Origin of the sequence: Tenacibaculum sp. SG-28, assembly GCF_002954385.1 — a bacterium.
Classification (GTDB): Bacteria; Bacteroidota; Bacteroidia; order Flavobacteriales; family Flavobacteriaceae; genus Polaribacter.
In genome coordinates this window covers 199,757-257,427 of record NZ_MQVY01000003.1, presented here as the reverse complement: position 1 = coordinate 257,427, position 57,671 = coordinate 199,757, and the positions used below count along the sequence as shown (strand labels likewise).

Genomic DNA, 57,671 nt, shown 5'->3' with positions numbered 1-57,671 from the left:
TGCATTCTTTTTGTTTACTGGAATTCGAATTTTATTGGATGGATAAAATTTTTCCTTAGCACCATCACCTGTATCTAAATAGGTAGCATCGTTGTCACTTGCAATCCATCGCATAAAATCCTTTATATCAAGAATGGAGTCTTTTAATGGTGGAATTGGGTAGTAATATGCTACGTCTAGCGTACCGTACTTGTATTGGTCATGTGTTAATTTAGAGGGTATTGGGTCTGCTTCATAGGTTTTCTTTTTCATTTGATCAATATACCAATCGGTTTGAAATAAACTGGTATTTACAATCTTGATGTCTCGTCGTACACCCTCTACTTGTTGCATATACCACAAGGGGAATGTGTCGTTATCTCCAATGGTAAAAATTATGGCATTTGGGTCGCAACTTTCTAGATAGGTTTGTGCGTTTAATTGCGCTAAATATCTATCTCCTCGATCATGATCATCCCAATTTTGGAATCCCATTAGTAAAGGAACCGTAACAAGTGATACTGCTGACACCGCAATAGCAACTGCTTTTTTACTAGTGTATTTCTTAAAGTATTCGTAAAGTGAAAGCACACCAAAACCTATCCAAATAGCAAAAACGTAAAAAGAGCCAACAACGGCATAATCTCGTTCTCTTGGTTCAAATGGTTTTGGGTTGGTATAAAATATAATTGCGAAACCTGTAAAGGCAAAGAATAAAAATAACGTGTAGAGGTTTTTCTTGTCTCTATTCCATTGGAAAACTAACCCTAAAATCCCTAAAAGTAACGGAAAAAAGAAGTAGGTGTTTCGGCCTTTATTGTGCTTTACGTGGTCTGGTAAATTTTTCTGTGGACCCAAACGCATTTCATCAATAAAAGTAATACCGCTTAACCAATTACCGTTTTCAATGTCTAAATGTCCTTGAATATCGTTTTGACGACCCACAAAATTCCACATGAAATAGCGACCGTACATATACCCAAATTGATAGTCTAGCATAAATTTAATATTCTCAAAAAAGGTAGGTCTTCGTTGGCTTCGTGCAGGTATTCCTGCGATTTTTTTATAATTTTCTTGCGATCCTGGATCTACCATTCTCGGAATAAATCCTTTGTGTTTACTAGCGTAGTTTGGGAGAACATTTTTGTAGCGGTTCACGATGACGTATTTACCGTCCTTTTTCTCGTATTTTGGCTTATCGTCTTTGTAGGGCGTTTCGGTATCTTGTTCTCTGTTGTATATAAACGAATAATACTTATCGTAAAAGACATTTGCATCGCCGTACTGCTCTCGGTTGTAATACGCTAATAGTTCGCGGGCACTAGATGGATTATTTTCATTTATAATAGTATCGGCATTGGCTCGAATAGGCAACATTAACCAAGAGGAAAATCCTATCATGATGAACAAAACAGAAAGTACCAGTGTATTGGCAGTAACTAGGTTTTTTGTGCGAGTGTAGCGCAATCCAAAATAAAAAAGTCCAATTAAAATAATACCGGCTATAATGGTTCCTGAGTTGTAGGGTAATCCAATTTGATTGATGAAAAATAGTTCAGAGACACTAAAAAACTTTAAGGTAAAAGGGAATAAAAACTTAAATACAAAAGTTAACACTAAAATAGAAACTAGTGTAGCGATAGCGGTAGTCTTTAGGGTGATATTCTTATACGTTTTAAAGAAATATACCATTACGATAGATGGAATCACCAGGAGGGATAAAATATGTACTCCAAACGATAGCCCAACTACAAAACTAATGATGACCAACCATTTATTTCCTCTCGGTGAAGAAAGTTCTGCCTCCCATTTAAGTCCTAGCCAAAAAAGGATAGCCATTAGAAATGAAGACATGGCGTAAACTTCGCCCTCCACAGCACTAAACCAAAAACTGTCTGAAAATGTATATGCTAAGGCGCCAACAAGACCACTTCCCAAGATTGTGATGGTTTGGTTGTCACTGAGTTTTTGATCGGTAACCAACATTTTCTTTGCTAAGTTGGTAATGGTCCAGAATAAAAATAAAATAGTAAAAGCACTAGCAAGGCCAGACATGAAATTTACCATGTAAGCTAAATTACTTGGATCATTGCTAAACATCGCAAAAAACGCTCCCAGCATTTGAAATAAGGGTGCTCCGGGAGGATGACCTACTTCTAAATTTACCGCTGTAGATATATATTCACCACAATCCCAAGAACTTACTGTAGGTTCTAGGGTTAGCGTATACGTAATTAAAGCTACGACAAAAGAAAACCATCCTAAAATAGTATTCCATTTTTTATAGTTAATGTTATTCATGAAATTTTTATAAGTTGTTGCGAATTTACTAATTACTAGCGTTTTTTAACCTAACAAAAATAAATTTTTGAATTGTTTTACGGAATAAAGTTATGTTAAAAGAAAAAAAACACAAAAAACATTTGTCAAAATAATTTTATCCTCTATATTTGCACTCGCAAAAAGCAATTGGCCTATGGTGTAATGGTAACACACCGGTTTTTGGTACCGATATTCAAGGTTCGAGTCCTTGTAGGCCAACAAAATCCTTACTATATGTAAGGATTTTTTTTATTTTAAATGTTTTTGTATGCGAAATTATAAAGTTTTATATTTGCATAATTACGCATTTTGGCCCATGGTGTAATGGTAACACACCGGTTTTTGGTGCCGTTATTCTAGGTTCGAGTCCTAGTGGGCCAACAGAAAACCCTCAGGCTACTGCCTAAGGGTTTTTTCTTTTATATCGTCTATAGTCTTTTTACTATTTCCAATAAAAATCGCATTATCAACCATAAATACAGGGCGTTTTAAGAACGTGTATTCTTGTAAAATATACTTTTTGTAGTCTAATTCTGTTAATTCTTTATTTTTCAGATCTAGTTCGCGGTAAAGTTTGGCTCTCTTGTTGAATAGAGCTTCATAGCTACCAGCTAGGGAATACATTTCCTCCAATTGGTTTACAGTGATAGGATTTGTTTTGATTTCTATTTTTTCGAAATTTTCGGTATCGATTTCTTTTAAAATTTTTCTACACGTATCACAAGTTTGTAAAAAATATACTTTCTTCATTGTATCTAAATCTTTAATAATATATTTGAGCTAAATTAAAGAGAAATATGAATATACAACTAGAGGTATTGCAAAAATCTAGACAGTTAATCCTAGAGCTTATAAACGATTTGACATTGGAACAAATTCACACAATACCAGAAGGCTTTACTAATAATATAGCTTGGAATGTTGCTCATTTAGTGGTGACACAACAGTTACTTCACTATAAACTAAGTGGGTTACCATGCCTTATTCCAGAGGATTTAATAGAAAATTATCGCAAAGGAACGAAACCCGAAAAATCTTTTACTGAGGAGGAATTTTTAGAAGTTAAAGAACTTCTAATAGGGTTACCAGGTACTTTAAAAGAAGATTATGCTGCGGGATTATTTCAAAACTACACAGAATATCCAACGAGTACAGGATATGTTTTGAGTTCTTTTGAAAAAGCAGTAGCATTCAATAATCTCCACGAGGGGATTCATTTAGGAGTTATAATGGCTTTGAAAAAGTTAGTATAATCTTTCGTAATTTTGTAAAAGATAAAAGCTTTTAGAATGAAATTTAATACAAAAACAATACATGGAGGTCAGTCTCATGAAGCCGCAACAGGTTCTGTAATGCCTCCAATATTTCAAACCTCTACTTATGCACAATCTAGTCCGGGAAAGCACAAAGGATATGAATATTCACGTGCACAAAACCCAACAAGAACAGCTTTAGAAAATGCATTTGCTGCAATAGAAAACGGAACGCATGGTTTTGCTTTTTCTTCAGGGCTCTCTGCTATTGATTGCGTTTTGCGATTGCTAAACCCTGGTGATGAAATTATCGCTGGAGATGATTTGTACGGAGGAACGTATCGAATGTTTACACGTTTGTTTCAAAAATACGGATTGCAATTTACGTTTGTAGACATGACCAATACAGATACGGTAACCGAAGCACTCACTGAAAAGACAAGGCTTATTTGGATGGAAACACCAACCAACCCTTTAATGAAGATTGCAGATATTGCAGCTATAACCAAAACGGTTAAAGCATATAACACGGATATTTTAGTGGCGGTAGACAATACTTTTTCTACACCATATATCCAACGTCCTCTAGATTTAGGCGCCGATATTGTAATGCATTCTGCTACCAAGTATTTAGGAGGACACTCTGATTTGGTAATGGGGGCCTTAATGGTAAAAGATAAAAAATTAGGCGAAAATTTACATTTTATTCAGTTTGCAGGAGGTGCTATTGCAGGTCCAATGGATTCTTTTTTAGCATTAAGGGGAGTGAAAACACTTCATTTAAGAATGCAACGTCACAGTGAAAATGGAAATGCTGTAGCAAACTTTTTAGTAGGTCACCCCAAAGTAGGAGAAGTGTATTACCCTGGATTGGCAAATCATGAGAATCATGAGGTAGCAAAAAAACAAATGGATCATTTCGGAGGTATGGTTTCTTTCCGCTTAAAAGACGAAAGCCAGCGAGCAGCATTTACTTTTCTGGAAAATACAAAGGTATTTACTCTTGCAGAATCGCTTGGTGGTGTGGAAAGTTTGGTGAATCATCCTAATACCATGACCCATGCATCTATACCGGAACCAGAACGATTAAAAATAGGAATTACAGATTCGTTAATTCGTTTGAGTGTTGGAGTAGAAGATATAGAGGATTTACTTGCCGATTTAACACAAGCCTTGGAAAAGGTATCCTAATTTATGCTCTTACCGAGCAGTAGTAAAAACTAAAAATGGAGCTGTATTAGCTCCATTTTAGTTTACTTTTTTCCAAACAATCGTTGGAAGAAATTTTTGGTTTTTGCGACAGTTTCTTTGCTTTCTTCTTGCATTTCTTTAGTTAGCTTACTCGCACTATTCGAAACATCTTTTCCTACCTCAGATGCTTTTTCGGATACATCCCCTATAGTGTCTTTTGCACTTTCCGCGTAGTCTTTAAGTTTCGATTTTATTTTTTGAGCTTCCTCACTTTCGAGTGCTTCTGTAATTTTCTGTTTCGCGCTTTCAGATAGTTCACTAAATTTCTCCTTTACTTGTTTTGCCTCCTCACTATCTAATACCTCATTTACTTTTTCTTTAACACTTGAGGCTAATTCTGAGACAGAATCTTGTATTTTTTTAGATTCCTCCGAATCTAATAGTTCTTCGATTTTTTCTTTGGTATCCTCTACGAAATCTGCAATTTTTTCGCCAGCTTCTCCAGCTATTTCGGATGCTTTTTCAGAAGTTGTATCATAGGTGTTTTTTACTTCCTCTACAATCTCATCCATCTGGGAAGTATTGTTTTCCAATTGTTCCTCATTTCCCTGTGCAGAATTCTTAACGGTTTCATCGTTAGTTTTTGCACTGTCGTTTTTCATATTTTCTTCAGCCATATTTATTTTAATTTAATTTTCCTTATTTAAAACCAACTCTTGCGATTGGTTTGGTAGGTATCGATAAATTCTTCATCGGATTTAGTCAGGTAAACTATACCTTCTACAAAACCAATAAGAATCGGAATGTATATCGTGAACGCCCCTATTATGACACAGGTTAGTGCCATGGAGATTACTGTCATGCTTAATAAAATGATGCCTTCTGTGTTGTAATTAAGAACAAACTTATGTACGCCTAAATACCCCAGTAAAATTCCAGAAATCCCTGCGATTATTCTTTTGCTTTTTTCTTTCTGAATAGGGTTTCCATCTTGATCAATAATTTCCATACCTTTTATTTAAATTCACTCTAAATTTATGAATTATTTATCAAAATTAGCCCATATAAATCACTTTAATAAACCAAGTGAAAATCATTAGAGTACTTCGTCTTATTTTTCAAGGTAATACTTAACTTGAAAAGTTGGAAGGTTTAACAAAAATGATATTTAATTTTGTCTACGATTGTCTGCGCTAGTCTTTGCTTGCTTTCTACTGTCCATCCTGCTATGTGAGGAGATAGTAAAACATTCTCTGCCTTGATAAGGTATGCAAAAGCTTTGGGAATAGTACCTTCACCAAATAGATTTTCAAATGATTTTTTTTCGTATTCAAGTACGTCTAATCCAGCGCCAAGAATTCTTCCGTTTTGTAGAGCTTGTACCAAATCTTTGGTAATTACAGAGGTGCCTCTAGCGGTATTTAACAACCATATTTTTTTGTGAAACTTGTTGATAAATTCGGTATTTACCATGCCTATGGTTTCTGGAGTTTGTGGTGTGTGTAGACTAACAATATCTGCGGACTCTTGAAATGTATCTAAAGATACTTGCTTGCAATTTTCATCACCTACATTTTGTTTGATATCGTAACAGATAGTTTGTACATCAAAGCCACGCAGTTTTTTCGCGAAAGCTTTTCCCATGTTACCATAACCAATTATACCCACGGTTTTTCCATCCAATTCAATTCCTCTATTTTCCTCTCGTAACCATTTGCCATTTCGCACTTCGTTATCTGCTTTATTCAATTTGTTGAATAAGGAAAGCAACATTCCTAAACTATGTTCGCCAACAGCATTCCTATTTCCTTCAGGAGCAGATATTAGTGTAATGCCTTTTTGCTTAGCGTAGTTGCAGTCTATATTTTCGAGACCGGCGCCAACTCTTCCTATAAATTTTAAATTTGTAGCTTTTGCTAGGAAGTCTTTATCAATGGTAAATCTACTCCTTATTATGATACCATCATAGTACTGAATTTGTTTTTCGATTTCAGATTTTGGTGCTTTATAATTTATATCGTTATCAAACCCTAAGTTTGACAGCTGATCTATCAAAAGACTATGATTACTATCTAAATGAAGTATTTTCATGGGTAAAGCGGGTGATTAATATTGCTCTTTCTCACTAGGAAAATTCTTGCTTTTAACATCGGATATGTATTGCTGAAATGCGTTAGTCATTTCACTGTATAAATCAAGATATCGTCTTAAAAATCTTGGACTGAATTCATGAGTCATTCCTATCATATCGTGTGTAACTAAAACCTGACCATCCACGCCTGCACCTGCGCCAATTCCAATAACAGGTATGGTTAAACTGGCGGCAACTTCTGCTGCTAAACCAGCTGGTACTTTTTCAAGAACAAGTGCAAAACATCCAAGTTTCTCTAGAAGTAGGGCATCTTCTTTTAATTTTTTTGCTTCTTCCTCTTCCTTAGCTCTCACCGTGTAAGTTCCGAATTTATAAATAGATTGTGGCGTTAAGCCTAAATGCCCCATCACTGGAATTCCAGCGGTTAAAATTCGCGATATAGATTCCGATATTTCACTCCCACCTTCTAGTTTTACAGCATGTCCTCCAGATTCTTTCATAATCCGTATTGCAGATTCCAACGCATTCTTTGAATTTCCTTGATAGGTTCCAAAAGGAAGGTCAACCACCACCAGTGCTCTGTATATTGCACGAATTACGGAGCTAGCATGGTATATCATTTGGTCTAACGTAATTGGTAAGGTTGTTTCGTGACCTGCCATAACATTTGATGCAGAATCTCCAACAAGAATTACATCTATTCCTGCACCATCTACTATTTTTGCCATCGTATAATCGTAGGCGGTAAGCATAGAAATTTTTTCTTTTGTCGCCTTCATTTCTATCAATGATTTAACAGTAACTCTTTTGTATTCTTTTTTTGCAGTTGACATGTTACACGTTTTTTTTGTAAAAATACTCAATTTATTCGTATAAACTTTATTCATTTTTCTCCCTATTTGTAAAGTTTAATTTTAGTAATTTTACACTCTAATTTTTTTGCCGAGGAAATAATTTCTATTATTTGGTTTTAAATTTTAGTTTTTTCTTTTATTATTGGAAGTACCCTCTAAATAAAAGATGTTTTCTGTAATTAACATAAAAGTGATGAACCCCTCCAATAACCTCAATATATTACAACCTGATACATGGGTAGATGCATATGCAGATTATTTATACAACTATGCAGTTGCAAGGGTAAATAATGAAGCTATTGCGAAAGATTTGGTTCAGGAGACATTTTTTGCGGGTTTAAAATCTGCTAAAAATTTTAAGGGAATTGCTACGGAGCGTACTTGGTTGGTTTCTATTCTAAAGAGAAAAGTTATCGATTATTATCGAAAAATTAACTCTAAAAAGGGGCAAGCTGAAATACGAATGAATTTCTTCGATAATGGAGACGAAGATGGAAATTGGTTGGAAGATCGTGTTCCTAATTCTTGGAGTAATGATACCGATCATTCTATAGAAAATGAGGAACTAAAATCACAACTTGAAAAATGTATCGATAGTTTACCTGAAAAATATGCTATGGTTTTCAGAATGAAAACAATACAAGAGTTTTCTACTGAAGAAATTTGTAAGGAACTAAATATAACAACGTCCAATCTTTGGGTTATCGTTCACCGTGCCAGAACGCAACTACGAAATTGTATGGAAAAGAATTGGTTTAATAGTTAATGTATGTTTTCAATATTTAAAATTACTTGTGACGAAGCCACAACAATTTGTGACAAAGCACAATATAACGAAGCAACACTCTTTGAAAAGTTGAAGCTGAATTTGCATATTATGCAATGTAAGTATTGTAAACTGTATTCTAAGCAAAATAGTTTTTTGAGTAAACTATACAAAGGGAACGCATTGGATTGTAAGAGTAGAAAATATTCTTTAGAGCAAGAAGAAAAACAAGCACTTAAAGAAAGAATGAAGAAATTTCTATAGTTTTTATTTTCCGATATATTCACGCACAGCTTATCTATTTTTATTATCATGAATTTTTTACCAGAAGCTATTGACGATTACGTACTACAACACTCGCAAAAAGAACCCCTTTTGTTACAGGAGTTGAATAAAGAAACTTGGCAAAAGGTACTAAATCCTAGAATGCTAAGTGGTGCTTTTCAAGGTCGGGTGCTTTCAATGTTGTCGAAACTAATTCGGCCAACATCCATCTTAGAAATTGGAACCTACACAGGATATTCGGCATTATGTCTTGCCGAAGGGTTATCCGCAACTGGAACATTGCATACTATAGATAAAAATGAAGAACTAGAAACCCTACAAAACAAATACTTCGAGAAATCTGGGTATAGGAATCAAATAACACAACATTTTGGTAATGCTTTAGATATTATCCCCACGCTTCAAACTTCTTTTGATTTGGTGTTTATTGATGCCGATAAAGGAAATTACGTGAACTACTTTCATAGCATCATTTCAAAAATTAATAGTGGAGGTGTTATCATTTCAGATAATGTATTGTGGAGTGGAAAAGTTGTTGCAGATTTAGATCCTAGAGATACGGATACAAAGGTGCTCTTAGAATACAATAATTTGTTGCAAAAAGACAGCCGTTTAGAGACTGTTCTATTGCCAATCAGAGATGGGTTAACGATTAGTAGAGTGAAGTAAGTGTTTTAACGATTGCGTTTTATAGGTCCTGTTAAATCATCAATATTATCTTTCACCTGATTTATTTCTTCGTTAATATCTTTAACAATATCTGTTTCGATACCTTGTGATTTTGCACTATCGTTTATTTCTCTTTTGATATCGTTTGTAGCGTCTTTTATTTGTCGCATACCTTTACCAAGACCTCGCGCAATTTCCGGTATTTTATCGGCGCCAAATAGCATTACTACGAGTAATATAATAACAAATATTTCTGGGCCTCCTATAAATAAAAACGATATAATCATAATTGGTACAAAGATAAATAAATTGTGAGTATGTTTAAAAATAAAAAGCCAAACGTTTATAGTTTGGCTTTTTAGTTTCGTAAATAAGTAATTAATCTGCGAGAATGATTACTTTGTTGTCTTTCATTTCAACTGTTCCAGAATTTACTTTTAAAGTTAAAACTTTATCATCTGCTGGTAGTTTCTCTATTTTACCGTGTAAATCATCAAAAGACAAATGATCTTGGCTATGTACATGAACCTTAATAGTACCTTTCTCAAGTACAGATACAATAGGTGCATGGTTATTTAACATTTGAAATTCTCCTTCTACACCTGGTACCGTTACCGAATCAACTTCAGATGAAAATAAAATAGCTTCTGGTGTTACAATTTCTAAAAACATATTTTTAATTTTTAATTTTTAGTTTTTATTACGAAGTATAGCTAACCATAATAAAAACTTAAAATTGATTACGCTTCCGCTAACATCTTTTCACCAGCATCAATAGCATCTTGTATTGATCCTTTTAAGTTGAATGCTGCTTCTGGATATTTATCTAAATCACCATCCATAATCATGTTGAATCCTTTGATAGTATCCTTGATGTCAACTAATACACCTGGAATACCTGTAAACTGCTCAGCCACGTGGAATGGTTGTGATAAGAAGCGTTGTACACGACGCGCTCTATGTACTACCAATTTATCTTCTTCAGATAATTCTTCCATACCTAGAATAGCAATAATATCTTGTAATTCTTTGTAACGTTGTAATAATTCTTTCACTTTTTGTGCACAATCGTAATGCTCATCTCCAAGAATATCTGGCGTTAAAATTCTCGATGTAGAATCTAACGGGTCAACTGCAGGGTAAATACCAAGTTCTGCAATTTTACGCGATAATACTGTTGTAGCATCTAAGTGAGCGAAGGTTGTTGCTGGTGCTGGATCTGTTAAATCATCTGCTGGTACATATACCGCTTGAACCGAAGTAATCGATCCTTTTTTGGTAGAGGTAATACGTTCCTGCATGGCACCCATCTCGGTTGCTAGTGTTGGTTGGTATCCAACAGCTGAAGGCATACGTCCTAATAAGGCAGATACCTCAGAACCTGCTTGTGTAAAACGGAAGATATTATCCACGAAGAATAATACGTCTTTTCCTTGTGCTTCTCCTGCACCATCACGGAAATATTCTGCTATTGTAAGACCAGATAAGGCAACACGTGCACGTGCCCCTGGTGGCTCGTTCATTTGTCCAAAAACGAATGTTGCTTTAGACTCTCGCATTCCTGGTTTATCTACCTTTGATAAATCCCATCCGCCTTCTTCCATAGAATGCATAAAGTCATCACCATATTTGATAATTCCTGATTCTAACATCTCTCTAAGTAAGTCATTTCCTTCACGAGTTCTTTCTCCAACTCCAGCAAATACAGACAATCCACCGTGCCCTTTTGCGATGTTGTTAATTAATTCCTGAATTAATACCGTTTTCCCAACTCCTGCTCCTCCAAATAATCCAATCTTACCACCTTTAGAATATGGTTCAATTAAGTCGATTACTTTAATTCCAGTATACAATACCTCTGTTGAGGTTGATAAGTCTTCAAATTTTGGTGCCTGACGGTGAATCGGTAAACCTGCTTTTCCAGTTTTAGGCAAATCTCCTAAACCGTCAATTGCATCACCAGTTACATTAAATAAACGTCCATATATATCGTTACCTATAGGCATTTGGATTGGGTTACCTGTAGCAAGTACTTCTTGCCCTCTTTGTAAACCATCCGTTGCATCCATAGAGATAGTACGAACTGTATTTTCACCAATATGTTGTTGCACCTCTAAAACAAGAATCGATCCATCTGCTTTTTTAATTTCTAAGGAATCGTAGATTTTTGGCAATTCAACGTTTTCTGTATTAAACTCAACATCGATAACTGGACCAATAATTTGAGAAACTTTACCTTTTATTGTAGACATTACTATGTGTAATTAAAGTTATTTAATTTGTTAAGTGAGTTTTAACCTCATTTTTCAAGGTGCAAAGGTAAATTTTTAAGTCGAATTTAAAAAATGTTTCTCCGTATTTTTAAGTTTATTAGTACAAAAAAAAGCCTCACGTAAAGTGAGGCTTTCTATTTTAAAGTGTTTGTTAAATTACTTTGCTAATTTAATCTCAACACGTCTGTTTTGTGATCTTCCTTCTCTAGTTTTGTTAGAAGCTATTGGATATGCTTGACCAAAACCTTTAGAAGTTAATCTGTCTGCAGAAACATTACCTGTGTTTACTAGGTAACTAACAACAGCAGCAGCTCTTTTTTCAGATAATTTTAAGTTAGAAGATTCTCTACCAGTGCTATCTGTGTGACCTTCTACGTTAAATTTAGCTTTTGGATTCTCATTCATGATCTTAGCGATTAAGTCTAACTTGCTTGTTACACCATCTTTGAATGAAGATCTTCCAGAGTTAAAGTAGATAGATCTAGCGAATTCCATAATTTTTTGCTTGTCTTCTTCTTCAAGAACGATTTCAGGACATCCATTGTTTGAAGCAACACCTGCAACGCTTGGACACTTGTCGTCTTTATCTAATACACCATCTCCGTCAGTATCTGGCCAAGGACATCCAGAATTTGCAGCAGGACCTGCAGTGTTTGGACATTTATCATCTTTATCAGCAACTCCATCACTATCAGCATCAGGACATCCGTTTAAAGCAGCTAAACCAGCAACAGTAGGACATGCATCATCTTTATCAGCTACACCGTCACCGTCAGCGTCAGGACATCCGTTTAAAGCAGCTAAACCTGCAGTATTAGGACATGCATCGTCTGAATCTTTAATTCCGTCGTTATCTGCATCTGGACAACCGTTTAATTCTTTTAACCCAGCAACTTCAGGACATGCGTCATCTTTATCGTATATTCCGTCTCCGTCAGTGTCTTTTCCTCCAAATTTAAGAACTAATCCTATTGAATGTTGGAAGTGATCTTGTACTTTATCTGCAAATTCTTTCTTTCCTCCTGTTTGGAAGTTTAATCCTAAATTATCGTTAAACCAAGTGTTGAATCCTAAACCTGCATTTAAAGTTCCTTCTCCTAAATCACCTAAGTTAGCATAACCACCACCTAAGTACACGTATGGATCAAACCAACCTGTTTGTCCGAATAAATGGTTTAAGTCGTACTTAACGTTTGCATCGATAGCCCAATAAAGCTCATCCATGTCATCCTTAGCGCGGAATGTTTTAATTTTGTTTAACGATCCTGCTAATTGCAAAGAGAAACCGCTGTCTAGGTATCTGTCAACAGTTATTCTTGAAACTGATGGTAAAATGTTCCAGTCACTAGTACCGATGTAATCTTTTGCGTAGTCAGAAAATTCCGTAGGAATTCTGAAATCAACGGCGTTAACGCCAAAACCAACCGCCCAACGGTTGTCTGAATCCTGTGCGCTTACCGTTGCTACTGAAGCGAACGTAAACAAAGCTATCACAGCTAATTTTAATTGTTTCATTATTAAAAATTTAAATTAAAAGTTCGTTTATATATATGGCAAATGTAAGTTGTTAAAACTTATTTACAAAATCAAATCTACAAAAACTTAGTAGAAGTGTAATATTTTTTATGCGTCTTTTTTTATAATACGCAACTCTTTTCCAACTTTTACAAATGCAGAAATAGCCTTGTCTAAGTGTTCTTTTGTGTGTGCAGCCGATAATTGCACGCGTATTCTGGCTTGTTCTTTAGGAACTACTGGATAAAAGAATCCTATAACATATATTCCTTCTTCTAGTAATTTATTCGCCATTTCTTGTGACAGTTTTGCATCGTATAGCATTACCGGAACAATAGCAGCATCTGCCCCAACTAAATCAAAACCTGCCTTTTCCATTTCTGTTCTAAAGTAATTTGTATTCCATTCTAAAGTATCTCGTAAACTGGTATCGTTAGAAAGAAGTTCAAAAACTTTGAGCGATGCTCCCACTATGGCAGGTGCTAAAGAATTAGAAAATAAATACGGTCTTGATTTTTGTCGTAATATATCTATAATTTCTTTTCTTCCCGTTGTATATCCGCCCATAGCTCCTCCTAAAGCTTTTCCAAGGGTTCCGGTGATAATATCAATTCGCCCCATCACTTTCTTTAGCTCTAAGGTTCCTCTTCCGGTAGCACCAATAAATCCTGCAGCATGGCATTCGTCAATCATAACCAGGGCATTATATTTTTCTGCCAAATCACAAATTTCATCCAGTTTGGCAACGATACCATCCATTGAGAATACCCCATCGGTAACGATAATCTTAAAACGATGGTTTTCTTTGTTTGCAGCAATGAGTTGCTCTTCTAAGGAAGCCATATCATTGTTATTGTAACGATATCTCGCGGCTTTACAAAGTCTTACACCGTCAATAATAGAGGCGTGATTTAAGCTATCGGAAATAATCGCGTCTTCTTTGGTAAGCAAAGGTTCAAATACGCCACCATTTGCATCAAATGCAGCAGCGTATAAAATGGTGTCTTCAGTTTGGTAAAACTCTGCAATTTTTGCTTCTAAATTTTTATGAATGTCTTGCGTTCCACATATGAATCGAACCGATGACATACCAAAACCATGGGTATCCATTGTATCTTTTGCTGCTTGAATAACTTCGGGGTGATTTGATAGCCCTAAATAATTGTTTGCACAGAAATTAATTACTTCTTCTCCTGTCGAAATTTTAATCACAGCATCTTGTGAAGATGTAATGATGCGCTCTGTTTTGTATAGGCCTGCTTCCTTTATGTTTTGTATCTCTGTTTGTAGGTGTTCTTTTAGCTGTCCGTACATAATTGGTAAAATTATTGTTTTTAGGTTTGTCAAAGTTAAGGGTTATACTTCTGCAACCAAAATTTCTTCATTAATATACACCAATAAAAGTTTGTGAATTGTAAATCCCATTGTTTCTAGAACAGCTCCGTATTTGCGAATCTGTTGCTCGTGTGATTTGGAAGGAGTTCCTGTTTTATAGTCGATAACGGTTGTGGAGTTTCCATCTATAACCAATCTATCGGGTATTATTACTTGATGTTCTATCGTTACAATTTCTCGTTCCTTGAGAATTTGTTTGTTTTTTGAAAAAAAAGAATCTAGCATGGGATGTTTTACAATAGATTGTAAAATTTTTTCAATAGTAATTCTGGTTTCATTATCCATTATCCCGATATTGGTATACCGATCTAATACTGCATCAATATCTTCTTCGGAATCTATTTTCGACAGTATTTCATGGAGTAAATTTCCATACGCAATCGCTTTTTCTTGTGCTGTGTTCCAAAGTTTGGAAGCACTTGCCAACATTCTCACATTGTGCTCTTGCCAAGGGGAAGAAATAAATGCCTTTAGTGTAGTGGTATTCTTTCTTATCTCTTTTTTAACGCTCTTTCTAGTTCCGTTTCCGAAGGTGTATTCTGAAATTTCCTCTTTCCAACGCTGTAATTCTTTTAAAAAGTGGATGAATACTCCCGAGTAGTAGTTCGTGTTTTCTGTATTTTTTAGCAAACGTTTTTCCGTGATGATATGCAATTGCTCTATAGGTCGTGTAAGCGCAACATACAATAGGTTGAAATTGTCTAATTCTAGATCCTCTCGCTGCTGTTGGTATTGTTTTTGAGTACTTGCATCTATCTGTTCAAATTCCTTGGTGAAAGGAACCAATAAAGCATTGAAATTATCGTATTTATTGGATGCTTCGGTAATCCAGGTTACGGGGTTTATTTGTTGGTATATATTAAGGTCGCAGGGAAATATAACTACTGGGAATTCAAGTCCTTTAGATTTGTGAACTGTCATTATTTGAACAGCATTTCCTCCTTCCGGAGCGACAATACATAGACTGTCTTTTTTTCTGTCCCAAAATTCAAGAAATCCTTGCATATCGATTCCTTTTGACTGCTGTTCAATAACAATATCTAAAAAGTACTGCAAATAGGCATTGGAAGTATCTGTTAATTTAAAAGAGCGAATAATGTTCTCCGCCTTTTCGTAAAAGGGTAATTCTTGGATTTTTTTAGATCGAAAGTTATGCCGAACTCTCGAAGTAGTTCAAAAATATCAGGGAGGCTGTGGTCTAGGAAGCTAGCAATAAAGGAATGTTTATCGATATTTACAGCCAGGTGGTCGTGTAAAAAATATAAAAAAGCAAAAAGTGTTTCTCGATCCGTTGGGTTTTGTATCAAGTGAAAAAGGTGGGTAATACATAACACCTTAGGGTCATTTTTTAATAATAAAGTTTCTGAGGAAACAATTGGTATACCATTTTCAGATAAGTAATTTGCCACTGCTATTCCATCGGAACGCTTTCTAACCAAAACACAAATTTCATCGAAATCAAATTCTTGATGTACGGATTTTATTTTTTCTAAAACTTCCCTGGGGTATTTTAAAGAATTCTCTTCTTTATCTTCTATTTTATCCAAAAATGAAAGGGAAACGTAACCACCCTCTCGCGTATTGTATTTTTGACTATTTCCCTCTACGTATAAATTTTTGTAACTCTCTTTATGTAAAAACTTTGCACTGTGTTGAAAAAAAGAGTTGTTGAAAGATATAATTTCTTCAAAACTTCTGTAGTTAGTGTCTAGTGATTTACTTGTTTTCGGAACCTGAAAAGGATTTTTAAACTCCGGATTGGTTGCACTTAAATGGATAAATTGTTCTGCTTTTCCTCCTCTCCATCTGTAGATGGCTTGTTTTCCATCGCCAACCAAGAGAAGGCTGCTCGATTCTTGTGCTAGAGCATTGTCTATTAGCGGTGTTAAATTTTTCCATTGCAAGGCAGAGGTGTCTTGCATTTCATCTATGAAATAGTGCATAAAACGTTGCCCAATTCTCTCGTAAATATACGGTGCTGGTTGGTCTTTAATATGGTTTGCAATTAGATGGTTAAATTCGGCATTTAGTCGAATGTTGTTGTCTTCTTTTATAGATGCTAATTCTGCGTTGATATTGTTAAGTACCGCAAGAGGAATAATATTTTTCAATATCAATCTATTTTTTAAATACCTGCCATAATGCTTTTGATATACTTGTTCGGAAGAGTAGTATAACGCATGGAGCTCCGGAGTTAGATTTTCGATACGTGCTTTTGCTTCCTTAGAAGTTTTCCCAGCGTACAAGTTTTTGTCTTCTGTGATAGTTTTATGCAGCCTGCCATTAAATTTTATGGAATCCGACTTGAGATACCTTATTTCTTTAAACTTTAAAAAGTGTTTTACATATTCTCCCGCATAAGCAAAGTCTGAAACCTCCAAGTTGTTTGCTTTTAGTAAAGAAGTTAGCTCCTTTACTATTTTTAAAAACTCTTTTTCTATGGTTTCATTTTCGGTTTTCAGTTTTTCTTTCAAAAGCAAAAAATCCTTAACGTGTTTTGTAGATAACTGCTTTAAATTTTCTGCATCGTCTTCTTGCAGTAGGATTTTTGAAATTTCATGTAGTTCTCTGGAAATATCCCAAGATTTATCATCGTCTGCTTTGTCTAACGAAAACTGAATAAGCAAATTGGTAATTTCTTTGTCTGTTCCTATTTTTGAAATAAGAACATCCACAGCCTCCTCCAGTAACGAGAGGGCATCCATCTCTACTTCAAAATGTAGCGATAAGCCTAAGTCATAGGCAAAGCTCTTGATAATTTTGTGTGTGAAACTATCAATGGTTGTGATGGAAAAAGAGGTGTAATTTTGTAAAATTGCATTGAGTATTTTAGTACTTCTTTTTTGTACAGTGGCAAAGTCTGTTGGGATTTCTTCTAATAGGATTTTTGCTAAATCGTTTTTATTACCTTCAGAAAACTCTCGCAGGTTATCTAAAACCCGTTCTTTCATTTCTCCTGCCGCTTTGTTCGTAAATGTTACCGCTAGTATTTTTTGAAAAAGAAATATGTTTTCAGATTGTAATAGGATTTTTAAATATTCTTTAACTAATGTAAAAGTTTTTCCGCTTCCTGCAGAGGCATTGTAGACGGTAAAAGTTGAAAGTTGTTGCAAAATTTTCTAATTTCTTGCAAAATAGTTTTTTTACCTAACATAGTAAAAGAAAGTATTGAAACCAGATAGATAACTACCCTCTAAACAAAAAGAAATCTTTTTTCATAGATTCAATTTTGGAGTTGTCGTTTGTCATTATGTAATCGATAGCCTTTTCTGTAAAAACTCTCCCTTTGTTGGTAAGAGAAATTATATTGTTGTCTATCGTAATCATATTGTTTCTACTGGCCAGACTTACGACAGATTTTGCTTTAACTTTGTGCCAATTAATGTGTTCGTTTAAATGATTGACATGTCTTTCTTTCTCTTCTTTATGATTGTTTAAGTGTAGTAAGAATGTGAGTAAGTGTACTTCTATTTGTTGCTGTTTGTCTCTGTATAATACAGAGATAAGCCCGTTTTTTGGGGCAAAGAAGTATACCGATAAAAATAGAACTCCCAACACGGTAGTCATAGATCCAGAAATAGATCCATCTAACCAATGTGCTATCCAATATCCTGTTATTGCCGAAAACACTCCAAATATAACGGCCAAAATTAACATTTTTTTAGGTCGTTTGTTAATAGATATGCGGTAGCAGCAGGGGTAATCATGAGGGCAACCACAAGAATTGCTCCAACAGCGTCAAAAGCACCAACGGTGGTAATGGATGATATGCTCATTAAACCGTAGTGTAAAATAGCTGGAGAAAATCCTAATGCAGTAGCAAGGCCAGTGTCGAAGGTGCTCAGCTTTAATTCTTTAAAAAAAGCAATCAGTAAACTTACCGATACTATTACGATACCCCCTACAACCCATAAAGCTTTTGGCCCGAGGTCTATGGTGTTTACTACCCATCGATCAAACGGAGCAAAGGCAAGTTCTCCCAGTAATACAGCATCGACATCCAAATGGACGTCGTTTGCATTTTTTGCAATTAAAATAACTCCAATACTAAAAAGTGCCGGAAATACAAGACCTATGGCAGTGTCTTCTTTTACCAATTTTGTCTTCTGAATATACTCGACTAAAACGACGGTTATAATTCCGGATAAGGTTCCTAATAAAAGTAACAATGGAGAATTTAAATCATGGGTGATAAAAAATCCTATCACTAACCCTGGTAATATGGAATGACTAATAGCATCACTAATCAAAGCCATTTTTCGCAAGACTAAAAATGTCCCCGGAATAGCACAGGCTATAGCTACCAAACTGGCAATAGCTTGTATTTCTATCTGTGCACTACTCATCCTTTAAGTTTTGATTGTATAGGTTTCCTGCAGCGGCATAGCCTTTTTTCGTCATGGACCACATTTTTCCGTTTATGGTGATGTAATCTTTTGCTTCAAGTTTCTTTAGTGTTTTGATGGTGTATCCTTGAAAATTATTTAAAATTTGAACTGCGTGAGGGTGTGATTTATCCTCATGTGTTTTTGCAATTTCAAACATAAAAGACAAGGTTTTATGCAGTGCTAAATCTCTTCTGCTACTCCCGAGTCTTAGTTGTCTAAAAAGTATTCCTCGAGACGGAGAAAATATAAAAGAGAATAGAACAAATGTACCAGCAACAAGCACAATTACCGGACCTGTGGATAAATTAGACTGACTTGCGCTTATACCAGTTCCTATAACCCCGGATGCTATTCCAAAAGCAGCCGCTAGTAGAAGCATTACTCCTAAGCTGTTGGTCCATTGTCTTGCCGCTGCAGCAGGGGCAAGAAGCATTGCACTCATTAAAACAACTCCAACAGTTTGCAAGCCTAAAACAATCGCTACAACAATGAAACTCGTAATTAAAATATCGATGAACTTTGTGTTGAAGCCCAATGTTTTGGTATAGTCTTCATCGAATAACAACAGTTTAAATTCTTTCCAAAATAACAACAGTACAACCAAACAAATACCGGTAACAGCAGCCATAAGCCAAACGTCTTCTACAAGTAGTGTAGCTGCTTGTCCGAAAAGGAATTTGTCAAGACCTGCTTGGTTGGCGTTAGGTTGTTTTTGAATATAGGTAAGTAGTAACATTCCGAAGCCAAAAAAGACCGATAAAATAAGCCCAAGAGCAGTATCTGTTTTCAAGTGGGTTTTTTTAACAATCCCACGTATCCAAAAAGCTCCAAGTAAACCACTGATTAAAGCTCCCAACAAAAGCACATTAGTGTCTTTGCTTCCGGTTAGCAGAAAAGCAATAGCTATACCCGGAAGAGACGCATGTGAAATGGCGTCACCAAGTAAGCTCTGTTTTCGCAATACGGCAAAGCTTCCCAACATACCACATATGGCTCCAAGAATCGCAGTTCCGAGTGTAATGGTTTGTAAGGTGTAATCTGAAGCAAGAAGTGTTATGTAATCTTTAAAAGTCATTATTGTTGTACGCTCACTTTATAGTTGATACCGTAGGTTTTGGTAAGATTATTATCGTTAAAAATTTCTTTCACTGGTCCAGTAGCTATTTTTTTAACATTTAAAAAGGTTACCCAATCAAAATATTCAGGAACGGTTTGTAAATCATGGTGCACAACGATTACTGTTTTACCTGCTTTTCGTAATTCTTTTAAGATGTTGATAATTGCAATTTCAGTGGTGGCATCTACGCCTGAAAAGGTTCGTCCATAAAATATATCGAGGCATTTTGAACGAGTGCTCTTGCTAAAAAAATTCTTTGTTGCTGTCCTCCCGAAAGTTGCGCTATTTGTCTTGATTTAAAAGCTAACATGCCTACTTTTTCAAGTGCTTCTAATGCTGCTTTTTTTTCTTTTTTTCCTGGTCTTTTAATCCAACCAAGACTACCATAAGTTCCCATTAAAACCACGTCTAATGCCGTAGTAGGAAAGTCCCAGTCTACACTGCCTTTCTGAGGAACATAAGCCACCATTTTCCTTTGGGATTTATAAGGTTTTCCAAATATGGAAATACTACCTGCAATAGGGGTTATTATTCCTAAAATAGACTTTATCAGGGTAGATTTTCCTGCGCCGTTTGGACCTACAATTGCCATGAGAACTCCCTCTGGGATCGCCAAATCAATATCCCACAATACAGGTTTGTAGTCGTAAGCTACTGTTAAATCATCAACGGTTACTGCGTATTTAGATTTCATAATTACTTTAAAGCATTAACAATAGTTTTTACATTGTAGGTATACATGCCAATATACGTGCCCTTCACTGTATTTGGATCTCCAAGAGCATCCGAATATAAGGTACCGCCAATAGTAACGGTATTTCCTGTTGCCTTTACGGCAGCCTGAAGTGCTTCAATAGTTCTTTTAGGAACCGAGCTCTCTACAAAAATAGCTTTTACCTTATTTTCTATAATAAATGTTGCTAATTTTTGAACATCCTGTACACCTGCCTCTGTAGCAGTAGACAAACCTTGTAAACCAACTACTTGGAACTGGTGTTGTTTTCCAAAATAATTAAAGGCATCATGAGCAGTTACAAGAATTCTACCTTCAGTAGGTAGTTCTTTTATTGTAGCACCCACTCTTTTATTTAAAGAAGCTAGCTTTTTCAGGTATGCCTCCGTATTGGTGATGTAGGCAGCTTTATTTTTAGGATCCAGTTCTATCAGCTTACTCGAGATGTAGTTGGTTATCTTTATCCAATTGTCAATGTCAAACCAAATGTGTGGGTCGTAGTTAGAAGCAAAATTTTCGGAAGAAATTAAGGTGTTTTTTTCCAAAGCGTCTGCTGCAACAATCGTGTTTTTATGCAGGTGTTGCATCTTTTCGAAAACTTCCTCAAGTTTCCCTTCCAAATGAAGCCCGTTGTATACAATAATATCTGCTTCAAACAATTTTGAAACGTCTCCCTCACTTGCTTTGTATAGATGCGGATCTACTCCTGCGCCCATTAGTCCTTCTAAATTAATTTTATCCCCTCCGATATTTTTTACCATATCCGTTAACATGGTTGTGGTGGTGACAATTTTTATTTTGTCGTTTTGCTTTTTTTTATCCGATTGGCATCCACCAACAGTAAAAAGCATTGCCAAAAGTATGGTTAAAGTTCTCATATTACAATTTTTGAATAAATATATTATTGGCGACTTTGTTAGATACCGTTAGTGTAAGATTGCTCGTTTTTATCTGAACAGACTCATCAAAGGCCTCTTTCTCTATGACTTGAATTTTTTCGCCTAAAGAAATCCCTTGTTTGTCTAAAAACTTTAAAAATTCAGTGGAAGTATCGTGCACGCCAACACAAATACCTGCCTCATTACTCTCTAAGGTAGATAGCAAGCATTTTTCAATTATTTGTGAATTTCCATCTTGGTCTGGAATAGGATCTCCATGAGGATCAGTTTTAGGAAAATCTAAAAAAGCGTCTAGTTCCTTAATTAACTTTGGCGATTTTATATGTTCAAGTTGTTCTGCAACCTCGTGAACTTCGTCCCAAGAAAAGTTAAGTTTATCTACCAAAAACACCTCCCATAACCGGTGTTTTCTAACGATATTTGCCGCTGTTTTTTTTCCTAAATCTGTCAAGGTAACTCCTTGGTATTTTTTATAGACTACCACTTTTTTGTCTGCCAGTTTCTTAAGCATGTCTGTTACTGAAGATGCCTTGCTGTTAATTTTCTTAGCGATAGCATTAGTGCTAACCCATTTGTTCTTATCTGTTGCCAGATAATACACAGTTTTTATGTAGTTTTCTTCCGATTGGCTGTACATACCTTTTTAAGCTTTTCATTTGCAAAAATACAAATTTTGTTTTATATAAAGATATTTTAGATGCATCTAAAAAATAACTTACCTTTGCACTAAATAAAAACTCATCCTTCATGAAATATATTATCCTTTGTGCAGTATTTACATTACTGAATCAGGTCTCTTTTTCACAGACAACAATTAAAGGTAAAGTGACCTCTGATGGAGTACCATTAGAAATGGTGAGTGTTTTTGTGAAAGGAACCAAGGTAGGAGCCGCAACGGATGAGAATGGTTTGTTCTCTTTCGAAGTTACTACTAACGGAGAAATGGTAGTTGTATTTTCCTCTGTGGGGTACTTAAGCCAACGAAAAATACTAGAAGCTTCAGAAGGTGTTATTTCTCTAGAGATTGATTTAAAGGAAGATCCTGCTTTGTTAAATGAAGTGGTGGTTTCTGGAACTATGAAGCCCGTTAAAAACTGGATAGTCCTGTTCCTGTAGAGGTCTATTCTCCAACGTTTTTTATGAAGAATCCAGCGCCGTCTATTTTTGAATCTATGCAAAATATAAATGGTGTACGACCACAAGTAAATTGTAGTGTTTGTAATACCGGAGATATTCATATTAATGGTTTGGAAGGGCCGTATACCTTTGTTTTAATTGATGGGATGCCAATTGTAAGCGGTTTGTCAACGGTGTATGGTTTAACTGGAATTCCACAGGCACTTATCGAACGTGTTGAAATAGTAAAAGGTCCTGCATCTACATTGTACGGTTCTGAGGCAGTTGGAGGAGTAATTAATGTAATAACAAAAAATCCATCTTTGGCACCACAACTTTCAGTGGAGACTTATGCCAGTTCTTGGGCAGAAATTAATACAGATATCGGATATAAGTATGCTTTAGGAAAAACAAATGCTTTGTTAGGGGTAAATTATTTTAATTACCAAAATCCCATCGACAATAATGGCGATAATTTTACAGATTTAACCCTTCAAAACAGGTTTTCGATATTTAATAAGTTTACCTTTCCAAGAAAGAAGGATAAGTTGTTTAGCGTGGCAGGGCGTTATGTTTATGAAGATCGATGGGGCGGAGAAATGAATTGGAATTCGAGTTACAGAGGTGGGGATGAAATATATGGTGAAAGTATTTATACCAGTAGATGGGAAACTTTTGGAACCTATCAATTGCCAACAAGTGAAAACATTAGCTTTCAGTTTAGCGCAAATGGTCATAAACAAAACTCCTATTACGGAGATACATTTTATTTGGCCGAACAATATATTTCTTTTGGGCAGCTAGTTTGGGATACTAAAATTGGTAAGGTACATGATGTATTATTAGGAGCTGCATACAGATACACGAATTATGATGATAATACACCCGCTACCGCTGTAAATTCTGTCAATGAACCCGCTGTAACACATTTACCAGGATTATTTGTGCAAGATGAAATCACTTTAGCAGCAAACAATACCCTTTTGCTTGGTGCAAGGTATGATTACAATAGTATTCATGGAGGAATCTTCTCTCCACGAATCAATTACAAGTGGAATTCGAACGATAAGGAGGATGTTATTCGAATAAGCTTCGGGAATGGATTTCGCGTAGCGAATGTTTTTACCGAAGATCACGCAGCATTAACAGGTAATAGAGAAGTTGTTTTTACCGAGGAATTATTGCCCGAGACCTCCTGGAATGCCAATATAAATTATGTAAAAAATATCATTACTAAGAACAATGCTTTTATAACTATCGATGCTAGTTCTTTTTATACCTACTTCACTAACAAAATCATTCCAGATTACGAAACGGACTCTAGTAAAATTATATATGATAATCTAGATGGGTATTCTGTGTCTAAAGGGATTTCTATAAATGCAGATATGACATGGCAAAATGGTTTGTCAGTGCTAGCGGGAGCTACGGTAATGGATGTTTCTGTGATAGAGGATGGTGTTAGAAAGAGACAATTGTTAACCGAGAGTTTTAGTGGTACCTGGAGTATATCGTATGCGATTCGCTCTTTAGATATGAAAATTGATTATACAGGAAATGTGTATGGACCAATGGATTTACCTTTGTTAAATGATGACCCATCGGATAATTTTACAGATCCACGAGCACCAAAGTCACCTTGGTATAGCATTCAAAATATTCAAGCGACAAAAAGTTTTACCAATAACCTTCAAGTTTTTGGAGGTGTTAAAAATTTGCTTGATTTTACACCGGCAGCGAATAGTATTTTAAATGCAGACGATCCTTTTAGTGAACGCTTTGATCCTGCTTATGTTTATGCTTCTAACCAAGGTGTTCGTATGTTTTTAGGGGTTCGTTACAAGTTGTTTTAATGAAGCATCTATCGTGCATATCGCTTTTTTGTTTTGCTCTTTTTAGTATGGCACAGGAGCAGTCTTCTCTTTTGCAAATGTATACTGTGGAAGAAATGCTTATTCAACAGGTAAAACAGCCAAGGCCAGTAGTAGTATTTGTGCATACCAACTGGTGTAAATATTGCAAGATGATGGATAAAAATACCTTTACGGATTCTCGCGTAATTCAACTGCTAAATACGTCTTTTTACTTTGTGAAATTTGATGCCGAATCAAAAGAGGAAGTTGTTGTCAATGGGAAATCTCTCCAATACAAACTTTCCGGGTATCGTTCTGGCATACATGAGTTTGCAGAACGTATTGCTAAGAAAAACAATACCGTAGCATTTCCAACTACAGTTGTGTTAAATAAAAGTTTACATATCGACCTTCAGGTTAACTCCTTTTTATCTGCGGATTCTTTAAATTCTCTGCTGCTGAGGTATTTACAAGAGACTACAAAAACCAGTGATTAACTTTAAGTTAACATACAAAAGAACTGTTAACATAAAAGACACACTCTAATAATGCAACATTAATTTTAAGCTAACATTAGCTTTACAGCTTACCTTGAATTTTGCGCCAGATATAAACAGAATTCAATTAAGAATGAAAAAAATACTATTCATAGCGTTTTTAAGCTTATGTAATTTAGCATTTTCACAGAGTAAAGGTACTGTAACTGGTACATTAACCGATAAGGAGATGGACGGAGAACCCTTACCTTTTGCAAATGTGTTCATCAAAGGTACGACTATTGGGGGTACTACTGATTTTGATGGGAAATATACCTTCGAAGTTCCTGCGGGAAATCAAATTATCGTTTTTAGTTTCGTAGGGTACCAAACTATCGAAAAACAAATTGTTATAAAAGCTAATGAAACTATTGTTGTAGATCAATTATTAGGAGCAAACGAAGGGGTTTCTTTAGACGAAGTAAAAATTAATGTTGCAGTTAGTAGAGAAAAAGAAAGTGCCTTGCTTTTAGAACAAAAGAAAGCTTCTGTTATTAAAGAAAGTATCGGGGCACAAGAATTAGCAAAAAAAGGAGTGTCTGACGCCTCTGTTGCGACTACAAAAATTGCAGGTGTAACCAGGAGTGATGCATCGGGTGATATTTATGTAAGGGGTCTTGGAGATCGCTATCTTTCCACAAACATGAATGGGTTGCCAATACCATCCGATAACGTAGATAGAAAAAACATTAACTTAAACTTGTTTTCCACAAATATTATTCAAAATGTTGGAATAAGTAAAACTTACGTTTCTTCCAAATACGCCGATGAGGCATCGGGTAATGTGGATGTCGCTTCCAAAGAGTATACAAAAAATATGTTTTCTTTAAGTATTAACGGAGGGTCTAATTCTAACCTTTTAGACTATGGTGGTGATTTCAGACAAACACTTATTTCTGACGATATTACCTTCGGTTTTCATGAAAAAAATACGCCCTTGTAGATCAAATCACACAACAAGGCTGGGATACCAAAGCAGTATCTGGAACACCATTAAATTTTGGAGGGTCTTTTTCTTTAGGGCAAAAATTTAATCTTTTAGGAAAAGAATTTCGAGTTTTTGCAACCGCATCGCATTCAGAATCTGCCAACTATCGGACGGAAATATTTCGAGCGTATCGCGCAAACATTGAAGACGAATCATACCCGAGTTTAACTAGAGAAGCTAGTTTAGAAAAGGGGGCTACAGAAGACACGCGTGATATTGAAAGGTTTACCTATAATAACAATACCACCGGATACATCAACGTAAAACTTCGTTTTAATGACAACAACAAATTAAAGTACAATACCTTGTTTGTTAATAAAGGAGAAGAGGTTTTATACGAGGCAGGAAGACAAGGATTTGGTTTTGTTTTTGATCAAGATCCAAAGCAAGATGAAGCTTTTGTTAGAGACCAAAATTATAAGCAAACTACGATTTTTGTAAACCAATTGATGGGAGAGCACAAATGGTCTGAGTTCAATACACTTAGATGGGCTGGCGGATATAATTTTGTGTTGGCAGAAGAACCAAATAGAATACGAAATGAGGTAAATTTTGATGATTTCGCAAACACTTCTCAAATTGAGTTTTCAACGGTTGGAGATTTTCAGCAACGAAAGTCTACCCAAAAAATTGAAGATACCGAGTATAACGGATACATTACTAATGAGTTCAAATTAGGGCCTTTAGATGAAAATGAGGCAAAACCATTCAAGTTAAATGTAGGTCTTAATTACAGAAGAAAAGAGCGTTCTTTCCGATCGCAATTCGTTGGAGTGCGAGCAAGGGGAGTTAAGGCTCCTTCGATAGACGAGCTTTCTAGCGTGTTTACACAAACTAATTTTGACAATGGTACTTTGCGATTAAGAGAAGGAAAAGTAGATCGTTTTAATGCAGATTTAAATATACTAGCAGGTTTCGTTAATTTCGATTTTAATTTTGACACTAATCTTTCAGGTAACATTGGTTTGCGATACGAGTATGATGAAATTAACGCAATTTGGGACATAACCAACTATATAAACCCAGAGACAGGAACTCCTAGAATTGGAGATTTAGAAAGAAAATACCAAAGCTTGTATCCAAGTGTTAATTTAAAATACGAATTAAACGAACAGAGTTTTTTACGTTTTGCCTCTAGTGTAACACAAACTTTACCAGAGTTTAAAGAATTATCTCCTTTTGAATATGTTTCTCCAACAGGACGTGTTACTGTAGGTAATCCTAATCTAGAAAAATCAGATGTTTACAACGTAGATTTAAAATGGGAGTTTTTTCCGAGTAGATCGGAGTTGATATCTGCGACTGCTTTTTACAAGCAAATTCAAAATCCAATAAATATAGCGCAAGCAAGAGGATCTTCTGGGAATTTTAAATTTTTTAATACAGGAAACCAAGCCGATGTTTTAGGATTAGAATTTGAAGGTCGTATCGATATTCTTAAAAATGAAGACGATGCATCTCTTTTAAATTTCACTTCTAATATTACCAAAATGTGGTTTGAGCAAGATCTTTTGCCAAACTTTCAATACAACAATAAAACAACTTCGGAATTACAAGGAGCCTCAGATTTGATTGTTAATGGATCGTTAACCTATAATTCAAGAACCGAAAGAGAGTTTATGGCAACTTTAGTTGGTAACTATTCTTCGGATAAAATATTCGCATTAGGTAATCCGGAAGATTTTGAAAATAGTGACATTCTTTACAACGAGGAAATTATAGAAAATGGTTTTGTTACGCTTGATTTAATTTTAAGTAAAGAGATTACCAAGGGCTTAACTGCCAAGCTTATTGGAAGAAATTTATTAAATCCGAACATTGAACAGTCGCAGTTGATACGTGATCAAAATACTGGGGAGGAAACCAATCAAATTGTTAGGAGATACAATAATGGCACTCAATTTAGTCTTAATTTCACCTATAACTTCTAATTAATATTTACTTAACACTAGAGTTGTATTACCGGTTATTCGTAACATATATTTAATAAATACCTAAAGTTTACACTAAATAAATAATATTTATTTGCAGCATAAAATTTAAATATACTCAGTTTAATAAATCAAACAAAATGAAAAAAACACAATTAAGATTATTAGGAGTAGCATTATCGTTTGCGGCTTTAACTTTCACAAGTTGTGGAAGTGATGAACCAGATCCAATTGTACCAGATCAACCTCAAGTTATTGAGGATTTAAATAATGGTATTATGAGAGGTGCTTTAGACCAAGATTTTATTCTAAATGCCTCTACTGCTTATTCTTTATCAGAGGCTTTTACTGTGCAAAGTGGTGCAACCTTAACTATTCCTGCAGGAACTAAAATTACTGCTGAAGCCGGAGGAACGGAGGTTTTTCTTGCTGTTTTAAAAGGTGGTAAAGTTAATATATTAGGTACGGCAGCTAATCCAGTTGTTATGTCATCTGTAAATCCAGCTCCTGGAGATTGGGGTGGTGTAACAATATGTGGAGATGCAACTACTACTGCAGGAGTTGATGCGGAAGCAGAAGTAGGAGGTTTTAAATACGGAGGTTCTAATGACGGAGATACTTCAGGGTCGATTAGTTATTTAGTTATAAAAGGTTCTGGTGCTCAGATTAATTCTGAATCGCAGTATAATGGTCTTTCTTTATATGCTGTTGGTTCAGGAACAAGTATTGATAATGTAGCCGTATTAAACGGTTCAGATGATGGAGTTGAATTTTTTGGAGGAACTGTATCTGCATCTAATATCTATATTGAAAACTGTGAAGATGATGCTATCGACTGGACAGAGGGTTGGAATGGAACTGTTACCAATACTTATATTTCGAATACTATAGGTGGTTTTTCAACTGCTTTCGAAGGAGATAAGGTGAACAATAATCCTAAATTTGTAAATGTTACCGCTGTTTCAACAGTGGGAGGAACTGCTTTACAGTTTAAAAAAGAATCTGGAGCGACAATAACTGGTTTGTCTTTAACTGGTTATGATACATCTATCGATATGCGTGATGGAGGGCCATTGGCAAATGTACTTATCGATGGTGTAGCTGCAAATCCAAGCAACAATTACACTAACCCTGCAACAGTTGATGTTAATTCTTTTACATGGGCAGATTCTGATCTTACACCAAATACTGCGATTTTACAAGGAACGGTTTCAGGAACAGTAACTTTAGATCCTGCAATTGCTTACACTTTAAATTCGGCATATATCGTACAAGCAGATGGCGAGTTAATTATCCCTGCTGGAACAAAAATCGAAGCTAGAGATGGAGGTACTGGTGTTTATTTAGCTGTGTTAAAAGGTGGAAAAATAGATATACAAGGAACTGCTGATAATCCTGTTGTAATGTCTTCTAAGGATGCTAATCCTGGAGATTGGGGAGGATTAACTATTTGTGGTGATGCGACTACTTCTGCTGGAACTAATGCAGAAGCAGAAGTTGGAGGTTTTATATACGGTGGATCTAACGACGCAGATAATTCAGGTTCTATCACATATTTAGTGATTAAAGGTACAGGAGCACAAATTAACTCGGAGTCGCAATATAACGGGATTTCTTTGTACGCTGTTGGTTCTGAAACAACTATTGAAAATGTTTCTGTAATCAATGGTTCTGATGATGGTATTGAATTTTTCGGAGGCTCAGTGTCAGTAACAAATATTTATTTAGAAAATACAGAAGACGATGCTGTAGATTGGACGGAAGGATGGAACGGTACGGTTACTAACACGTATATTTCTCATACTATTCCTGGTTTTTCTACTGCTTTTGAAGGAGATAAAGTAAATAACAATCCTAAGTTTGTAAATGTAACTGCTATCTCTACCGAAGGAGGTACCGCATTACAATTTAAAAAACAATCTGGTGCTACGATTACTAATTTATACTTAGAAGGTTACGACAAGCAAATTGATATGCGTGATAATGGTCCTTTAAGTAATGTGATTATAGACGGTGAAGCAGCTGATACTAGTGTTGACTATAATTCAGGAACGCAAGTAGATGTGTCTGGATGGACATGGAAAAATGCTAGCCTATAAGCATTTTTAATTAAAAATATTAAAAAAAACCGAGCTTTCTAGCTCGGTTTTTTATTTGTATCTCTGTAGGAATTAAGAAATGGGCTGTCGCAGCACTATTTCTTCAAAGTCTTCTGTTCTCTCTGCGTCTTGGAAAATTTCTTGAAATTTAATTGGAGGAACGGTTAACTTTCTTTTCTGTAAGTCTAACCAAGCTCCATATACGCTTATTATAGCAGCTAGTTTACCTTGCGAATTAAATACCTCGTGTTGTATTTTCCATCGTTCCCCTTTTGCAGACAAGCCAATAACCTTTAAGTTCACGGAAATGTCTTCACCCATGTGAATTTCCTTTACAAACTTGGTGTTTTCTTCAAATAAAATTGGCCCTACCAACTCTTTGGTGAAGTCTTGAACAGTGATATTGTGTTTTGCGAAAAAACGCAATCTCGCTTCGGCAGCATAATCATTATAAGCGGTATGACGCATGTGTATATTGGCATCAAAATCTGCCCAACGAGTAGAAAAATTTACAGTAAAATTCATTTGATAATGTTTAGACTGTAAAATTACTTAAAATTAAAGATATGTGTAAAGGGGACCTATTGTTAAAGTCTTTATAATTTTACTTCCCTATTAGGATTTCACGTCTAAAATGTCTCGTAAAGAATTTCCTAATAACATGAAGGCCATTACCAAGCCCATTATAGCGAGTCCAGGAATTATTGCCAGATACGGTTTCCCCAAAATAATATAGTTGTAGTGATTTTTTATCATGGCACCCCAGGATGGAGTAGGAGGTTGTGCCCCAATACCAAGAAAACTCAATCCGCTCTCAATAAGGATAGCGGCCGCAAAATTCGCTGCAGAAATAACAATTATCGGTGCAATTATATTGGGTAAAATATGTTTAAAAATTATTCGGATATCGGAGAAGCCCAAAGCCCTGGCAGCCTCTACATATTGTTCTTGTTTGGCACTGATTACCTGTCCTCTAACGATACGAGAAACCTCTACCCACATGGTTATACCGACCGCGATAAATACTTGCCAAAATCCTTTTCCCAATGCAAGGGTAATTGCTATTACTAAAAGTAAGGTAGGTATCGACCATGTTACGTTAATAATCCACATAATTAACGCATCTATTTTTCCGCCAAAATAACCTGCAATAGCACCAATTGGTATGCCTATAATTAGGGAAATAAATACGGCGATAAATCCAATAAAAAAAGATATTCTCGTTCCTATTAATAGCCTACTTAGAAGATCTCTTCCATATTTATCGGTACCAAACCAGAATGTTTTCGTGCGAATATACTTTTTAGGATTATTATTTACGATACTTAAATTGATTTTTTGTGTTAGTTGGTCAGCATACTTTACAATTTCTAAATGGTCTTCTTTAATAGTGTAGGATATAATTGGAATTTCCTTCGGAGTAGTTTTTTTACCATTTTTTAGAATGCTCCACCAATTTTCTTTTTCTTCTTCTAGTGCTGGTATTTGTAGCATTGTAACCGAAAAACCAGGTGGCTTGGAATGTATTTCCAAATGCATATCATTGGCTGCGGTGCTATTATCTGGGGCCAAAGCATAACAAAAAACAGCAATTAATCCACAAACAACAATATATACCAAGCTGATAAACCCCAGGGTGTTATTTTTACCAATACGCTTTAAATTATTCCAGATAGATTTTGAAGTAGCCATGTCTCAAAACTATTGAATCATTAGCGCTTCACCAACTTTTTTATGGCAAATTTAACAGGCACTCGGTTGCCTTACTTTTTGATTATTAATTTTGGTTACTTAGGAGATTAAACGGCATAAAAAACGAGAATTTACACCAGTAAATTCTCGTTTCTTTAAAGATGTTTTTTATTAAACCAAAGCAACAAAAAGACCTTCTTCTGTTTTTTCTACGGATGCGAGTTTGTTTTTGGTTAAGCCCTTGATGGTTTTATCCCATTTCTTGTTACTCAAGCCACTTTGCGCTTTGAGGTCATTTAATATTATTTTTTCGGCTTTCTGAAGTAGTGTTAAAACCGCTTTTTCGTCATCGTTAAGTGCTATCTCTGGTACCTTTTGTTCTGGTTTCATTTGTGGAAAAAATAGAACCTCCTGAATAGACGGGTTGTTGGTTAAGAACATGATTAGTCTATCCATTCCTATTCCTAGGCCAGAAGTAGGGGGCATTCCATACTCTAGGGCTCGTAAAAAGTCATTGTCAATAAAATCTCCTGCTTCGTCGTCTCCTCTTTCCGCCAATTTTAACTGTGCTTCAAAACGTTCTCGTTGGTCGATAGGATCATTCAATTCGGAATACGCATTTGCAATCTCTTTCCCACAAACCATTAATTCAAAACGTTCTGTTAGTTCCGGATTTTCGCGGTGTTCCTTACACAATGGAGACATTTCCTTAGGGTAGTCAGTAATGAAGGTTGGCTGGATATAGTTACCCTCACATTTTTCCCCAAAAATTTCATCGATCAATTTTCCTTTACCCATGGTGTTATCTACAGCAATACCCATGTCTATCGCTGCCGCTCTAATTTCATCTTCCGACTTTCCGTTGATATCAAATCCAGTGAAGTTTTTTATAGCGTCTGCCATAGTTACCCTTGCATACGGCGCTTTAAAGTCTACATGATGCTCGCCAAAAGTGGCTTTGGTAGTTCCGTTTACAGCCATGGCACAATATTCTAAGAGTTTTTCCGTAAACTCCATCATCCAATTATAATCTTTGTAGGCCACGTATATTTCCATGGCAGTAAATTCAGGATTATGCGTTCTATCCATACCTTCATTTCTGAAGTTCTTCGAAAATTCATAAACGCCATCAAAACCTCCAACAATCAATCGTTTCAAGTAAAGTTCATTAGCGATACGCATGTACAACGGAATGTCGAGGGCGTTGTGGTGCGTCACAAAAGGTCGTGCTGCTGCACCTCCCGGTATTGGTTGTAATATTGGCGTTTCTACCTCGAAGTAACCAGCATCGTTAAAAAATTGACGCATGGCAGTAAATAATTTTGTACGTTTTACAAAAACTTCTTTAACCTGTGGGTTTACTACCAAATCTACATAGCGTTGGCGATATCTCAATTCTGGGTCAGAGAAAGCGTCAAATACATTACCATCTGCATCTACTCTTGGTTGCGGTAAAGGTTTTAAGGATTTACTAAGTAGGCTGAAGTTTTTGACTAAAACTGTTTTTTCTCCTACTTGGGTGGTAAATAATTCGCCTTCGATTCCAATAAAGTCGCCAATATCTAAAAGTTTTTTGTATACCTCGTTGTATAGGCTCTTGTCTTCTCCAGTACAAATTTCATCTCTGTTGAAATATACTTGAACCCTGCCAAAACTATCTTGCAACTCAGCAAAAGAAGCTTTTCCCTGAATACGACGAGACATTAGTCTTCCAGCAATAATAACTTCTTTACCTTCTTCAAAGTTTTCTTTGAGTTCCTTGGAGTTGGTGTTTAAAGGAAAAAGGTCAGCGGGATATGGATTTATACCAAATGCTCTTAATTTGGCAAGCTTTTCTCTACGTACAACTTCTTGTTCTGATAATTGCATTGTTTACTTTTTTTAATAAGGAAGCAAAGATACAATCAATTGCAGAATAAACCAACGCATGTAAATAGGAGTTTTTTTAAAAAATAATCAAAAATTATTGTAGGTTTTGATTTAGTTTGTATATTTGCAGGCTGTCTTTTTATAAAAGCAGCATTTAGTTGTGTTGTTAAGGTGCTTAAATGCACCATGGTTTTGTTACCAATGGAAAGCTTCCCTGAGATGGGTTGCTTTTTTTTTGCCATTTTTTTAACCCCAAAAATTTGCTTTGAATTCCCAAAATGTGCTCAGAAATAAAACAAAATATACCACTGCAACCGAAAATTTTATCGTAGCAGAAGCCAAAAACCCCAGGAAGGCACCAAAAGACGCTTTTACTGCTCTATTTGTATCCGTGCCATCGTAGAGCAGTTCTCCAACAAGAGCGCCAACAAATGCACCAATCAGTATCCCAAAAGGAATGGGTGAAAAAAGTCCGATAACCAAACCAATCGTCGTTCCGTATACCCCATATTTTGATCCTCCAAACTTTTTAGTACCCAAAGCAGGAATAAAATAATCGAGGATGAAAATCAAGAGTGCAATGCAAAACGTTACTACTAAAAAAGAAGTGTCCATAGGAACAGCCTTACTCAAATGCAGTAATAACAAGCCTGTCCAGCTGGTAATAGGCCCCGGTAAGACAGGGAGAAATGCTCCAATAATCCCTAAAAAAGCCAATGTAAATCCTAAAAGTAACAGTATAATATCCATATAATTTGTTGTTCATTTCTACGCTACCAATTAGACGTTAAATGTTAAAATTTGTTACTTTTAACTAAGAAATTAGTTTTAACTAAAAAATTAGTTATATTTGTATTGGATATACATTTAAAACTGAAAAAATGAATAAGCAGTTAACAAAAGCAGAAGAGCAAATAATGCAAGTTTTGTGGCTTTTAAAAGAAGCCTCTGTAAAAGAGGTGATTGCAAAAATACCAGAGCCAAAACCTGCGTATAACACAGTCTCTACAATTATTAGAATACTAGAATCTAAAGAATTTGTGGGTCACAAGGCCAAGGGAAGAGGTTATGTGTATTTCCCAATTGTAGAAAAAGATTCGTACAGCAACCAATCGATACACAAATTGATGAATGGCTATTTTAACGGATCTTTTCAAAGCTTGGTTTCCTTTTTTGTGAAGGAGAATAATATGGATATACAAGAGTTGGAACAAATTTTGAAAGAAGTAAATAAAAAGAAATAGCTATGGTAGATTATTGTATTCAAGTAATCCTTTTTCAGATCATATTTTTGTTAGTGTATGATGTGTTTTTATGTAGAGAGACTTTTTTTAAGAAGAATCGAATTTATTTATTAGCCACTGCGATGGCTTCATTTATACTCCCAAAAATGCAGTTTTCTGTGCTTAGAGAATCCGTTAATCCCGAGTTTTATGTGCTTCTTCCGGATATTATTATTTCGCCGCAAGCTGCTATAGAAAAAAAAGAATGGTATGCATCTTTTTCAACCTTAGATACTATTATAGCTATTGGTTGCTTTGTATTTTTAGTAATTTTTATACTTAAGCTAGGTAAAATAGGTTGGCTTGTTTATAAAAATCGTTCCATTACAAAAGCAAATTACCATTTGGTAGTCTTACCGAATACCACCAAGGCCTTTTCTTTTTTTAATTTTATATTTATCGGTTCGCTCATTGCTAAGTCGAAACAACAAGAAATTGTACAACATGAAATCGTTCACGTAAACCAAAAGCACACGATAGATTTGTTATTTTTTGAACTGCTGCGAATTGTAATGTGGTTTAATCCGATGGTATACCTATACCAAAAGCGAATCACCTTAGTACACGAATATTTAACTGATGCTGAAGTTGGTAAAACCATGGAAAAAGACAACTACATCAGTACCTTATTAGCAGATGTTTTTCAGGTGGAAAATATCTCTTTTACCAATCAATTTTATAAACAATCACTTTTAAAAAAACGAATTATTATGATTAAGAAGAATCACTCCAAAAAAGCCAAACAATTAAAGTATTTATTTTTAGTACCCGCATTAATAGCCATGCTGTTTTATACGTCGTGTAGTAACGAAGCAGAGGTCGAATCCTCTATTTCAGAAAAAGAACAAATTAAACTTTACAATGGAGATAAGAGAGAACCTATAACTATAAAAGAAGTTTCGAGCCATTTCGATGTCAATTCTTCCTATGATAATCAAATATTAGGAACGGAAATTGATTATGCAAGTTTATCTGCTGAAGTAAAAGAAAGTATTAAAATGTTATTTAAGAAAGGAATAATACATGATGGTGAAGTTAAGTTTTCGGAGTACAATGGTAGAAAAATTATTAATATATTTCCTGCAACACCCCCTTCTAGTAAAAGTACAGTGATGCAGATCGAAGAGGTACCTTTTTCTAAATTAGATAAATATCCAACTTTTCCAGGATGTCCTGAAGGGGATAAAGACTGCCTTCAGAAAAGTTTTAACACCTTTGTAAAGAATAATTTTGACGCTACTATGGCAGATAATTTAGGGCTCAAAGCAGGTAGAACACGAATTTTAGCGACTTTTCGAATTGGGAAAAATGGTATGATTACCGATCTTAAAGTTAGGGCACCCCATGAGAAATTAAAAGAACACACGATGCAAATCTTACAACAACTACCAAAGACGCTTCCGGGTGAAAAAGATGGTAAAATTGTAGAAACATCGTATACGCTTCCAATTCGTTTTGAGGTAAAATAATTAAAACATGCTTATTAAAAAGATAGTATGGTTTTGGGTAACTTTGGTAGTATCCTACAATAGTATTGCTCAGGAAGATACCTACAAAGAAGAAACCCATGATTTACTTCAAATCGGTAGGTATAAAGAAGCTTTGAAGTGCCTAGATGGCGCTTCAGCATCTTTTACTGTGTTGCGACAAAGGGCTGAGATTTATGAAAAAATTGACGAATACCAAAAGGCAATTTTTTGGTACGAAAAAGCATTACAACTTAATGAGGATGTTGTCCTAAAAAATAGATTGGCGCGTCTTTACAAAACGATAGGGCAGAATTATAAAGCCATTTCTATCTACGAGGGTTTGCTTGCAAAAGACTCCGATAACTCTCTAGCTGCCTACCAATTGGCGAAGTTATTACTACAAGTAAAAAAACCAAAAAAAGCAATACCACTGTTACAAGAATTACAGAAAGTAGATACCGAAAATGCTAATTATTTTTACCACGAAGGTATTGTTTATACCATGCTTAAAAATAAAAATAAAGCGATTGATAATTTTTTGCAAGCCTATCGTAAAAACGATGCTCATTTTAAAGCAATAGAACGTCTCGCCTATGCCTATGTGCTATTATATGACAAAGATTCTACTGCGCTATTTGTGAATCGTGGTTTGGAACTACGTCCGGAGCATATCGCTATGAATAAAATAAAAATCAATGCTTTATATCGCGATAAAAAGTATGCTAAAGCGGAACAGCTGTTGCAAAAAATGGATACGATTACTCCCAATGCTATATATGTAAAAAAGATGTTGGGGCGAACTTGCTTGAAGCTAAAAGAATACCAAAAGGCAAAACAATATTTCCAACAAGCCCAGAAACTAGACAGAACCGATTATAAGATTTGCACCTACCTTGGAGATATCGCCTATGAGGAGCAAATGTTTAAAGATGCTAGTTTGCACTACATGATGGCTACCTTTATTGGAAAAGATAAAAGAGATGCCGAATATTACCAGCTGGCAAGAACACAAGAAAAACTAGAAAAGCCCAAAGCGGCACTAAAGAGCTATGCAAGTGCCATGCAAGAAAATAGAAATAATTACCGAGCATTGTACCAACTGGCAAATTTATCTGAAAACATTTACGAAGATAAAACCATCGCATTGCGACACTATCAAAAGTACCTAGAACGATTTAAGAGTTCTGATCCGGTGTTAACCAAGGCGGTTGATGAAAGAATTGAAGAAATTAAAAAATTCTATTTCAAAAAAGGAATTTCACTAGAATAAAAGCAAGGAATAGCAAGTATTTCTTACAATGCATGGATACCAGTAAAATAATTTGTACTTTTCCTCTAAAAACCAACTAGATGCGATGGTGCTCGATTATTTTCTTATGCATGTGCATTACCTTGTTTTTGTCTTGTGATTCTGGTGTTTTTTCAACAAAGAATTCGAAGCATGCGAATACAGATTCCGTTATGGATTATGGTACTGTAGATGTTTCTCCTTATTTCGAAGTTTGTGATAGCTTAACTACTGTCGAAAAAGAAGATTGTTTCCGCACAACCATGCATGCTTCTGTTGCCGAAACGTTAGGAGGTGTTTCTTTTTTTGTGACCAAAGATATTGAGGAAACGGTTCTCGTGTATCTGCAGATCAATGCAAAAGGAAGAATAAAATTAAAAAAAATAGAAGCCACTGATTTACTCGAAGAGGAAATACCAGAATTAAAAGAAGTACTGCAAAAAGCAATACACGAATTGCCGAGAATTCATCCAGCCTATAAAAATAATCTACCAGTAACTTCAGAGTATATTTTACCTATTACTGTTTTTGTACAAGGGACAACGTAATGTTAAAAATGCTTGCGAACTAAGGCACAGTGTAGCAATTATTCTAACCGTAATAATTCTTCAACAAAATCACGGCTATTCGAAAGTCTTGGAACCTTGTGCTGACCTCCTAACTTTCCTTTTTCTTTGAGCCAGTCGTAAAAAAGGCCTTCTCTTGCTAGATTAATTTTGGGCATAGCCAAGGTCATGTTGTTATAGCGTTTTGCTTCATAGTCTGAATTACATGCTTTTAGAGAGTTGTCTAGAAGCTCCGTGAAAAAGGATATAGATTCCGGGGCTTTCTTAAATTCTATCACCCATTCGTGTCCTCCTTTGCTATTTTCTTCCATAAAAATTGGCCCTACAGTATAATCTCGAATACAACTATTAGTTTTGTTACAAGCTACTTTTAAAGCTTCTTCTGCATTCTCAATAATCAGTTCTTCTCCAAATACGTTAATGTGGTGTTTGGTTCTCCCGGTGATTTTAATTCGATAGGGATTTGTTGCGGTAAATTTTACAGTGTCTCCAATCAAATAACGCCACAAGCCACCATTGGAAGTAATGACGACAGCATAGTTCACATCTTTCTCTACTTTTTCCAGAGGAATGGCAACCGAATTTTCACCACGGTACGAATGCATGGGTATAAATTCATAAAAAATACCGTAGTCGAGCATTAACAACAATTCCTCGGAGTTGTTTTTATCCTGAATAGCAAAAAAGCCTTCAGATGCGTTATAGGTTTCGTAATATTTAAAATCTTTGCTCGGAATTAATTTCTCGTATTGTTCTCGATAAGGATTAAAGTTTACACCGCCATGAAAGTACACTTCCAGATTGGGCCAAACTTCTAAAATATTGTTTTTTCCTGTTTTTTCTAAAACACGATGAAGAAGCACTAACATCCATGATGGAACTCCAACCAAGCTAGTAATATTTTCGTGAATAGTCTCTTCAATAATAGCCTCCATTTTAGTCTCCCACTCGGTCATTAGAGCAACCTCTTGTTTAGGGGCAGAACTGAAGTCTGCCCAAAAAGGCATATTTTCTATTATAATTGCCGATAAATCTCCGAAATATGAATTGTTATCCTCATAAATCGCCGAACTTCCACCTAATCTAAGGCCTTTTCCGATGAATAATTGCGTATTTTCGTTGTTGTTTATGTACAGGCAAAGCATGTCCTTTCCTGCCTTCATATGACAGTTTTCAATAGCCTCATCACTCACCGGGATGAACTTACTCTTTGCATTAGTAGTGCCGCTCGACTTGGCAAACCAGCGAATTTGACTAGGCCAAAAAATATTTTGCTCTCCTTTTCGACACCTTTCTATGTATGGTTCGATACTTTCGTATTTTTGAATCGGTAACGTAGCAGCAAAATCCGAATAGGATGTAATTCCTGAAAAGTTATAGCGTTCTCCTATTTCTGTGTTTTTTGCTGTTTTTAGTAGTTTGAAAAGTAATTCATTTTGCACATCAACAGGGTACTTCAGAAAAAGCTCAACTTGATGCTTTCTCTTTTTAAGAAACCAAGAAATGAGTGAATTTATAAATGGAAAAGGCATATATTTTTTTAAGTTTGTCTTTTTAATTTTTGGTGTTTTTTGTTTAGGCAAAAACACGTTTTCTTTTCTTAATTTCATTTGGAACTGAAAACAAATATTTTTTAGCTAAAAGTAATAAAATTTAGGTTATGCAATATCAAGGAGTCTTAAAAAAAATGGTAACAGAAAATTTAGATACCGTACAGTATTACTTAAGTACAGCATCTGATTACTTGCATCTTAATCAATTAATGGGGAAAACGATCTCCCTAGAATTTTTACATTACGAATGTTTAAGTTGTGGCATGGATAAGGAAATTTACCGACAAGGTTTTTGTAAAAGTTGCTTTTTCGAAACTGCAAGTGCAGGAGATTGGATTATGAGACCTGAATTGAGCAAGGCACATCTCGGTATTGAAGATAGAGATTTAGAATACGAAACAAAGGTACAGTTACAGCCACATATTGTTTATTTAGCAAATTCTAGTAATGTAAAAGTTGGGGTAACGAGAAAGACGCAAGTTCCAACCCGTTGGATCGATCAGGGGGCACACGAGGCTATTGAAATTGTTGAGGTGCCAAATAGATACCTCGCAGGAATTACAGAGGTGGCCCTTAAAGAACACGTCGCAGATAAAACTAACTGGCGTAAAATGTTAAAGAATGATAATGAGGATGAAAGTTTAACTGCTTGGAGAGATAAATTACAGGCTTTTATTCCGGAGGAGGCTAAAGCTTACTTTATTGCAAATAATACAGAAACGACGTTAAACTTTCCTGTGGAGGCTATCCCGAAAAACCTAAAAGTTTGAATTTAAAGAAAGAGAATTTTTACAGCGGCAAGTTGGTGGGTGTAAAGGGGCAGTACTTAATTTTTAAAGATGAAACTGTTTTTAATGTCCGAGCAAATGAAGGTTTGGTAGTAAAACTAACCATAGAAAAAGAAGCTTAATGAGTTTACATTAAAGTATTTAATAAAAATGGGAGTTTGAAAACTCCCATTTTTTGTACTTTAAGATAGTCCCGATATTTTCCCGATATTGTCAATTTGCATTCCCTCTGAAGCCGGGATTGCCGGTAAACCAGGCATACGCATCATTTTTCCCAGTATAGGAATGATAAATTGTGCTCCTGCAGCAATTTCGATTTCGCGCACCGTAACTGTAAAATCTTTTGGTCTTCCGCGAAGTGCATCATTGTCAGAAAAAGATTTTTGCGTTTTGGCCATGCATATCGCAAAATCGTTAAACCCTAATCGTTCTATTCTTCTAAGATTCAATTGTGCTTTTTTACTGTATTCAACAGCAGAGGCTCCGTAAATCTCTTTTGCAATTGTTTCTATTTTTGTGGTAACAGGGCTTTTCCAATCGTAAAGAGGTTTGTATTTTGTAGCTTTATTTTCTACAATATGTACAACAGCTTTAGCAAGATTTTTGGTGCCTTCACCACCTTTGGCCCAACCTTCTGAAACGATAGCATTTACGCCTAGATCTTTACAGGTTTGTACCACGTATGAAACTTCTTCCTCAGTATCTGAGATAAAAGAATTGATGGCGACAACCGGTTCTATATTGTGTTTTCGAATGTTTTCGATATGTTTTTCTAAATTTTCAAATCCTCGTTGTACAAATTCTAAACTAGGGGTATTGTACGCTTCTTTTTTGGCGCCACCATGATGTCTTAAAGCTCTTATGGTAGCACCAAAACAACGCACTTCGGATTCAATCCTGCATAGGCAGATTTGATATTTAAAAACTTCTCTGCCCCTAAATCTGCACCAAAGCCTGCTTCTGTAACCACATAATTTGATAAGGATAATCCCATTTTTGTAGCAATTATTGTATTGGTTCCTTGCGCAATATTTGCAAATGGCCCTCCGTGTATAATGGCAGGGTTTTCTTCGAGAGTTTGCACTAAATTTGGTTTGATGGCATCTTTTAATAAAATAGCATGGCATCTTGCGCTTTTAAATCTCGGGCAAAAATTGGTTGTTTGTCAAAGGTAAAACCAATAAAAATATTTCCGAGACGTTCCTTTAGATTGTCGAAACTTGTGGCCATACATAAAATTGCCATTACCTCAGAAGCAGGGGTGATGTTAAAGCCATCTTCACGAGGTATGCCATTTGCTGTTCCACCTAGTCCTATTGTAATTTGACGCAGTGCTCTGTCATTCATATCTATAACACGCTTCCATAAAATGGTTCTCGGGTCTATGTTTAGGTTGTTTGTTTTGCTTTGTAAATTATTGTCTATTAACGCAGATAATAAATTATTAGCTTTTTCAATAGCATTAAAATCTCCGGTGAAGTGTAAGTTAATATCCTCCATTGGAACGACCTGTGAGTAGCCTCCGCCGGCAGCACCTCCTTTGATGCCAAAAACAGGTCCTAAAGAAGGTTCTCGTAACACTACAGTTGCTTGTTTTCCTATTTTATTTAATCCTTCTGTTAATCCAATAGAAACAGTTGTCTTTCCTTCACCTGCAGGTGTTGGCGTTAGTGCGGTAACCAAGACTAAATTATTTTGTTTTACCTTTTTTTCATCGATTAAATGAAGTGGGAGTTTACTTTTGTATTTCCCATACATTTCTAGGTGTTCCTCTGCAATATCTAATTTTTTCGCAATTTCTTTGATGTGCCGTAATTCTTTAGCTTGTGCGATTTCAATATCGCTAAGATGTGCTTTGGTATTTTTCGTTGTTTGTGTCATTTTCATTTTTTTAACGGCTTATTGTGGTATAAGCGACATTCAAATATAACCAATATCTGAGTTAATTATTACTAATACTATTGCGAAAGCCGCCTCACTTTCATAAATATAGTAAAACAATTGGGAAATCTTTTTTGAAATACTATATTTGCACGTTTTAAAAAAAGTCGATTTAAATTATAAAAGATGCAGAACAAAGGTCTTATTAAATTATTTGCTATTCTTTTTGGATTAGTAAGTTTATACCAATTGTCGTTTACCTTTTTCGCTAACAAAGTGGAAGACAGCGCAAAAGAATATGCGAATGCTAATGTAAAGGATAGGAGCGGTAGAGCACTTAATGAGTTGGAGAGAAGATACTTGGATAGTGTAGCGAACAAAGATGTAGTAGATTTAGGCGTTGCAAAATACACCTATAACGATATCAGGGATAAAGAAATGAACCTTGGTTTAGATTTAAAAGGAGGTATCAATGCAATTTTACAGGTGTCTGTAAAAGATATCTTAATTGGATTGTCTAACGAGTCTACAAATCCAATTTTCAACGAAGCATTAGCAAAAGCCGATGAGGCGCAAAAAGATAGTCAAGACGATTATCTAGATTTATTTTTCGAGCAATTCGAAACGCTGAGTAACGGAACCGTAAAGCTAAGTGATCCTTCCATTTTTGGAACTAAAGCCTTACGTGAAAAAATCGACCGAAATAAAACAGATGCTGAGGTAAAAGAAGTACTACAAGAAGAAATTAATGTATCGATTACTACTGCTTTTGAGGTGTTGCGTAGTCGTATTGATAAGTTTGGTGTAGTACAACCTAACATACAACGTATTGGTACTTCAGGAAGAATACAAGTAGAACTTCCAGGGGCAAAAGACATTGAACGTGTAAAGAATCTTTTGCAAAGTACAGCAGAACTACAATTCTGGGAAGTATACACCAATGCGGAGTTAATTCAGTTTTTTGTGCAAGCCAATGCGAAATCAATCGATTTGCTAAAAGACGAAGAAACAGATAAAGTTGCTGTTGTTAAAGATACTGCAAAAACAGAAGATAGTATCGACGATTTACTAGGAGATACTGCTGATTCTACGAAGGTAGACACACAAAAAATGTTGTTTACGTATCTTAGTCCTAACCAGCAACAGTTAAGCTCTACAATAGCATACGCTAGTGTTAAAGATACTGCTGTAGTAAATAGTTTATTAGAAAGTAAAGAGATTCGAGCATTATTGCCGAAAGAGTTGAGGTATGCAAAGTTTTTATGGGGTTATAAACCAATTACACCACAAAGAACTGCAGAAACACCAGAAGAGCAAGATTTATCAGCAATCCTAGAATTGTATGCGGTTAAGTCTAATAGAAATGATGAGGCACCGATACAAGGAGATGTTATTGCAGATGCAAGTCAGGATTTCCACCCAACGAGAGCCAACCAACCTGTTGTAAACATGCAAATGAATGGTGCTGGTACCAAATTATGGGGAAAAATGACGACAGAAAATGCTGGAAAATTCGTAGCGGTAGTGTTAGACGATTATGTGTATACTGCACCTTCTGTTAACGAACCAATTACTTCAGGTAGTACGCAAATTTCAGGTGGTACCATGACCGTTAATGAAGCTAAAGATATTGCAACAGTATTAAAAGCGGGTAAATTACCTGCCCCAGCAAGAATTATTGAAGCAGAAGTAGTAGGGCCATCACTAGGGCAAGAGTCTATCGATGCTAGTATTTGGTCTTTTGGTTTAGCAATTTTATTGGTGTTAATTTGGATGGTATTGTACTACGGTAAAGCAGGAATCTATGCCAACATCGCTTTAATTGTTAATATTTTATTCATCTTTGGAATACTTGCTTCCTTTAATTCGGTACTAACATTACCTGGTATCGCTGGTATTATTCTTACCATTGGTATGTCTGTAGATGCCAACGTGATTATTTTTGAAAGAATTAAAGAAGGTTTATTTGGCGGCAAAGGACTAGCTACCTCTGTAGAGGAAGGGTTTAGTATTAAGGGAGCCTTATCTGCTATTATCGATGCCAACATTACGACCTTATTAACAGGTATTATTTTATATTCTTTTGGTACCGGTCCTATTAAAGGATTTGCCTTAACTCTAATGATTGGTATTGCTACCTCATTATTTACAGCGGTATTTATTACACGATTATTAATCGACGGCGCGGTAACAAAAGGAACCAATTTAACGTTTAACACCAATATTTCTAAAAATTGGTTTAACAATATCAACTTTGATTTCTTATCTAAGCGCAAGCTAGCTTATATTATATCAGGTTCTTTAATCCTTATTGGTTTAGTTTCTATGGCGACACTTGGTTTAAAACAAGGAGTTGATTTTAAAGGTGGGCGTTCGTACATAGTTCGTTTTGACCAAGAAATGAAAGCAAATGAAGTAGCAGCTACCTTAAAAGATGCTTTTGGAACTGCTCCGGAAGTAAAAACATACGGTGCAAATAATCAATTAAAAATCACTACGGTGTACAAGATTGATGACAAGAGTATGGAGGTAGATGAAGAAGTGCAAAGTACTCTTTACAAAGGATTACAACCTTATTTAGGAGATTTATCTTACGAGAGTTTCAAGCCAGGTTTTGAAAAAATTGAAAACCAAGGAGGAATAATGAGCTATAACAAAGTAGATCCAACCATTGCAGATGATATCAAACAAGCCGCATTTTGGGCTGTATTTGGTTCTTTATTGGTGGTTTTCCTATACATTTTATTGCGATTTAGAAAAGTAGAGTTTTCTATTGGTGCCGTAGTGGCAGTATTTCACGATGTCTTAGTGGTACTTGGAGTCTTTTCTATCCTGTACAAAGTTATGCCATTCGACATGGAAATAGGACAATCTTTTATCGCGGCAATACTAACGGTAGTTGGATACTCACTGAATGATACCGTGGTAATTTTTGATAGAATTCGCGAGTACGCGAACAATAGTAAAAACTTTAGTGCAAATCTTGTCGATAGAGCTTTAAGCAGTACCTTAGGAAGAACTATAAATACCTCATTAACTACCTTATTGGTAATGTTGGCAATTTTCTTCTTTGGAGGGGATAGTATCAAAGGATTTATGTTTGCCTTAATCATAGGGGTAATCGTTGGTACGTATTCTTCTTTATTCGTTGCAACACCGATCATGTTTGACGTAGCTAAAAAGAGAGCAAAAAAATAGTATACCAAGAAAATAGTATAGAACCGTTTTGAACAATATTCAAAACGGTTTTTTCATTTAGTACCAACCAACTATCTTTGTAGCCTAATGAAAATTACAAAACTGCACGATTTATACTTTAAAGAATTTATCTCTGCAAAAGAGATCCAAGGCCTTGTTAAGGAGCTTGTTGTAGCGGTGAAGAAAGATATGGCATCCGATGAGGTACCTTTGTTTATTGGTATTTTAAATGGTTCTTTTGTGTTTGTAGCAGATTTCGTAAGAGAATTCAATAGAGATTGTGAGGTCTCTTTTGTAAAGTTGGCTTCTTATCAAGGAACTTCCACAACAGAAAAAGTAACCAAACTTATCGGCATCAATGAAGACTTATCCGGTCGTACTGTGATTATTCTCGAGGATATTATTGATACCGGAACCACTTTACAAGAAATTTATCAAATATTTAAAACTAAACATTTAAAAGAACTAAAAATAGCTACCCTTTTATTTAAGCCAGATGTATACCGAAAAGAGTTACCAATAAATTATATTGGAAAGAGTATTACAGATACATTTGTGGTAGGGTATGGCCTAGATTACAATGGGTATGGAAGAAACCTGAAGGCTATTTATCAGTTAACAACACAACCAAAAATGAAGAATATCGTATTATTTGGCCCTCCTGGAGCAGGGAAAGGAACACAAGCTGTTTTATTAAAAGACAAATACAACTTAGTACATATCTCAACAGGAGATGTTTTTCGCTACAACATTAAAAACCAAACTGAACTTGGTGTATTAGCAAAGCAATACATGGATGCGGGTGATTTGGTACCTGACGAAGTAACGATTAACATGTTAAAGGCTGAAGTAGAGAAAAATGAAGGAGTAAACGGATTTATATTCGACGGTTTTCCAAGAACACAATCTCAGGCAGAAGCTTTGGATAGTTTCTTAGCGGAAAAAGGTGCTGTTATAAATGGTATGGTTGCATTAGAAGTTCCAGAAGATTTGTTAGTAGAACGCATCCTTGAAAGAGGAAAGACTAGCGGAAGATCGGATGATACAGATGAACTTAAAATTAGAAATCGCTTTAACGAATACAATACGAAAACAGCGATTTTAAAAGATTTTTATCAAGATAAAGGAAATTATTTTGGAGTAAATGGCGTGGGTTCTATCGAAGAGATCACCAACCGTTTAACCGAGGTTTTTGATACGTTATAATAAGGGAGTTTCTTTTTGCTAAAACTGTAAAGGTTGTCTTTCTTCGTAAATTATAGAACACATGACTGAAGGTAATTTTGTCGATTACATTAAAATTTATGCGTCTTCTGGAAAAGGAGGAAGAGGTTCAGCGCATTTGCATCGGGAGAAATTTGTTGCCAAAGGAGGACCTGATGGAGGTGATGGTGGTCGCGGAGGTCACGTAATAGCCCGTGGGGATAAATCCATGTGGACTTTATTTCATTTGAAATATAAAAGACATTTTAAAGCAGATCATGGTGGTGATGGTGGAAGCAGCAGAAGTACTGGTAGTGATGGTAACGACGTAGTTATTCCGGTTCCTTTAGGTACCATATTTAAAGATGCAGACACCGATGAAGTTCTATTTGAAATTACCGAAGACGGCCAAGATGTTGTTTTATTAGAAGGAGGTAAAGGCGGAAGAGGAAATTGGCATTTTAAGTCTTCTACCAATCAAACTCCACGGTATGCTCAACCAGGTATTGAGGGTCTAGAAGCGTGGTTCCGTATCGAACTAAAAATATTGGCAGATGTTGGATTGGTCGGGTTTCCTAATGCAGGAAAGTCTACCTTATTATCTGTTATAACTGCAGCAAAGCCAAAAATTGCAGATTATGCATTTACCACCTTAAAACCCAATCTAGGAATTGTCGAATACCGAAACCATCAAAGTTTTGTAATGGCTGATATTCCTGGTATTATCGAGGGAGCCTCAGAGGGTAAAGGTTTAGGACATTATTTTTTACGGCATATCGAACGAAACTCTGTATTGTTATTTTTAGTTGCAGCAGACAGCGATGATATTAAAAAAGAGTACGCAGTTTTATTAAATGAATTAAAAAAACACAACCCGGAACTCTTAGACAAGCAACGATTGTTAGCTATTTCTAAAAGTGACATGCTCGACGAAGAATTGATCGAAGAAATAAAACAAGAGTTACCAGAAGGAGTAGCAACTATATTTATTTCTTCTGTGGCACAATCTGGTCTAGTAGAATTAAAAGATACACTTTGGGGAATGTTAAATTAAGCTATTTCCTAACTATAAAAAAGCTATTCTTTTCTAAAGAATAGCTTTTATTTACACCAGTATCAAAGATTCCAACGGGCAAATAAGATGGTTTTTTACGGTTTATCCGCTGTGTTTTATTTTAGGTTACCGTATTTTTACTATGTTTAATTATTCGTTTGGTTTTTTTATCGAGTTATTTCATGATATCCTTTATTGTCTATTCATTAGAAAATAGTATTTTAGAAACACTAAATCGAAAATATGAGTTTAATTTTTTTAGCCTACGGAATTGCCTTTCTTTTTTTATTTAGGAAAGATAAAAAGAAAGCCTACTATTTTTTTGCCCTTGCAACTATAGCAAGTATCGCAATGTTTTTCTACCACACCACTTCTTCCTTAAATTTAAACTTTTAATTTCATGACTGCCTTAAAATATTTCAATAGTATTTGTATTCTAATCGTTTGCAGTATTCTGCTAGGAGCACTTTATTTCCAATTTGGATTGCACGAAGATCCATGTCCTCTTTGTCTATTGCAAAGAATGGGGATGATAGGAGTAATTTTTGGATTGTCGTTAAATGTTATTTTTGGGTTCGATGCAAAACATTTTGCTGTGGTACTCGTAGCTGCATTAGTGGGAATGGTATTTTCTGTACGCCAGGTGTTATTGCATATTTGCCCTGTGCCAGGAGATACTGGTTATGGAACTCCGGTTTTTGGGATGCATTTATATACATGGGGAGTGCTTATTTTTATTGCCAGTATATTAGGTTCCTCCATATTTTTGTTTTTTAATGATCGTTTTCCTGCAAAAGAAACCCATACCATAGAAAAATTTGAAAAGTATGTGGTGGCATTTGCTACTATTCTCATTTTTGTAAATTTTGTTGCCACAATTTTTGAGTGTCAACTGGGCCCCTGTTGCGAAAATGGCCCATGTCTATAGCTCGTCAAAATCCATGTAGGCTTCCATTAGTTTGTTTAAAATAAGAGTTCTTGTAAACGGCAAATTAAGGCTATAATACTCTTTTTGCTTTTACAAACGTTCGTTTCCAGTACGGTTGCTCCATATTACTTACGATAACTCCTTTGGAAGTTGTAGAATGTATAAAATAGACAGTTTTGTTTTTTATAGAAGTAACTAAGCCAACGTGGTTAATTCGTCCTCGCTTTTTAGAGGTAATAAAAAATAATAAATCACCGCGTTGAACATTTTTTAAAGTAATAGGTTTTCCATATTTATACATTTCCCCGGAAGTTCTCGGGATATCTCTATTTCTCTCTTTAAACGACGTATAGATCAATCCAGAACAATCCATGCCTTTTTTTGTAGTGCCTCCGTATCGGTAGGGAGTTCCTTTATAGCTTACCGCGGTCCAGGTTATTTTATCTGCTACAGTAGCTTTTGGTTCGTTGGTTTTTCTTGGGTTATAGGAACTGGTTGTTTTACTAGATCCACAAGAAGTAAGCGAAAATACGATGTAAAGTAGGATGGCAAGTCGTTTAAACATTGGTTAGTTTTCTTTTAAGCCTTTAACAATTAATTGCGCAGTTTTTTCTGAGGCCCCTTTTCCACCTAATTTTTCTTCTAAGTCGTGGTATTCTGAAAATACTTGCTTTCGATGTTCTGTAGTTAGAATTTTTTGAAGCTCTCTTTTTAAATTCAGTTTCGTAAAATCATTTTGTATGAGTTCGGTAACCACCTCATTGTTCATAATGAGATTTACCAAAGAAATGTATTCTAGCGTGATAATTCGTTTTGCTATTTGATACGAAATTGCGCTTCCTTTATAACAAACCACTTGCGGAACTTTAAAAAGAGCGGTTTCTAATGTTGCAGTTCCGGAGGCCACAATTGCTGCATGGGAAATACTCAATAAGTCATAGGTTTGGTTGGGAACAAATTTAATAGTTGTATCGGTCATGAAAGACTCGTAAAAAGCTTTGCTTTGACTTGGTGCACCAGCTACGACAAATTGGTAGGCTTTAAAGTCTTCCACTACAGAGGTCATAACCGATAACATTTTGCTAATTTCCTGCTTTCTGCTTCCGGGGAGTAAAGCGATAATCTCTTTATTTCCCAGGGCATATTTTTGTCTAAAAGCTAGCTCGTCAATTGGATTTCGTCCTGCAATGCCATCGATAAGTGGATGTCCCACAAAGGTTACAGGGTAGTTGTATTTGGCATAAAAAGCTTTTTCAAATGGCAGAATAACGTACATACTATCAATATCCCTCTTTATATTTTTCACCCTGCTTGCCCTACTGGCCCATACTTGTGGAGAAATATAATAGTTAGTTTTGAAATTCTTCTCTTTTGCCCACTTTGCGATGCGTAGATTAAATCCGGAATTGTCAATAAAAATTATAACATCAGGCTTGAAACTTTCAATATCTTTTTTACAAAATGAAATATAGCCCAGAATTTTTTTGAGATTAAATAAAACTTCTATGAACCCCATAAAAGAACGTTCTTTGTAATGTACAACGATATCGCCGCCCACATTTTTCATTAGGTCGCCTCCCCAAAAACGAATTTCAGCATTCGGGTCTTTTCGGAATAACTCTTTCATTAGGTTTGCTCCGTGTAAATCTCCTGAAGCTTCTCCAACAAGGATATAGTATTTCATAGTATAATACGAGAAATCGCTTAAATGAATTTTAAAATAAACGTGCTAATTGCGATGCCAATTGTAGCAATTAATACACCTCTAGCTCGGTAATCTTGTTTTTTCTTCAAAAAAACAAAAAAAACAAACAGGTTGGGTATGGCCGCAATCGCAATTACGGTTCCCAAAAGTCCTCCTTCGAATATCTTTTGCAAGGTCAACGATGGATCCGATTCTACCACATATTGCGTGTAAAGAAAAAAACCACAGGCCGTTGCGAATAGAGAAACCGCAATTCCAATTAAAATTTCTTTTTTTATAGATCCCATGTATTCAATTTTTGTATGGCGTGGTGTGCTGTCATGTCAAATTGCACTGGCACCATCGATATATAACCATTCTCTAATGCCCAAATATCGGTATCTTGTCCGTTATCTTTATTAATAAACTCTCCTGTTAACCAATAGTAATCTTTTCCATACGGACTTTTGCGCTTGTCAAAGTTTTCTTTCCAAAATCCATTGGCTTGTCTACAAACTCGAATTCCTTTTATTTCGTTTTTCTTTAACTTGGGGATGTTTACGTTTAAAATAACTCCTTCCGGTAAGCCGTTTAGCAATACGTTCAAAACAATTTTTTTAATAAAACTTTCAGCAGCTCTAAAATCGGCATGCCAATCGAAGTCTAACAGGGAAAAACCTATTGCAGGAATGCCTTCTATACCAGCCTCTATTGCAGCACTCATCGTTCCAGAATACAAAACGCTTATAGAAGAGTTCGAGCCGTGATTAATGCCAGAAACACAGAGGTCAGGTGTTCTGTTGAGTATTTCTGTTTTTGCCATTTTTACGCAATCTGCCGGTGTTCCAGAACAGCTGTATTCAATTTGTGGTCCTTCATCGATAGTGATAGGATTACAGTGTAAAACATTGTTTACGGTAATCGCATGTCCCATGCCACTTTGTGGGCTATCTGGGGCTACAACAACCACATCTCCAATTTTATTCATTATCTGAATAAGCATTCGAATTCCGGGTGCAGTAATACCATCATCGTTGGTAACTAAAATTAAAGGTTTTTTCTGCATAGTTATTGGTTTGTAACAAATGTAATACAAAAAGAATAGTTTTTTAACATTTTCTAAAGATAGAATCCCTCTATTTATGCGTAAAATTGTATGTAAATCAAATACCTATGCTTCAAGCGATATTAAGTTTTCTAGTTTTTGTTTTGACATCCCTATGCATTTTTTTGTAAATCTAAAGAAGTTTTTAATTCTTTCGTTTGAAAAAAAATCAGCGCTTAGCCGATGAAAATTGGATGTTATTTAAATTCTAATAGAATGTAAAAATTGCACTTTAAAATTAGTGCAATAACCTAAAGAAATTTGTATTTTTATAAAACATAAATTATATCACCTCAATCTTGTTCATTGAACAAATCAATACCGTAATATAAGTATAGTTAAACCGACAGAAGATATATGAAGACGAAATTAAGTATCTACATTGTAACCCTTTTACTAAGTGTATCCAATTTATTTGCGCATTCTAGATCAGAGGGGTCAGATCCAGAAAAGGATAAAGTAATAGTGTATGTTTTAAATAATATTTTGAGCAGATATCACTATGTGAAAAAGCAGTTAGATGATGATTTTTCAGAACATGTTTATACTGATTTTATCAATGCGTTAGATCCGAGAAGGAGGTATTTTACACAAGAAGACTTAGAGGAATTCTCACAATATAAGTTTACAATAGATAACCAATTAAAAGAGACAAACATTGATTTTTATAAATTGGTATATGGAAGGTTTCTTCAAAAATTAGAATCTTCAAAAGAAGCGTATAGAACGCTTTTGAAAGTGCCATTTAATTACAAGAAAAAAGAAAGTATAAGCTTAGATTATGACAATCTACCGTTTGCGAAAGACGCTGAAGAGTTATTAGATTACTGGAGAAAGGATCTAAAATTTTCTATTCTTGAGAGAATTCATATGGAGGAGTTAGAGCAAAAAGAAAAAGCTAAAGAGGATGCTTCTTTCCAAAAGAAATCTTTTGAAGTTCTAGAGCAAGATGCTCGTGCAAAAGTTCTAGAAAATATGAATGATTTGTATACTCGTATTGAAGAATTAGAGAATTCTGATTGGTACTCTGTTTTCTTAAATAGCGTAGTTAGTGGTTTTGACCCACATACCTCGTATATGTCTCCAAAAGTCAAGTCGCGATTTGATCAAGACATGTCTGGTAAGTTAGAAGGTATTGGAGCAAGACTTCAAAAGAAAGGGATGTATACCCATATTGTTGAATTAATTTCTGGAGGGCCAGCTTGGAAACAAGGAGATCTTGAGGCTGGAGATATTATTTTAAAAGTAGCACAAGCTGACGGTGAACCTACCGATATTGTAGGCATGCGTTTGGATGATGCAATTACTTTTATAAAAGGAAAAAAAGGGTCTGAGGTTAGGCTTACTGTAAAAAAGAAAATTGATGGTTCGACTAAAGTTATATCGATTATTAGAGATGTTGTAGAACTAGAAGAAACTTTTGTGAAGTCTAGTATAGTAGAAAAAAAAGGAAAAAAATACGGGATTATTCATTTGCCGAGATTTTATATAGATTTTAACGACACAAGCAGAAGAGACGCCGCTAAAGATATGGAAAAGGAAATCCAAACCCTCAAAGAAGAAGGGGTTAGTGGCTTGATTGTTGATTTACGAAGTAATGGGGGAGGTTCACTTAAAACAGCCATTGAAATAGGAGGGCTTTTTATTGATAAGGGTCCTATAGTTCAGGTGAAATACAGAGGAGAAGATCCTTTGGTAAAGAATGATATCGATGAAAAAATACAGTGGAATGGTCCATTGGTGGTTATGGTAAATGAATTTTCAGCCTCTGCATCAGAAATTTTTGCTGCAGCAATGCAAGATTACAAGCGAGGGGTTATCATTGGAGGGAAACAAACCTACGGCAAAGGAACCGTTCAAAATTTAGTACCTCTAAATAGATTTTATGACAATTATCCTAGTGATTTAGGTGCCTTAAAAATGACTATTCAGAAATTTTATCGCATCAATGGAGGATCGACGCAGATAGAAGGGGTGTATTCCGATATTGCATTGCCTTCAAGATATAGCTACATGGATTTTGGAGAACGCGATCTAGACGGAGCGTTGCCATGGGATAAAGTACAACAGGCAAAATATAAAACCACAAATTCCTACAGTAATTTTCAGGACGTTATTTACAATAGTAAACAACGAGTTTTGAAAAATGACCAATTTCAGAAAGTCAATGATTACGCAAAATGGTTGAAAGACGGACAGGATAAAAATGTGTATTCTCTCAACTATAATCTTTACAAAGCAAATAGCGACATGGAGGATGCAAAAAGAGAACAATTCTCTAATATTTTCAAATTTGAATCTAATTCTGAATTCACTTCCCCTAAGTACGAACAAGAATTGTTTAAAAAAGACAGTGTCTTAGAGTCGAAAAGATTGGCATGGCATAAAAATTTAAAGAAAGATATGTACGTGAATGAAGCGTTAAATGTTCTTTCTGAGTTGAAAATGAAAAATAATAATTTACTAGTAAAACACTAATTATTAGTACAGATACTTAAAAAAAGCTTCCTGATTTGGGAAGCTTTTTTAATGCATTAATCTAATCTTAAATCCCTTATTTTTGGAGCTTGGCAATGTCCTTACTAGACGGATTTTCGAAAATTTCTAAATCGAAATAAGTCGTACTTGCCAATATATGGTCAAAAATATCAGAGATGATTCGTTCGTAGTGTTCCCAAACTTTTATTTTGCTGAAGGCATATATTTCAAGAGGGATTCCATTTGGAGTTGGATCGAGTTGCCTTGTCATTACCAAAAGGTTTTGGTTGATATCCGGGTGCTGCTGTAAGTAAAGATCAATATACTTTCTAAACAGACCAAGATTGGTTAGGTTTCTTCCATTAATTAAAAGTGTTTTGTCTATGTTATGTGCCACATTAAAGGTGGAAATTTCCTCGGTTACGCTTTCGATATAGTCTTTTAAAACGGTGATGTTTTTATAAGTTTGCACCTCCTCATCGGCTAAAAAACGAACAGAATTACCTTTTATTAATATCGATCGTTTAATCCTCCTTCCTCCAGAATTACTCATTGCTCGCCAATTTTTAAAAGAATCTGAAATCAAGGAATAGGTAGGGATACTAGTTACGGTGTTATCAAAGTTTTTTACAATTACGGATGCTAAATTTATAGCAATTACATTGCCATCAGCACCAAATTTTTCCATAGTAATCCAATCGTTAAGTCGCACTGTGTCATTAATCGATATTTGAATACTGGCGACAAAACCCAAAATGGTATCCTTAAAAATTAGAAGCAGCACCGCAGAAAAAGCTCCAAGAACAGTAAACAATCCTAAAAGTGACTTTCCGGTAAGTATAGAGAAAGAAACAATAATTCCAACCATCCACAATACCACCATAAAAATTTGTATGTACGACTCTAAAGGTTTGTCTTTAAAAGAAGAAAACTCTCGCAAGTAATCCTTTATGGTTCGCAATACCGATCGAATGAACCATATAATAAAAACGGTAATAACAACAGCCGTAATTTTTCTGCATATTTCAAGACTCTTGGAAAGTATTCGAAAAGTATCTCCAAAGAAATATTAAATATAAGGAGCATTACAATTCTTGCGATATTTAAAAATACTTTGTTTTTAATTAAGAGATCGTCGAAAGAAGTTCGCGTTTTAGAAGCTAATCTGTGCAAAAATTTTCTACTGAAAAAACGCAAGGTTTTAAATAAAATATAACCAATTATTAAAATGAGAATTAAGTTAACAATCAAGCTGAGATATACAGAACTTTCATGCGATAAAGAAAAATACTCTTTAAAAATATTATAAAAAAAATTGCGATTCATACCTGGTCTTTTAAGAATCAAAGGTAGCTAATTCCTCTCCAACTTCAAGGTTAAAAGCTTTTCTGAAAAGGTATACACAACCGTATAAGAGAGGTGTGTCTAGTGCTGCGATTACTATTTTAAATAAAACTCCACTCATCAATAGCCCGAGAAATTTATCCCAAGCAATTATTTCAAAGGAGCATAGCAGAAGGAGTACCGTTAAAGTGTCTATAAATTGCGAGGTAAAGGTAGAGAAGTTATTCCTGAGCCATAGGTGTTTTCCGTTGGTGAATTTCTTCCAGAAGTGATATACTCTAATGTCTATAAATTGGGCAAAAAGATAGGCCATCATTGAAGCAAAAACTGCTAGTGGTGTGGCACCAAAAACTTGAGTAAACGTATTGTCGTTTACGGGAGACCAATTTATTGCAGGTACCTCCATTGCAATGTAAATTATTCCTAGAGAAAAGAAAGAGGCGAAAATTCCAGCAATAACCACCTGATTAGCTTTCTTTTTACCATAGATTTCCGACAAGATATCCGTGATAAGAAATGTTAAGGGGTACGGCAGTAAACCAACAGAGATTTCGAATAATTTCACATCAAAAATAGCAAGATCTATAGGGTACCAATAGAAAAACTTTTGAAATATTAAATTTGAAGTTACCAAAGAAGCAATGAAAAGTGCTGCTAATATGAGGTAGATTTGTTGTGCTTTAATTTTTTGTTTTGCTGTCATAAATATGTCCAAAGATAGTAATTTTAAATATTGTATTTTTGTCAGCGAAACAAAAAAAACAACTAATGAAAGCGTATATTTTTCCAGGTCAAGGAGCGCAATTTACAGGAATGGGTTTGGACCTTTATGAGAAGTCACCTATTGCTCAAGAACTTTTTGAAAAAGCAAATTCTATTTTAGGATTTAGTATAACGGATGTGATGTTTGAAGGAACAACAGAGGAGTTAAAACAAACCAAAGTAACACAGCCTGCGATATTTTTACACTCTGTAATATTGGCAAAAGTTTTAGGAGACGATTTTACTCCGCAAATGGTAGCTGGTCACTCTTTAGGAGAGCTATCGGCTTTGGTTGCCAATCAATGTCTCTCATTTGAAGACGGACTAACCTTAGTTTCTAAAAGAGCCCAAGCAATGCAGAAAGCGTGTGAGATGCAAGAATCAACCATGGCTGCTGTTCTAGGTTTGGAAGATGCAGTTGTAGAAGAGGTTTGTGCGGCTGTTCCAGGTGTTGTCGTTGCTGCAAATTACAATTGTCCGGGGCAATTGGTGATATCAGGAGAAATTCAAGCAGTAGAAAAAGCGTGTGAAGCTCTAAAAGAGAAAGGAGCTAAGCGAGCTTTAGTATTGCCTGTCGGAGGAGCATTTCACTCTCCAATGATGGAACCAGCAAGAGAAGAATTAGCCAAAGCTATTGAAGAAACAGAATTTAAGGCGCCAATTTGCCCGGTATATCAAAACGTGGTTGCAAAGGCAGTAACGGATCCACAAGAGATAAAAAAGAATTTAATCTTACAGTTAACGGCTCCGGTAAAATGGACCCAATGTATTCAAGCCATGGTCGCCGATGGAGGAAAAGAGTTTGTTGAGGTAGGGCCAGGAAAAGTATTACAAGGCTTAATGCGCAAGATAGACAGAAGTGTGACTGCTTCAGGAGCTTCACTTTCTTAACTCCTATATCTAGAACATTAAAAAAAGGGGATGACATCTGTAAGGATTGCAGCCCTTTTTTATTTTATAGTTGTAAGTAGTTATTGTTTTTAATATGCAGTGTAACATATTTTTTTGGATTAATATATTGAAAAAAAGACTCTTATGTGCTTTTAATACAATTCGTGAAAAATAATTTAAAAAAGAGCATTGTTAAGCGGAAAAAAGGTTCTATGTTTGCACCCGCTAACGGGGAAACGGGTTTGTTTTTTAGGGTAGTGAAGTTCATTAACAGCAGAGTGTTATCGGGGTTTAAAAAAATAAGTACTTAAAAAGCTTGTTTTGGGTATTAAAAAGTTAGTATCTTTGCAGCCCTGCTTTTGTAAAAGCAGATGCGGATTT

Annotated in this window: 46 protein-coding genes, 2 tRNA genes and 5 pseudogenes (1 of these 53 cut by a window edge); 23 read left to right on the top strand and 30 right to left on the bottom strand. The window is 35.4% G+C overall.

What is annotated here, in order from left to right; genetic code table 11:
* On the bottom strand, positions 1-2,280 hold the 5' portion of the coding sequence (locus tag BSU00_RS09345) for a DUF2723 domain-containing protein (protein ID WP_105004131.1). The gene continues 834 nt to the left of window position 1, outside the view; the window shows 2,280 of its 3,114 coding nt (coding positions 1-2,280); the start codon lies at positions 2,278-2,280; its stop codon lies off the left edge, out of view.
* A gap of 169 nt (positions 2,281-2,449) precedes the next feature.
* Between BSU00_RS09345 and BSU00_RS09340 the strand changes: the two genes are divergently transcribed.
* Positions 2,450-2,520, top strand: a tRNA-Gln gene (locus BSU00_RS09340).
* 91 nt (positions 2,521-2,611) lie between these two features.
* Positions 2,612-2,682, top strand: a tRNA-Gln gene (locus tag BSU00_RS09335).
* A gap of 15 nt (positions 2,683-2,697) precedes the next feature.
* On the opposite strand, the gene BSU00_RS09330 is transcribed toward BSU00_RS09335, so the two are convergent.
* Positions 2,698-3,051, bottom strand: a complete 354-nt coding sequence (locus BSU00_RS09330; RefSeq protein ID WP_105004130.1) for an arsenate reductase family protein — start codon at positions 3,049-3,051, stop codon at positions 2,698-2,700.
* Positions 3,052-3,098: 47 nt separating this feature from the next.
* On the opposite strand from BSU00_RS09330, the gene BSU00_RS09325 reads away from it, so the two are divergent.
* The gene (locus BSU00_RS09325) at positions 3,099-3,554 is read left to right on the top strand and encodes a DinB family protein (protein WP_105004129.1); all 456 of its coding nucleotides are present in this window, start codon (positions 3,099-3,101) and stop codon (positions 3,552-3,554) included.
* Between the two features lie 36 nt (positions 3,555-3,590).
* Positions 3,591-4,745, top strand: coding sequence for a cystathionine gamma-synthase (locus BSU00_RS09320; protein WP_105004128.1), 1,155 nt, complete (start codon positions 3,591-3,593; stop codon positions 4,743-4,745).
* A gap of 62 nt (positions 4,746-4,807) precedes the next feature.
* On the opposite strand, the gene BSU00_RS09315 is transcribed toward BSU00_RS09320, so the two are convergent.
* The 4 genes from BSU00_RS09315 to panB all read right to left on the bottom strand — a co-directional run bounded on the left by BSU00_RS09315 (position 4,808) and on the right by panB (position 7,670).
* Positions 4,808-5,422 (bottom strand): hypothetical protein, encoded by a 615-nt coding sequence (locus BSU00_RS09315; RefSeq protein ID WP_105004127.1) that lies wholly within the window; start codon positions 5,420-5,422, stop codon positions 4,808-4,810.
* Positions 5,423-5,448: 26 nt separating this feature from the next.
* The gene (locus BSU00_RS09310; protein WP_105004126.1) at positions 5,449-5,754 is read right to left on the bottom strand and encodes a TM2 domain-containing protein; all 306 of its coding nucleotides are present in this window, start codon (positions 5,752-5,754) and stop codon (positions 5,449-5,451) included.
* A 143-nt stretch (positions 5,755-5,897) separates the two neighbouring features.
* Positions 5,898-6,836: a 2-hydroxyacid dehydrogenase gene (locus BSU00_RS09305; RefSeq protein ID WP_105004125.1), complete on the bottom strand. Its 939-nt coding sequence runs from the start codon at positions 6,834-6,836 to the stop codon at positions 5,898-5,900.
* Between the two features lie 15 nt (positions 6,837-6,851).
* Positions 6,852-7,670, bottom strand: a complete 819-nt coding sequence (panB, locus tag BSU00_RS09300) for a 3-methyl-2-oxobutanoate hydroxymethyltransferase (protein WP_105004124.1) — start codon at positions 7,668-7,670, stop codon at positions 6,852-6,854.
* A gap of 187 nt (positions 7,671-7,857) precedes the next feature.
* Between panB and BSU00_RS09295 the strand changes: the two genes are divergently transcribed.
* Positions 7,858-8,457 carry a sigma-70 family RNA polymerase sigma factor gene (locus BSU00_RS09295; protein WP_233188683.1) on the top strand — a complete coding sequence of 200 codons (600 nt, stop codon included), beginning with the start codon at positions 7,858-7,860 and terminating at the stop codon, positions 8,455-8,457.
* Between the two features lie 312 nt (positions 8,458-8,769).
* Positions 8,770-9,411, top strand: a complete 642-nt coding sequence (locus tag BSU00_RS09285; protein WP_105004122.1) for an O-methyltransferase — start codon at positions 8,770-8,772, stop codon at positions 9,409-9,411.
* Between the two features lie 5 nt (positions 9,412-9,416).
* Here the strand turns inward: BSU00_RS09285 and BSU00_RS09280 are convergent, their stop codons facing one another.
* From BSU00_RS09280 to BSU00_RS09230, 12 genes and pseudogenes are all read right to left on the bottom strand, one after another.
* Positions 9,417-9,698: a twin-arginine translocase TatA/TatE family subunit gene (locus BSU00_RS09280; RefSeq protein WP_199176781.1), complete on the bottom strand. Its 282-nt coding sequence runs from the start codon at positions 9,696-9,698 to the stop codon at positions 9,417-9,419.
* Positions 9,699-9,789: 91 nt separating this feature from the next.
* A complete protein-coding gene (locus BSU00_RS09275; protein WP_105004121.1) occupies positions 9,790-10,083 on the bottom strand; it encodes a F0F1 ATP synthase subunit epsilon in 294 nt (97 codons plus the stop codon).
* A 68-nt stretch (positions 10,084-10,151) separates the two neighbouring features.
* Positions 10,152-11,663, bottom strand: a complete 1,512-nt coding sequence (atpD, locus tag BSU00_RS09270) for a F0F1 ATP synthase subunit beta (protein WP_105004120.1) — start codon at positions 11,661-11,663, stop codon at positions 10,152-10,154.
* 177 nt (positions 11,664-11,840) lie between these two features.
* Positions 11,841-13,199 (bottom strand): OmpA family protein, encoded by a 1,359-nt coding sequence (locus tag BSU00_RS09265; RefSeq protein ID WP_105004119.1) that lies wholly within the window; start codon positions 13,197-13,199, stop codon positions 11,841-11,843.
* Between the two features lie 108 nt (positions 13,200-13,307).
* The gene (kbl, locus tag BSU00_RS09260) at positions 13,308-14,513 is read right to left on the bottom strand and encodes a glycine C-acetyltransferase (RefSeq protein WP_105004231.1); all 1,206 of its coding nucleotides are present in this window, start codon (positions 14,511-14,513) and stop codon (positions 13,308-13,310) included.
* Between the two features lie 42 nt (positions 14,514-14,555).
* A complete protein-coding gene (locus BSU00_RS13430) occupies positions 14,556-15,650 on the bottom strand; it encodes a 3'-5' exonuclease (protein WP_233188682.1) in 1,095 nt (364 codons plus the stop codon).
* 20 nt (positions 15,651-15,670) lie between these two features.
* Positions 15,671-17,707 (bottom strand): exodeoxyribonuclease V subunit beta, encoded by a 2,037-nt coding sequence (locus BSU00_RS13425; protein WP_233188681.1) that lies wholly within the window; start codon positions 17,705-17,707, stop codon positions 15,671-15,673.
* Between the two features lie 73 nt (positions 17,708-17,780).
* Positions 17,781-18,850: pseudogene (locus tag BSU00_RS09250) on the bottom strand (metal ABC transporter permease).
* A gap of 82 nt (positions 18,851-18,932) precedes the next feature.
* The gene (locus BSU00_RS09245) at positions 18,933-20,057 is read right to left on the bottom strand and encodes a metal ABC transporter permease (RefSeq protein WP_105004118.1); all 1,125 of its coding nucleotides are present in this window, start codon (positions 20,055-20,057) and stop codon (positions 18,933-18,935) included.
* Positions 20,057-20,793, bottom strand: a pseudogene (locus BSU00_RS09240) (metal ABC transporter ATP-binding protein). The gene BSU00_RS09245 and the pseudogene BSU00_RS09240 overlap by 1 nt, the downstream one beginning before the upstream one ends.
* Positions 20,794-20,795: 2 nt before the next feature.
* Positions 20,796-21,710, bottom strand: a complete 915-nt coding sequence (locus BSU00_RS09235) for a metal ABC transporter solute-binding protein, Zn/Mn family (protein WP_105004117.1) — start codon at positions 21,708-21,710, stop codon at positions 20,796-20,798.
* Between the two features lies 1 nt (position 21,711).
* Positions 21,712-22,368: a metal-dependent transcriptional regulator gene (locus tag BSU00_RS09230; RefSeq protein ID WP_105004116.1), complete on the bottom strand. Its 657-nt coding sequence runs from the start codon at positions 22,366-22,368 to the stop codon at positions 21,712-21,714.
* Between the two features lie 110 nt (positions 22,369-22,478).
* Between BSU00_RS09230 and BSU00_RS09225 the strand changes: the two are divergent.
* The 5 genes and pseudogenes from BSU00_RS09225 to BSU00_RS09210 all read left to right on the top strand — a co-directional run bounded on the left by BSU00_RS09225 (position 22,479) and on the right by BSU00_RS09210 (position 30,254).
* Positions 22,479-24,700 (top strand): annotated as a pseudogene (locus tag BSU00_RS09225) (TonB-dependent receptor domain-containing protein).
* Complete coding sequence (locus BSU00_RS09220) at positions 24,700-25,197, top strand: thioredoxin fold domain-containing protein (RefSeq protein ID WP_105004115.1); 498 nt, start codon at positions 24,700-24,702, stop codon at positions 25,195-25,197. Before BSU00_RS09225 ends, BSU00_RS09220 begins: the two are co-directional and overlap by 1 nt.
* Before the next feature lie 133 nt (positions 25,198-25,330).
* Positions 25,331-26,179, top strand: coding sequence for a TonB-dependent receptor (locus BSU00_RS13420; protein WP_233188680.1), 849 nt, complete (start codon positions 25,331-25,333; stop codon positions 26,177-26,179).
* Between the two features lie 350 nt (positions 26,180-26,529).
* Positions 26,530-28,155 (top strand): outer membrane beta-barrel protein, encoded by a 1,626-nt coding sequence (locus BSU00_RS13415; protein ID WP_233188679.1) that lies wholly within the window; start codon positions 26,530-26,532, stop codon positions 28,153-28,155.
* 140 nt (positions 28,156-28,295) lie between these two features.
* Positions 28,296-30,254: a hypothetical protein gene (locus BSU00_RS09210; protein WP_105004114.1), complete on the top strand. Its 1,959-nt coding sequence runs from the start codon at positions 28,296-28,298 to the stop codon at positions 30,252-30,254.
* A 72-nt stretch (positions 30,255-30,326) separates the two neighbouring features.
* Here BSU00_RS09210 and BSU00_RS09205 read toward each other — a convergent pair whose 3' ends face one another.
* The 4 genes from BSU00_RS09205 to BSU00_RS09185 all read right to left on the bottom strand — a co-directional run bounded on the left by BSU00_RS09205 (position 30,327) and on the right by BSU00_RS09185 (position 34,565).
* Positions 30,327-30,779 carry a thioesterase family protein gene (locus tag BSU00_RS09205; RefSeq protein WP_105004113.1) on the bottom strand — a complete coding sequence of 151 codons (453 nt, stop codon included), beginning with the start codon at positions 30,777-30,779 and terminating at the stop codon, positions 30,327-30,329.
* A 90-nt stretch (positions 30,780-30,869) separates the two neighbouring features.
* On the bottom strand, positions 30,870-31,946 hold the full coding sequence (locus tag BSU00_RS09200; protein WP_105004112.1) for an ABC transporter permease: 1,077 nt from the start codon (positions 31,944-31,946) through the stop codon (positions 30,870-30,872).
* 171 nt (positions 31,947-32,117) lie between these two features.
* Positions 32,118-33,815, bottom strand: coding sequence for a lysine--tRNA ligase (lysS, locus tag BSU00_RS09195; protein WP_105004111.1), 1,698 nt, complete (start codon positions 33,813-33,815; stop codon positions 32,118-32,120).
* A gap of 246 nt (positions 33,816-34,061) precedes the next feature.
* Positions 34,062-34,565, bottom strand: a complete 504-nt coding sequence (locus BSU00_RS09185) for a DUF456 domain-containing protein (protein ID WP_105004109.1) — start codon at positions 34,563-34,565, stop codon at positions 34,062-34,064.
* Between the two features lie 131 nt (positions 34,566-34,696).
* Here BSU00_RS09185 and BSU00_RS09180 point away from each other — a divergent pair, with 131 nt between their 5' ends.
* The 4 genes from BSU00_RS09180 (at position 34,697) to BSU00_RS09165 (ending at position 38,403) form a co-directional block, all read left to right on the top strand.
* Positions 34,697-35,059: a BlaI/MecI/CopY family transcriptional regulator gene (locus tag BSU00_RS09180; protein WP_105004108.1), complete on the top strand. Its 363-nt coding sequence runs from the start codon at positions 34,697-34,699 to the stop codon at positions 35,057-35,059.
* Positions 35,060-35,061: 2 nt separating this feature from the next.
* Positions 35,062-36,567: a M56 family metallopeptidase gene (locus tag BSU00_RS09175; protein ID WP_105004107.1), complete on the top strand. Its 1,506-nt coding sequence runs from the start codon at positions 35,062-35,064 to the stop codon at positions 36,565-36,567.
* Positions 36,568-36,574: 7 nt separating this feature from the next.
* The gene (locus BSU00_RS09170) at positions 36,575-37,837 is read left to right on the top strand and encodes a tetratricopeptide repeat protein (RefSeq protein ID WP_105004106.1); all 1,263 of its coding nucleotides are present in this window, start codon (positions 36,575-36,577) and stop codon (positions 37,835-37,837) included.
* A gap of 80 nt (positions 37,838-37,917) precedes the next feature.
* Complete coding sequence (locus BSU00_RS09165) at positions 37,918-38,403, top strand: hypothetical protein (RefSeq protein ID WP_146104833.1); 486 nt, start codon at positions 37,918-37,920, stop codon at positions 38,401-38,403.
* A 38-nt stretch (positions 38,404-38,441) separates the two neighbouring features.
* On the opposite strand, the gene BSU00_RS09160 is transcribed toward BSU00_RS09165, so the two are convergent.
* Positions 38,442-39,953: a GH3 auxin-responsive promoter family protein gene (locus BSU00_RS09160; protein WP_105004230.1), complete on the bottom strand. Its 1,512-nt coding sequence runs from the start codon at positions 39,951-39,953 to the stop codon at positions 38,442-38,444.
* Between the two features lie 128 nt (positions 39,954-40,081).
* Between BSU00_RS09160 and BSU00_RS09155 the strand changes: the two are divergent.
* A pseudogene (locus BSU00_RS09155) lies at positions 40,082-40,884 on the top strand (DUF2797 domain-containing protein).
* A 60-nt stretch (positions 40,885-40,944) separates the two neighbouring features.
* Here BSU00_RS09155 and BSU00_RS09150 read toward each other — a convergent pair.
* Positions 40,945-42,643 (bottom strand): annotated as a pseudogene (locus BSU00_RS09150) (formate--tetrahydrofolate ligase).
* A gap of 186 nt (positions 42,644-42,829) precedes the next feature.
* Here BSU00_RS09150 and secDF point away from each other — a divergent pair.
* From secDF to BSU00_RS09130, 5 genes are all read left to right on the top strand, one after another.
* Positions 42,830-45,841, top strand: coding sequence for a protein translocase subunit SecDF (gene secDF / locus BSU00_RS09145; RefSeq protein ID WP_105004104.1), 3,012 nt, complete (start codon positions 42,830-42,832; stop codon positions 45,839-45,841).
* Positions 45,842-45,928: 87 nt separating this feature from the next.
* A complete protein-coding gene (locus tag BSU00_RS09140; protein WP_105004103.1) occupies positions 45,929-47,047 on the top strand; it encodes an adenylate kinase in 1,119 nt (372 codons plus the stop codon).
* A 61-nt stretch (positions 47,048-47,108) separates the two neighbouring features.
* Entirely contained in the window at positions 47,109-48,098 is a 990-nt protein-coding gene (gene obgE, locus BSU00_RS09135) for a GTPase ObgE (RefSeq protein ID WP_105004102.1), read from the top strand.
* Between the two features lie 243 nt (positions 48,099-48,341).
* Positions 48,342-48,494, top strand: a complete 153-nt coding sequence (locus BSU00_RS12930) for a DUF5993 family protein (RefSeq protein ID WP_158254413.1) — start codon at positions 48,342-48,344, stop codon at positions 48,492-48,494.
* A 4-nt stretch (positions 48,495-48,498) separates the two neighbouring features.
* Positions 48,499-49,026 carry a disulfide bond formation protein B gene (locus tag BSU00_RS09130; protein WP_105004101.1) on the top strand — a complete coding sequence of 176 codons (528 nt, stop codon included), beginning with the start codon at positions 48,499-48,501 and terminating at the stop codon, positions 49,024-49,026.
* 70 nt (positions 49,027-49,096) lie between these two features.
* Here the strand turns inward: BSU00_RS09130 and BSU00_RS09125 are convergent, their stop codons facing one another.
* From BSU00_RS09125 to surE, 4 genes are read right to left on the bottom strand one after another with little or no spacing between them, the layout of a single operon-like run.
* Positions 49,097-49,591, bottom strand: coding sequence for a C40 family peptidase (locus BSU00_RS09125; protein ID WP_105004100.1), 495 nt, complete (start codon positions 49,589-49,591; stop codon positions 49,097-49,099).
* Between the two features lie 3 nt (positions 49,592-49,594).
* Positions 49,595-50,710, bottom strand: coding sequence for a lipid-A-disaccharide synthase (lpxB, locus tag BSU00_RS09120; RefSeq protein ID WP_105004099.1), 1,116 nt, complete (start codon positions 50,708-50,710; stop codon positions 49,595-49,597).
* A 20-nt stretch (positions 50,711-50,730) separates the two neighbouring features.
* Positions 50,731-51,018: a hypothetical protein gene (locus BSU00_RS09115; protein ID WP_105004098.1), complete on the bottom strand. Its 288-nt coding sequence runs from the start codon at positions 51,016-51,018 to the stop codon at positions 50,731-50,733.
* Complete coding sequence (gene surE, locus BSU00_RS09110; protein WP_105004097.1) at positions 51,006-51,776, bottom strand: 5'/3'-nucleotidase SurE; 771 nt, start codon at positions 51,774-51,776, stop codon at positions 51,006-51,008. The genes BSU00_RS09115 and surE overlap by 13 nt, the downstream gene beginning before the upstream one ends.
* Positions 51,777-52,172: 396 nt before the next feature.
* Between surE and BSU00_RS09105 the strand changes: the two genes are divergently transcribed.
* A complete protein-coding gene (locus BSU00_RS09105; protein ID WP_105004096.1) occupies positions 52,173-54,293 on the top strand; it encodes a carboxy terminal-processing peptidase in 2,121 nt (706 codons plus the stop codon).
* 76 nt (positions 54,294-54,369) lie between these two features.
* Here BSU00_RS09105 and BSU00_RS09100 read toward each other — a convergent pair whose 3' ends face one another.
* Both BSU00_RS09100 and BSU00_RS09095 read right to left on the bottom strand, forming a co-directional pair.
* Positions 54,370-55,254, bottom strand: coding sequence for a mechanosensitive ion channel family protein (locus BSU00_RS09100; RefSeq protein ID WP_233188678.1), 885 nt, complete (start codon positions 55,252-55,254; stop codon positions 54,370-54,372).
* 375 nt (positions 55,255-55,629) lie between these two features.
* Positions 55,630-56,340, bottom strand: coding sequence for a queuosine precursor transporter (locus BSU00_RS09095; protein WP_105004095.1), 711 nt, complete (start codon positions 56,338-56,340; stop codon positions 55,630-55,632).
* A gap of 65 nt (positions 56,341-56,405) precedes the next feature.
* On the opposite strand from BSU00_RS09095, the gene fabD reads away from it, so the two are divergent.
* Complete coding sequence (fabD, locus tag BSU00_RS09090) at positions 56,406-57,290, top strand: ACP S-malonyltransferase (protein ID WP_105004094.1); 885 nt, start codon at positions 56,406-56,408, stop codon at positions 57,288-57,290.
* The last annotated feature ends 381 nt before the right edge of the window (positions 57,291-57,671 follow it).

Excerpts from the sequence above, each read along its gene's own strand:
- BSU00_RS09330 (WP_105004130.1), bottom strand. The coding sequence starts at position 3,051 with ATGAAGAAAGTATATTTTTTACAAACTTGTGATACGTGTAGAAAAATT.
- BSU00_RS09325 (WP_105004129.1), top strand. The coding sequence starts at position 3,099 with ATGAATATACAACTAGAGGTATTGCAAAAATCTAGACAGTTAATCCTA.
- BSU00_RS09320 (WP_105004128.1), top strand. The coding sequence starts at position 3,591 with ATGAAATTTAATACAAAAACAATACATGGAGGTCAGTCTCATGAAGCC.
- BSU00_RS09315 (WP_105004127.1), bottom strand. The coding sequence starts at position 5,422 with ATGGCTGAAGAAAATATGAAAAACGACAGTGCAAAAACTAACGATGAA.
- BSU00_RS09310 (WP_105004126.1), bottom strand. The coding sequence starts at position 5,754 with ATGGAAATTATTGATCAAGATGGAAACCCTATTCAGAAAGAAAAAAGC.
- BSU00_RS09305 (WP_105004125.1), bottom strand. The coding sequence starts at position 6,836 with ATGAAAATACTTCATTTAGATAGTAATCATAGTCTTTTGATAGATCAG.
- panB (WP_105004124.1), bottom strand. The coding sequence starts at position 7,670 with ATGTCAACTGCAAAAAAAGAATACAAAAGAGTTACTGTTAAATCATTG.
- BSU00_RS09295 (WP_233188683.1), top strand. The coding sequence starts at position 7,858 with ATGTTTTCTGTAATTAACATAAAAGTGATGAACCCCTCCAATAACCTC.
- BSU00_RS09285 (WP_105004122.1), top strand. The coding sequence starts at position 8,770 with ATGAATTTTTTACCAGAAGCTATTGACGATTACGTACTACAACACTCG.
- BSU00_RS09280 (WP_199176781.1), bottom strand. The coding sequence starts at position 9,698 with ATGATTATATCGTTTTTATTTATAGGAGGCCCAGAAATATTTGTTATT.
- BSU00_RS09275 (WP_105004121.1), bottom strand. The coding sequence starts at position 10,083 with ATGTTTTTAGAAATTGTAACACCAGAAGCTATTTTATTTTCATCTGAA.
- atpD (WP_105004120.1), bottom strand. The coding sequence starts at position 11,663 with ATGTCTACAATAAAAGGTAAAGTTTCTCAAATTATTGGTCCAGTTATC.
- BSU00_RS09265 (WP_105004119.1), bottom strand. The coding sequence starts at position 13,199 with ATGAAACAATTAAAATTAGCTGTGATAGCTTTGTTTACGTTCGCTTCA.
- kbl (WP_105004231.1), bottom strand. The coding sequence starts at position 14,513 with ATGTACGGACAGCTAAAAGAACACCTACAAACAGAGATACAAAACATA.
- BSU00_RS09245 (WP_105004118.1), bottom strand. The coding sequence starts at position 20,057 with ATGACTTTTAAAGATTACATAACACTTCTTGCTTCAGATTACACCTTA.
- BSU00_RS09235 (WP_105004117.1), bottom strand. The coding sequence starts at position 21,710 with ATGAGAACTTTAACCATACTTTTGGCAATGCTTTTTACTGTTGGTGGA.
- BSU00_RS09230 (WP_105004116.1), bottom strand. The coding sequence starts at position 22,368 with ATGTACAGCCAATCGGAAGAAAACTACATAAAAACTGTGTATTATCTG.
- BSU00_RS09220 (WP_105004115.1), top strand. The coding sequence starts at position 24,700 with ATGAAGCATCTATCGTGCATATCGCTTTTTTGTTTTGCTCTTTTTAGT.
- BSU00_RS13420 (WP_233188680.1), top strand. The coding sequence starts at position 25,331 with ATGAAAAAAATACTATTCATAGCGTTTTTAAGCTTATGTAATTTAGCA.
- BSU00_RS09210 (WP_105004114.1), top strand. The coding sequence starts at position 28,296 with ATGAAAAAAACACAATTAAGATTATTAGGAGTAGCATTATCGTTTGCG.
- BSU00_RS09205 (WP_105004113.1), bottom strand. The coding sequence starts at position 30,779 with ATGAATTTTACTGTAAATTTTTCTACTCGTTGGGCAGATTTTGATGCC.
- BSU00_RS09200 (WP_105004112.1), bottom strand. The coding sequence starts at position 31,946 with ATGGCTACTTCAAAATCTATCTGGAATAATTTAAAGCGTATTGGTAAA.
- lysS (WP_105004111.1), bottom strand. The coding sequence starts at position 33,815 with ATGCAATTATCAGAACAAGAAGTTGTACGTAGAGAAAAGCTTGCCAAA.
- BSU00_RS09185 (WP_105004109.1), bottom strand. The coding sequence starts at position 34,565 with ATGGATATTATACTGTTACTTTTAGGATTTACATTGGCTTTTTTAGGG.
- BSU00_RS09180 (WP_105004108.1), top strand. The coding sequence starts at position 34,697 with ATGAATAAGCAGTTAACAAAAGCAGAAGAGCAAATAATGCAAGTTTTG.
- BSU00_RS09175 (WP_105004107.1), top strand. The coding sequence starts at position 35,062 with ATGGTAGATTATTGTATTCAAGTAATCCTTTTTCAGATCATATTTTTG.
- BSU00_RS09170 (WP_105004106.1), top strand. The coding sequence starts at position 36,575 with ATGCTTATTAAAAAGATAGTATGGTTTTGGGTAACTTTGGTAGTATCC.
- BSU00_RS09165 (WP_146104833.1), top strand. The coding sequence starts at position 37,918 with ATGCGATGGTGCTCGATTATTTTCTTATGCATGTGCATTACCTTGTTT.
- BSU00_RS09160 (WP_105004230.1), bottom strand. The coding sequence starts at position 39,953 with ATGCCTTTTCCATTTATAAATTCACTCATTTCTTGGTTTCTTAAAAAG.
- secDF (WP_105004104.1), top strand. The coding sequence starts at position 42,830 with ATGCAGAACAAAGGTCTTATTAAATTATTTGCTATTCTTTTTGGATTA.
- BSU00_RS09140 (WP_105004103.1), top strand. The coding sequence starts at position 45,929 with ATGAAAATTACAAAACTGCACGATTTATACTTTAAAGAATTTATCTCT.
- obgE (WP_105004102.1), top strand. The coding sequence starts at position 47,109 with ATGACTGAAGGTAATTTTGTCGATTACATTAAAATTTATGCGTCTTCT.
- BSU00_RS12930 (WP_158254413.1), top strand. The coding sequence starts at position 48,342 with ATGAGTTTAATTTTTTTAGCCTACGGAATTGCCTTTCTTTTTTTATTT.
- BSU00_RS09130 (WP_105004101.1), top strand. The coding sequence starts at position 48,499 with ATGACTGCCTTAAAATATTTCAATAGTATTTGTATTCTAATCGTTTGC.
- BSU00_RS09125 (WP_105004100.1), bottom strand. The coding sequence starts at position 49,591 with ATGTTTAAACGACTTGCCATCCTACTTTACATCGTATTTTCGCTTACT.
- lpxB (WP_105004099.1), bottom strand. The coding sequence starts at position 50,710 with ATGAAATACTATATCCTTGTTGGAGAAGCTTCAGGAGATTTACACGGA.
- BSU00_RS09115 (WP_105004098.1), bottom strand. The coding sequence starts at position 51,018 with ATGGGATCTATAAAAAAAGAAATTTTAATTGGAATTGCGGTTTCTCTA.
- surE (WP_105004097.1), bottom strand. The coding sequence starts at position 51,776 with ATGCAGAAAAAACCTTTAATTTTAGTTACCAACGATGATGGTATTACT.
- BSU00_RS09105 (WP_105004096.1), top strand. The coding sequence starts at position 52,173 with ATGAAGACGAAATTAAGTATCTACATTGTAACCCTTTTACTAAGTGTA.
- BSU00_RS09095 (WP_105004095.1), bottom strand. The coding sequence starts at position 56,340 with ATGACAGCAAAACAAAAAATTAAAGCACAACAAATCTACCTCATATTA.
- fabD (WP_105004094.1), top strand. The coding sequence starts at position 56,406 with ATGAAAGCGTATATTTTTCCAGGTCAAGGAGCGCAATTTACAGGAATG.